The sequence below is a fragment of the Micromonospora sp. NPDC051196 genome (assembly GCF_040682415.1).
GTDB lineage: Bacteria > Actinomycetota > Actinomycetes > Mycobacteriales > Micromonosporaceae > Micromonospora.
Genome location: NZ_JBFBAY010000006.1, coordinates 288357 through 332206 on the forward strand (window position 1 = coordinate 288357; position 43850 = coordinate 332206).

Genomic DNA, 43850 nt, shown 5'->3' on the forward strand with positions numbered 1-43850 from the left:
TGAGCATCGGGTAGATGCCCCCCGCGTCCAGCACGTCGAGCAGGAAATCGGGCAACGGGGTGAACGTCAGCTCGTGGCCGGGCCGGCTGTGGTTGACCACCTTGCCGGCCCTCAGGTCGACCTCAAGGTCGTCGCCGGTGTCCACCGCGGCCATGATCCCCGGCAGTTCGATGACGGGCAGCCCGTGATCGATCGAGTTGCGCAGGAAGTACGGGGCCGAGTTCTCGCACAGCACCGCGGCGACCCCCGCCCCCTTGAGCGCCATGGAGGCATGGTCGTGGTCGTGCCCATAGCCCATGTTCGGGCCGGCCACGACGAAGTCGCCCTTGCGGACCTTCTTCGGGAAGTCCGGGTCGACGTTGACGAGGCAGTGCTCGCCGAGCATCTCCTCGGTGACCGGTCCTTTATCGGCGAGCTGGCGGACCAGCAGGTAGGAGCAGATCTCCCAGTCGACGTCCAGGATTCCTGAGAACTTCCAGGCGTTGCCGCGCATGGTCACTTCCCCTCGAAGTACTCGTACGGGTCCACAATCTCGCCGGCGATGCACGACGCCGCGACGACGGCGGGGTTCGCCAGGAAGATCTGCGAGGTCTTGCCGCCCATCCGGCCCGGGTAGTTCGTCTGGGCGCTGGCGATGCAGACATCGCCGTCGGTCAACGGCGTGTTCGCGCCCCACTCCATGCCCTCGTTCGGCGTGGGAACGACGCACTCGGACTCCAGGAACGTCGTGAACGCCCCCGAAGCGACCGCACCCTTGAGCACCCGTGGGGTGCCCGGGGTGATGTTGAGGATGACGTGATGGGCGATCGTGTTGCCCTTGAGCACGCGCGCGGCGTGGTTCATGTCCCTCAGCCAGCCGTTGGCGTCGCTGCCGATGAACCCTCGGTTGATCTTGATGCCGAGGTAGTCCTTGAGATCGTGGATCTCGTGCCGCTGCGGCGGCGGGACGATGCGCGGGGTCAGCCCGTCGACGTCGAAGTGCAGGACGGCGGCGAAGTCGGCGTCCTGGTCACTCGTCTGCGGCTCTAGACCGGAGGTGTCGATCCGTTCGCCCACCCAGCGCATCGTGGTGTCGTCGGGGTTCATGATCGCCGTCCATGCGCCGGTGAACAGCGCCTGCGAGCAGATGGCGAACCGGCCCTCCATGTCCAGCGCGTCGATGTACGGCCCGGTCCATTCCAGGATGGCCCCCACCGCCCCGGACGGTCCGAGCTGGCCGAGCACGTACTCCGACACGTCACGTGGCGTGCAGTCGGCCCGCGGCTCGCCGGTGACGACGAGCTTGATGGTCTGCGGCACCTTCACCCAGTTCACCCCGCGCAACAGGTACGCCGCGGTGCCGAACGACAGCGCACTGGCGAACGAGCCGAGTGCGCCGGCCGTGCTGATGTGACCGTTGACGCCCTGGAAGTAGCACTCACCGGGCAAGGCCCACACCTGCTCGACGGCCACCATGTTCTCGATACCGGAGCGGCCCAGATCCCACATGTTCTCCTCGGGAACGCCGACCGTCGCGGCCCATTCCCGCAGCGCCTTGCGCTTTTCGGCGGCGCCGTGGGACGCGGTCGCCCCAAGGTGACCGTCGACCAGCATCACCTTGGTGGGGTCGTAGATCTTCGCGTTCCACTCGGTGATGAGCCCGGCGCCCTTGTCCATGGCCGAATGCGGGGCCATGACCGTCGGGCACGACGTCGTCACTTCCAGATAGTCGCCAGGCGCGACGGTCGCCCTTCCCGACGCACGCGCCAGGATCTTTTCAATGATCGTCTGTCCCACGGCACTCCTCGTTCGGCTTGATGGCGCCAACTGGTTCGCCTGCTCAAAATTTGAGACGCTCGGAGATAAGTGACTCAAAAATAGGGTGGCCGGATGATCGCGTCAATACCCTGACCTTCCTGGTTCTGCAGCTAGGCGCCGAGGTCACGGGCGGTGAGCGAGCAGATCGTTCCCCGTTGCCGGCCCGCGCCGTCGGCGCCCCGCGGCGTCAGGTGGTCAGGGTCAGGCCGGCCAGAGTGACGGTCGACAGGACGACGGTGCCGACGGTGCCGGCAGTCAACGCGCGCCGGCCGCCGCGGGCGACAGCGCGCAGGTTGACTGCGGCACCGAGGGCGAACATGGCGGCGGACAGCAGCACCGTGCCCGCCACCGACCCGACGTCGAGGACACCCGTCGGTAGCCAGCCGGTTGTCCGCAGCAGCGCCGCCGCGACGAAGCCGACGACGAACCACGGCAGGACCGGCGGCTTCCGCACGTCACCCGAAGTACGCCTCGCGGAACGGCGCTCGACCGCCACCGCAGCCACCAGCGGGGCGAGCAGCAGCACCCGGAACAGCTTGACCACGACGGCCGCCGACAGCGCCGCGGCGCCGACCGCCCCGCCGATCGCGACCACCTGGCCCACCTCGTGCACGCTCGCCCCCACCCACAGACCGAGCAGCACGTCGTCGAGACCGAACAGCACGCCGAGCACGGGCAGGGCCACCATCGACAACGTGCCGAGGACGGTCACGACGGCAACCGCGGTGACGACGTCGTCCTCCTCGCCGTCGCCGACCTGGTTCATTGCGGCCACGGCCGACGCGCCGCAGATCGCGACGCCGGTCGCGACGAGCAGCGAGCGGTCGGCGCTGAGGCCGAGACGCCGACCGACCCAGCGCGTGGCGACGAAACTGACGGCGACGCCCAGCACGACGACGGCCATCGGCCCGATCCCGAGCTCGACGACATCGGAGAGCACCAACTGCAGGCCGAGCAGCACGACGCCGATGCGCAGCAGCATGGTCGCGGCGAACCGCAGGCCGGGTTGCAACCACGGACGGTAGCCACCGCACGCGGTCAGCAGGATGCCGAGCACGATGGCCACCACCAGCGGGCTGGCGGCACCGAACCAGTGGTTCACCAGATACCCGACGGCGGCGGCGACGCCGGCGACGAGCAGCCCCGGTAGCAGGCGGGCGTGCCGGCGGCCGGCAGCAGGAACAACGGTGGTCCTGTCCTTGATCGTCATGCGGACAGCTTCAGATGATCTGGAGGCGTCCAGTAGCCATCGACCGCAGCACAGGTCATAACCTGGGGCTATGAGCCTGCTTCCTGATCTGGTGTCGCTGCGCCTGCTGGTCCGGGTGGCGGAGTTGGGCAGCGTCGGCCAGGCCGCGCGGACGATGGGGATGTCCCAGCCGTCGGCGAGCAAGCGCCTCGCCGCGCTGGAACGACAGGTACGGCTCCCGCTGCTGACCCGCACCCCACGCGGCTCGATGCTGACCGACGACGGGCAGGTCGTGGTGACGTGGGCGCTGCGTCTGCTGACCGTCGCCGACGAGTTCCACAACAGCCTCACCGCCATGCGTCACGCGCGGGCGGCGCACCTGCGGGTGGCGGCGAGCATGACCGTCGCCGGGGCACTGCTCCCCCGGTGGTTGCACAGCCTTGCGCAGCGCGAACCCGATGTGCAGGTCGGCCTGATCGTCGTCAACTCCACGGAAGTGGCGCGGATGCTGGTAACGGACGACAGCGTCGATATCGGGTTCATCGAGGGACCGAGCGTTCCCGACGGACTCGACCACCGGATCGTCGGGCACGATCACCTGGTTGTCGTCGTGGCCCCGCAGCATGACTGGGCGCGCCTTCGTCGCCCGCTACGCACGGCTGAGCTGGCACGTACCCGGCTCGTGGTCAGAGAAGAGGGATCAGGCACCCGGGAGACGCTGGAGTTGGCCCTGCGCGACCTGGACGCGGCGCCACCGCACCTGTCCCTCGGGTCGAACGCCGCCGTCAAGGGCGCGGCGATGACCGGCACCGCGCCCGCAGTACTCAGCAGGTACGCCGTCGAGGCGGAACTGGCGACGGGACACCTGGTTACCGTACCGGTGGACAACCTGCCGCTACGGCGGGACCTCCGCGCGGTCTGGCCGCGCGGTCGGCGGCTCACCGGGTCGGCCACGGCACTGCTGCAGGCGATCGACAACTCCCCCGCGACGACACCGACCCAACGCAGCATGATCACCAAGGACCGGAACGCACCAGGCCGAAGTGCGGCTTGATGCTGCTCGGGCAGGCCCGCAGCGCCGGCAGCCCGTCTGGATTCACCCTTGAGAGGTCAGGATCAATTCACTATGTTCAATCATCAACCAGGATCACCATCGACTTTGACATCGAGGAGAGTGACCCCATCGCTCACATCGATCTAGGGGTGAATGAGACCGAGTTTCCCGGCATCCGTGGGCCGCTGCGCTTCCGGCCGGAGACCGGCGGACCGTTGCTTGAACTGGTCGAGGTGCTGCTGCGCAGACCACACCCGCTCTCCCCGGGGGAACGGGAACTGATCGCCGCGTACGTCTCCGGCCGCAACGAGTGCACCTACTGCTGCGCAGCGCACTCGGCGTATGCGGCGGCACAACTCGACGAGGGCATGGCCCTGGTCGACCAGGTACGAGCCGACCCGGACCACGCTCCGATCTCCACGAAACTGCGGGCCCTGCTGCGCATCGCCGCCGCCGTCCAGGTCAGCGGTCGCGAGGTCACCACCGAACTGGTCGAGGCCGCACGCACCAAGGGCGCCACCGACCTGGAAATCCACGACACGGTCCTGATCGCGGCGGCCTTCTGCATGTTCAACCGGTACGTCGACGGCCTCGGCACCCTACCGGCCGGCGACCCCGGGTGGTATGCGCAGGCGTCCGAACACATCGCCCGCAGCGGCTACCGACAGGTCGTCTGACGACGGTCCGGTCGACGCCACTGGATCGAACTCCGTCCGTTCCACCAGCAACCCCGGAGCATCCGAGTTGCACCCGCTGACCGAATGGGGACCTGACGTCATGGCACACATCGACCTGGGCGTGGACGAGACCGAGTTTCCCGGTGTACGGGGGCCGTTGAAGTACCGGCCGGTGACCGGCAAGCCGATGTTGGAACTGGCCGAGACCCTGCTGCGTGGGCCGCTCAGCCTGCCGACCGCCGACCGCGAGTTGATCGCCGCGTACGTCTCCGGCCTGAACGAGTGCACCTACTGCTGCTCGGCGCACTCGGCGTTCGCCGCCGCGCTGCTCGACGAGGGCATGCCCCTGGTCGAACAGGTACGCACCGATCTGGACAGCGCCCCGGTCAGTGCGAAGCTTCGCGCGCTGCTGCACATCGCCGGGGCCGTACAGCGCAGTGGCCGCAGCGTCACCCCTGAACTGGTCAAGACGGCCCGCACCGAGGGCGCCACCGACGAGGAAATCCACGACACGATCCTGATCGCGGCAGCCTTCTGCATGGTCAACCGGTACGTCGACGGCCTCGGCACCTTCGCCCCGACTGATCCGAAGTTCTACGACGAGACGGCCCGCCGAGTCATCAGCGTCGGCTACCGCAACACGGTCTGAGCTTCATCGTGGAACCGCACGCCCCGGTGGGCCGCCGACCGGATGCATTCCTCGGAGGGCACCGGAGAGCGCCGATCGGTGACGCGGGCCGGGCGCAGCCAGCGTTCGCGGTCCGCTGAGGTCAGCCGGCAGCCCTGCTCACCGCGTTCCGGGCGCCCCGGCTTCGCGGGACCGGCGGTCGCGTGGCGGCGGGCTGGCGAGCACCCGCAGCGGTGCCATCAACCGCCCGACCACTCCCCGCCGGGTCCGGTCCAGCACCCGCGATCGCAGCAGCGCCAGCCCGTCGCCCTCCAGGTGGTCGAAGGCCCACGGCCGGCCGCCGATGCCGAGCAGCAGGGCGTCGGCGCGGCCGCGGATCACCGGCCCGCTGCCGTGCATCCATCCGGTGTCGGTCGCCTCCAACCGCAGGCCCCGCAGCCGGTCACCCATCGCGTACCCGGGCGACGGCTGGTCGGTCAGGTGCCGGAACGCCACCCGGAGCCGCTCCTCCGGGGTGTCCCGGGGGATGTCGAGCGGCACCCGCATGTCCAGGTCGTGCAGCAGCACGTCGGTCAGAACCGGGTCGTAACCGGAGCGCGGGATGGTGGTACGGGAGGCTGCGTGCCGCCGCAGCGTCGCCACGATCTTCTCGATCGGCAGGCGGGCGGCGCGGCGGGTCAGCAGGACGTTGAATCGGTCGAAATCAGCGCCGGTCGTGACGATCGCGGTGTAGATCTTCAGCTGGCCGAAGCGGAGGTAGGTGGTGAGATGGGCGGCGACGTCGTGCACCGTCCAGCCCGCGCACAGACTCGGCCGACGAAGTTGGTCGGCCGTCAGTCCGTCAAGGAGGTCGGCTGCCCGGCGCCGCTCATCGACGATCATGTCGAACACCCGCATATCGATCAGAGTATCGATTCCGACAATTGTCGACATCCGTCGACGTGCCTTCCCGGCCCATGGCGGGATGCCCCGCCCGGCGCGCCGGAACGCCGGAACGCCGGAACGCCGGAACGCCGGAACGTGGGCGCGGGACAGCCCGCGACGGATGTGATCAGTCGAAGTCGGCCGGGGTGAACTCCCGATGCTCGACCAGTACCAACCAGTTTCCCGAGTTGTCGCGGGCGACGGCCTCCACCCCGTACGGACGCTCCGCCGGCTCCTGGAGGAACTCCACGCCCTTGGCCCGCAGGTCGTCGTAGGTCTTGCGGCAGTCGTCGACGGCCAGCCCGACGCCGAACAGGCTGCCCTCGTCCCGCGCTCGGCGGAACATCTCGGCCACCTCCGGCGAGAGCGGCGGCCCGGGGAGTTGGAGGTGCACCTCCAACTCCGGCTGGCTGGGGTGGCCGACGGTGCACCAGCGGTAGGAGCCGTCGCCGATGGTGATGTCGGTGCGCTCGACGAAGCCGAGCACGTCGAGATAGAACGCCTTGGCGGCGTCGATGTCCTTGACGAAAACGCTGGTCAGCGAGACGTTCGTAATCATGAGAGCCAGGCTAGGCCCCAGCGGCGCGGTGGCGGCTTCTCCTAGCTTGCGGCGTCGCCGCGCCGCTCGGCGAACCCCCACATGAACACGAAGCAGCCCGGGATGCGTGGCGCGCCGGTCTGTGCCCAGCGGCGCTGGAACTCGCTGGGTGACTCACCGACGAGTTCCCGGAACCGACTGCTGAACGAGCCGAGGCTGGCGAAGCCGACCGCGTAGCAGACCTCGGTCACCGTGAGGTTCGTGGCCCGCAACAGGTCCTGGGCCCGCTCGATGCGCCGTTTCGACAGGTACGCGGCCGGCGAGAGCCCGTACGTGACGGTGAACAGTCGATGGAAGTGATACTTGCTGATGCCGGCGACGGCCGCGACGGCCGCGAGATCCAGCGCCTCGGTGTAGTGGCGGTCCATGTGGTCGCGTGCCCGTCGCAGGTGGGCCAACAGGTCACCTGGAGCACGGCTGGGCGGTCGGCTCATCGCCCTCAAGCCTATGTGACAGACAACGTGAGAATGATACATGTGACTGTAACGAACCTGCGTGGTCGAACGCCTATCCCGGGTGTAGACAGGATCCTGATCATGGCGGGGGTGCGCGGGGCGGTTGCCGCCCGCCAGGGATCCACAACAACGTGAGAGGGGGGCTGGTGCGGGGCGAACTGCAACGCATCGTCGACGCCGTCGCCGCCCACGCCGGCCGTCCCGCACTGATCGAGGACCGCCGGCAACGGGTCGTCGTGTACAGCGAACAGACCGGGCTGACCGACGAGGTCCGCCGGGCCTCGATCCTGCGCCGGCAGAACACCCCCGAGGTCGTCGCCTGGGTACGCGACCTCGGCCTCGCCGACGCGCGCGGGCCGGTACGCACACCCGCCCGTCCGGACCTGGGGATGTTGCCCCGCCTGTGCGTGCCGGTACGCCACCACGAGCTGCTGCTCGGCTACGTGTGGTTCATCGATCCCGACGCCACCATGACCGACGTCGACCTGACCGCCACGGGGTTGCTCAAGGAGCTCTCCCTCGCCCTGTACCGGGAGAACCTGCTCGGCGAACTGGCCGCGCAACGGGAGACCGAGGCGGCGCGTACGCTGCTCGCCGACAGCCAGGAGACCCGCGACCAGGCGTCCCGAGCGCTGCTGGAGGCGGGGATGATCGCCGCCGACGGGCCCCGCACGGCGCTGGTGGCGCGACTGGTCGCACCTGCGCAGCGGCAGCCGGACGAGTTGGCCCGTATCGCCATGGAACAGGCGCTGGTGGCCGCCCGCCGGCGCGCCGGCATCCGGGAGGCCCTGCACCTGATCCGGCACGACCACGGGGTGCTGCTGCTGCCGGCTGAACCGGTCGCCGGTCGTCCGGCCCCGGAGGCCGCCGCCCGCCAACTCGACGAGGACCTGCAACACGTCACCCGCAGTCTCAGCTCGGTGGAACGCACCGTGGTCGGCGTCGGACAGCCGCGACCGCGTCTGGCCCAGGCCGCCGAGTCGTACGTCGAGGCCCTGCACGCGGCGCGGGTCGGTGCGCAACTGTCGGCGCTGGGCCGGGTGGTCTTCTGGTCCGGCCTGGGCAGCTACCGGGCCCTGGCCCGACTCGGCGACCAGCAGCTCACCGTGGCCGACGTGCACCCCGGGCTGGCCCGGCTGCTGGCCACCCCGGGCAGCCAAGTCCTGTTGACCACACTGGAGCGGTACCTGGACCAGGCCGGCAACGCCCATGCCACCGCCGCCCGGCTGCGGCTGCACCGCACCACGCTCTACTACCGTCTGCAACGCATCGAGGAACTGGCCGGCACCGATCTCAAGGACGGCGATGAGCGGCTCTGCCTGCACCTGGGACTCAAGCTGGCCCGGTTGACCGGACAGCACCGACCCGAGGAGTGAGGCTGCGACACACGTAGCAAGCCGACTCAGGGATCTTCGACAGGTGCCCGATGACCTGGGACTGACCGGTCCATAGGTTCTGCGGGGCGAGGGCGACGGGACGACTGTGGACAGGAGGTGACGCGGTGCTGGGGCGATGGCTCGGGCGGTTCGTCGTACCCGCACTCTTCGCGGCCCTGTTCCTCGCACCACTGTGGTTCATGCTGGTCGGATCGCTGCGGCCCGCCGGCTCCCCACCGCCGCGCACCCTGGAGCTGTGGCCGGCCGAGGCCACCACGGCGGCGTACACGCGCCTGCCGGAACTGGTGCCGCTGGTGCGTTACCTGGCGAACTCAGCGCTGGTGGTGGCGCTGGCCGTGCCGCTGACCGTGCTGGTGGCCTCGCTGACCGGTTTCGGCCTACGGCTGCTGTCCGGCACCGCACGGCGCCGGGCGCTGATCGCGCTGCTGGTCGTGCTGCTGGTGCCGGTCACCGCCGTGTGGGCCACCCGGTTCGAGGTGTTCCGGCTGTTCGGCGCGGTCGACACGTACCTGCCGCTGCTGGCGCCGGCGGCGCTGGCCGTCAGCCCGTTCCTGGTCCTGCTGTACGCGTGGAGCTTCGGCGGCATACCGGACAGCCAACTACAGGCCGCCCGGCTGGAGGGTGCCGGCTGGCTGACCATCTGGCGGCGGCTGGCGTTGCCGCAGGTCAAGCCGGCGACGCTCGCGGTGGCGGTGCTCGCCTTCACCTTCCACTGGTCCAACTTCATCGACCCGTTGCTCTACCTGACCAGCGGGGACCGCTACACCTGGCCGCTGGGTCTGCGGTTCCTGCTGCTGCTCAACCCGACGGACTGGCCGCTGCTGATGGCCGGCAGCGTGATCGCCACCGCGCCGTGCGTACTGATGTTCCTGTTCGCCCAGCGGATCCTGCTGGCCGACGATCCACTGGCGGCGCTTCGCTCGAAAGGAAACCGATGACCTCCCTCTGGCGGCGCGCCTGCGCCACCCTGCTGACGGTGCTGCTGGTCAGCACCGGATGCTCGTCCGGTGACAAGGCGGCGGACGACAGCGGCATCACCGTGGTGCTGTTCGGTGACGCCGAGGAGATCGCCGGTTACCGGGACCTGGTCGCCGGCTTCACCACCGCCCACCCCGACATTCCGGTCACCCTCTCCCCCGTGGCCACCCAGGACGAACTGATGGCGCGGTTGACCACCTCGTTCGCCGGGGGCCAGCCGCCGGACGTGTTCCTGCTGAACTACCGCCGCTACGGGCAGTTCGCCGCGCAGGGTGCGATCGAGCCGGTGCAGTCCTACCTGGACTCCAGCGAGGCGATCCGGGAGAGCGACTTCAGCCCGCAGTCCCTGGACGCCTTCCGGTTCGACGGGAAGGAGCTGACCTGCCTGCCGCAGAACCTGTCCTCCCTGGTGGTCTACTACAACGCCGACCTGTTCGCCGCCGCCGGGGTGCCCGCCCCGAAGGCGGACTGGACCTGGGACGACTTCCTGGCCGCGGCGAAGGCCCTGACCCGCGACGGCCGGTACGGACTCGGGGTGGACCCCTCGCTGCCCCGGCTGGCCCCGTTCGTCTGGTCCAACGGCGGTGAGCTGGTCGACGATTCGGACAAGCCGAGCCGGCTGACCCTCACCGACAACCCGTCCTCCCGGGCGGCCGTCGACTGGTTCCTCGACCTGCAACTGCGCCACGGTGTGGTGCCGCCGGACGCCGAGGAGCAGAGCGAGTCCAGTGAGGCCCGGTTCCTGCGCGGCACGCTTGGCATGTACCTCAACAGCAGGGTGGCCGTGCCCACCCTGCGCACCATCACCGACTTCACCTGGGACGTCGCGCCGCTGCCGGTGGCCCCGGGGGGCAAGCCCGCGTCCATCCTGCACAGCGACGCGTACTGCATGAGCGCCGGTCTGGCCGATCACCGGCCGGCCTGGCGGTTCATCGAGTACGCGATGGGCGACGCCGGGCAGCGCACCCTGGCCGAGTCGGGCCGCACGGTGCCGTCCCGCCTTGAGGTGGCCAACTCTCCCGTCTTCCTGGACCCGGCCAAGCCGCCCCGCTCCTCGCAGGTGTATCTCGACGCGGCGCCGCATCTGCGGGCCACCCCGCGCACCGGCAGCTGGTCGCGGGTGGAGAAGGAGGGCAACAGCCTGCTGGCCGAGGTCTTCTACGGCCGGATCGATCGCGAGGACGGGCTGCGCCAACTGGAGGACCGGGTCCGTCCACTGTTCTCGGCGGGCAAGTGAAGGGCATCATCCGGCTGGAGGCACTGACCCGCTCGTACGGCGGGAAGCCCGCCGTCGACGGGGTCGACCTGGAGGTGGCGGCCGGTGAGTTGATCACCCTGGTCGGCCCCTCCGGGTCCGGCAAGTCGACCATCCTGCGGCTGATCGCCGGGCTGGACCGGCCCGACAGCGGCCGGATCCTGGTTGACGACGTCGACGTCGCCACGGTCCCGCCGCCCCGGCGCGCGGTGGCGATGGTCTTCCAGGACTACGCGCTCTTTCCTCACCTCACCGTGCTGGGCAACCTCACCTTCGGGCTGCGGGTACGCAAGGTGCGCCGAGCCGAGGCGGACCAGCGTGCCGAGGTCGCCGCGCAGCGACTCGGCATCGGTGACCTGCTGGACCGCTACCCCGACCAGATGTCCGGCGGCCAGCGCCAGCGGGTGGCGCTGGCCCGGGCGCTGCTGCGCGACCCGAGCGTCTACCTGCTCGACGAGCCACTGGCCAGCCTGGACGGGCCGCTGCGCTTCGCCACCCGCACCGACCTGCTGGCCCTGCACCGGGAACTGCGCACCACCACCATCCACGTCACCCACGACCAGCACGAGGCGATGACCCTCGGCGACCGGGTGGTCGTGCTGGCCGACGGGCAGATCCGCCAGGTCGGCCCACCCCAGCAGGTGTACGACGAACCCGCCGACACGTTCGTCGCCGGGTTCCTCGGCAGTCCGCCGATGAACCTGGTGCCCGGCGGCGGCGTGCTCGGCGGCGACGCCACCCTGACCATGGGCGTACGGCCGGAGGACCTGGCCCTCGACGACGCCGGGCGGATCACCGCCACCGTCGAGGCGGTGGAGGCGCTGGGCAGCGAGGCGAACCTGTCGACCCGCTGCCCGGACGGCACCCGGCTGATCGTGCGCACCGGCCCTCGCCCCGGCGTCAACGTCGGTGACGAGGTGCGGCTGCGCGCCGATCGGCTGCACCGGTTCGACGCGTCCACCGGCCGGCGACGATGAGCCGTCCCCGGCGGCCCCTGACCGGCTGGGCGTTCCTCGCCCCGTACGCCATCGCGGTGGCGCTGCTGGTGGCGGTGCCGGTGCTGCTCAACGTCGGGTACGCCTTCACCGACCACACCGGCCTGACCCGGGACCCGCAGTTCGTCGGGCTGGACAACATCCGCCGGATGCTGGATGACCGGTTCCTGCTCGACAGCCTTGAGGCGTCGCTGTTCCACGTGGCGCTCGCCGTGCCGGTGCGGTTCGTCGCCGCGGTGGGGCTCGGCCTGCTGCTCGCCGCCCCCCGCCCGGGTGGCCGCTGGTTCCGCACCGCCGTCTACCTGCCCACCGTCATCCCCGACATGGCCCTGGCGGTGTTGTTCCTGTGGGTGCTCAACCCGCTGTACGGGCCGCTGAACCAACTTCTCGGGCTGTTCGGTCACGAGGGCTACAACTGGCTCGCCGACCCGACCACGGCCCGCATCGGTGTGGTGCTGATGCTGGCCTTCCCGATCGGTGAGGGGTTCGTGGTGGTGCTCGCCGCCCGCCGGTTGCTGAACGGTCGGCTGTACGAGGCGGCGGCGTTGGAGGGGTGCGGCCCGTTCGGTCAGTTGCGCCGGCTCACCCTGCCGTTGCTCGCCCCGGTGCTGGTGCTGCTGGCGGTGCGGGACATCATCCTCACCCTCCAGGTCAACTTCGTGCCGGCGTACGTGCTCACCGACGGCCGACCCGCCAACGCCACCCTGTACCTGCCGGTGTACATCTTCGACCAGGTCTTCGAGTTCTCCGGCTTCGCGTACGGATCACTGGTCACCATCCTGTTGATGCTGATCACTGCCGTGATCATCATCGTGCTGCTGCTGGCCGTACGACGCTGGCGGGTGCTGCGATGAGCTGGCATCCTGCTGCGATGAGATTGCGGGTACTGGCCGCCACCGTCGTCGTCCTCCCCCTGCTGGCCGCCTGTGGTGACGGCTCGACGTCGCCCACCGGCGGCGGACGCGACCTGTTGGCGAACCTGCCCAGCTGCGACCGGGTGCCGATGGACGATCCGGAGGTCGAGGCCGACGTACCGGGTCTGGCCCTGCCCGAGGGTTCCCGGGTCACCGCCGTGGTGCAGCAGGGCGTGCTGACCACCGTGGAGGCGACCCTCCGGATGTCTCCGTTGGACGTTCGCGCCCACTACGAGCAGCGCACGGATCTCGACGTGCTGCGCGTCGAGGACGAGGTCTTCGAGACCGAGGTGCTGGCCCGGACCGAGGCGCGGCGGATGTATCTGCGTGCCTCGGCGCTGTGTGCCGACGGCTCCAGCCTGACCGTCGTGGTGGGACCTGATTCCGAGGACGCCGGTCTGCCCGAGTTCCGCAGCGGCGGATGACCGCCTCGACATCTGTCCTAACCGGACCAGGTGTTTCCCCGACAGTTGCTCGGTGACGTGCACCGATGTGCGCTCTAGCGTGCGCACACAGGACCGTTCGCGTCCGGATCAGGAGAGACCCCCATGAAACTTACGTTCGCGAGACGCTATCGCGGACTGGCGGCGACAGCTGTGGTCGGGCTGCTCGCCACAGTCGCGTTGGCCGCGTCGTCCAGCCCCACCCCCGCTGAACCGTCGCTGGCCACCAACCTGCCCACCGGCCCGATGGAGGTGCCGGACGAGTGGATGACCGCCCAGCGGTTGAGTGACGGCAGCACCAGCCTGTCGGCCACCAAGTACGCCAACGCCCGGGGCCAGGCCAACCAGCTCGCCGTCCGCACCAAGAACAGCTACCGCAAGCTCGGCGACCAGAAGTGGGACTTCTTCGGGCCGCTGAACATCGGTGGCCGGGTTCCCGACCTCGTGGTCGACCCGCAGGTGCCGGACCAGCTGTTCATCGCCGCCGCCTCCGGTGGCGTGTGGAAGTCCAGCGACGCCGGCGACGTCTTCACCCCGGTCTGGCCGGACAGCTGGGCCCAGCCCATCGGTGCGCTGGCCATGACCAGCGACGGCGTTCTGTTCGCCGGCACCGGTGAGGCCCAGCCGGGCGGTGGTTCCATCACCTTCGGTGGTGACGGCATCTACCGCTCCACCGACCGCGGGGGCTCCTGGGAGCGGGTCGGTCTGACCGACAGCCACGCCATCGGCCGGCTCGCGATCGACCCGACCAACGAGGACCGGATCTTCGCGGCGGCCACCGGCAACCTGTTCATCCCCGGCGGCGAGCGCGGCGTCTACCTCAGCGAGGACGGCGGTGACAACTGGCGGCAGGTGCTCGCCCCGCCGAACGCCCGAACCGGCGCCACCGAGGTCATCATCGACCCGAGCAACCCCAACCGGGTGTACGCCGCGATGTGGGACCACCTGCGGGAGCCGCACCAGCGCACCTACGGTGGCCCCGGTTCCAGCCTCTGGCGCTCGAACGACGGCGGTGAGACCTGGCAGCGGATGACCAACGGTCTGCCCACCGACGCCGACCAGGGCCGCTGGGGCCTGGCCGTGGCGCCCAACAACCCGCAGCGCCTCTACGCGTACGTGGGCACCGCCATCGGCCCGTTCCGGGCGTTCTACCGCTCCGACAACGGCGGCGACAGCTGGGACCTGATGCCGGTTACCACGAGCCAGGCCTCGCAGTCGACCTTCAGCTGGTGGTTCGGCAAGATCTGGGTCGACCCGGCCGACGCCAACCACCTGTTCCTGATGGGTGTGAACCTGATGCGCTCCACCAACGGCGCGCAGAGCTTCTCCTCGGTGCGCGGTCCGCACGCCGACCAGCACGTCATGCGCTGGGACCCGAAGGTGCCGGGCCGGGTCTACCTCGGCAACGACGGCGGTGTCTACCGCTCGGAGCAGAACGGCGCGGCCGGCTGGATCAAGGCCACCGACGAGCGGTACACGCAGTTCTACACCGTCGATGTGGCGGAGACCGACCCGAGCCTGAAGGTCGCCGGCGCCCAGGACAACGGCTGCAACCGGGGCTACAACGGCCGCCTCGGCCCGTGGGAGGCCATCGGCTGTGGTGACGGTCTGCAGACCATCATCCACCCGGAGAACCCGAACATCGTCTTCGGGTGCAGCCAGTACGGTTCCTGCTACCGGTCGGAGAACGGCGGTTTCGCGCCGCGGCAGAACATCGGTACCGGCCAGACCACCTCGCAGCGGCGCAACTGGCTGACCCCGCTGCTGTTCGACCCGAACGACCCGAACGTCATGTACTACGCCGGCAACATCCTGAACCGGTCGACGGACAACGGTCGTACCTGGACCCCGATCAGCCCCGACCTGACCAACGGTGGCCCGAACGACCCGTCCGGCTACCCGTGGGGCACGATCACCAGCGTCGCCGTCGCGCCCAGCGACAGCAACACCCTCTACGTGGGCACCGACGACGGCAAGGTCTGGTGGACCCGTGACCTCGGCGCCAACTGGACCGAGGTCGACTCGGCGCAGTTGCCGGGCACCTGGGTCACCCGGATCGCGGTCAACCCGAAGGACGCCAACATCGCGTACGCGACCTTCTCGGCCTTCCGTTCCGGCAGCGACCGGGCGCACGTGCTGATGACCCGCGACGGTGGGCAGACCTGGATCAACATCGGGCAGGGACTGCCCGACGCGCCGGTCAACTCGATCGTCCCGACCTCCGACGGTCTGCTGATGGTCGGCACCGACGTCGGTGTCTTCCTCTCCGGCTGGAACGGCGGGGAGTGGGCCGCGCTCGGCAAGAACCTGCCGCAGGCTCCGGTGATGTACCTGCGCTACCACGAGCCGAGCCGGCAGCTGACCGCCGCCACGTTCGGCCGCGGCATCTACGACGTGTCCGTGCCGCGTTGCCCGGCCGCGTCGACGAAGCTGCCGCTGAAGAACCCGGGCGTCGGCCTGGTGGGCGTGCTGTCCTCCTGCCGCGCCGGCTAGTACCGGTCGGCCGCCATCGTCCTGGCCGGCTCGCCGTGGTGACCACCACGCGGCTGGTCGGGGCGGTGGCGGCCGGACCGCTCGATCGTCCGGAGGCCACCTTCCCAGCCTGGGGAGGTGGCCTCCGTCGTAAGCAGCGCACCTCCCCGGCACGACCGGTCCGGCGCCGTCCGGCGCGGTCGGTCTAGCGCGACAGGTCCGGCGCGGTCCGTCTAGCGCAGGCGGCGGGCCGGGAACCGGTTCGGCGGGTGGGCGATCGCCTCCTGGGCGGCGATCAGCTGGAGTTCGCGGGTGCCGGCGGCCAGGGTGGCCTCCAGCACGGCGAAGATCGAGGCGGTGGTCCGCTCCAGCGCGACGGCCGGCGAGCCGCTGGTCCGAAGATGCGCGAGGTAGAGCGCGGCGGTGACGTCACCGCCGCCGTTCGGGTTGATCGGCAGCAGCGGGGTGGTCACCGCCCAGGCACCCTCGTCGGAGACCGCCACCACGTCCAGCGACCCCGCCGGTACGGCACCGTGCAGCACGCTGGTGACCAGAACGTGCCGTGGCCCGGTCGCACGGACCGCGTCGACGGCCGCCAGCAGTTCCTCCATCGAGGGGGTCGGGCGGCCGGCGAGGAACTCCAACTCGAACTGGTTCGGGGTAACGATGTCGGCCCGGGGTACCACCACGTCGCGCAGGTACTCCGGGATACCCGGCCGGACGAACATGCCCCGGCCCACGTCACCCATCACCGGGTCGCAGCAGTAGACGGCGTCCGGGTTGGCGGTCTTGACCAGGGTCACCGCGTCGAGGATCACCGCGCCCATCGCCGGGTCGCCCTGGTAGCCGGAGAGGATCGCGTCGGCGTCACCGAGGACGCCACGGTCGGCGATGCCGGCGATCACCTGGGCGACGTCGGCCGGGGCCAGCAACGGCCCGCGCCACGCGCCGTACCCGGTGTGGTTGGAGAAGTGCACGGTCAGCACCGGCCAGACCTCGTGCCCGAGCCGTTGCAGCGGGAACACGGCGGCGGAGTTGCCGACGTAGCCGTAGGCGACCGACGACTGGATGGACAGGATTTTCACCGTCTCATCATGGCGGGCGCTGCTCCCGAACCATGCCGGGGCCCCGCCTACACTGCCCGAATGTCGGCCGGCACGACGCGGCGGGCAGGGGTGGTCGCGCGCGCCCGGTGGCCGGGGTGCGGGCCGCCCGTCCGGGCGGCCCGCACCATCGGCTTGTTACTCGAACAGGGACAGGGTCAGCGTCGAGGTGTACGCACCCGCCTCGACATCCGCCGGAGTCCGCAGGAACAGATCCGCATCAACGGTGTACTCGCCAGGAGTCACCGCACCCGAATCAAACGTGGAAACCAGCAACTCCTGATCCACCAGACCCACGTTGTTACCCGGCTGCGTCGGCTCGTCCAACACCGTAACGACCTCTTCACCCTCACTGACCAGACCGGTGTCCCCACCATCGATCAGCTTCGGCTTCCAACCCAGGTGACCGGCACCGATCGGCGCCTGCTCGGCGTCACCGACGAAATCGGTCGCACTACCCAACACCGCCCACGCCGCACCCTCGGGCACCTCGTCGGGCGTACGGGTGTCGGTGACCGTCACCGTCGGCAGGGTGCCGGTGAACTGACGAACCAGCAACGTCGACCCGTCCTCCGACAACACCACCGAATCGGCAGCGACCGTCATGGCCAGGACACCCGGCTCCCGGATCTCCTCGATCTCGACGGTCACCTCCACCCCGGCCTCGTCACCCGGCTCGGCGAAGGCAGGCGAACCCACCGCCACCACACCGGCCAGCAGCGCACCGGACGCACCGGCGGCCAGCAGCCGCTTACGACTCCATGTGTTCATTCGTATCTCCGTCGTCGCTTGTCAGTTACTGGGCGGGCCGCGGGTCGGCGCAGTTGACGGCCGCGTACTCCTTGGTGACCGTGGTGGTCACCGTCTCGCCGCCGAGGGCACCGGTGGCGTGCGCCGAGGCGGAGCCCTCCGAGACCGTGCCGGACCGGGTGTTGAACTGCTGGAAGGTGCTCGCGCCCGGCGCGACGTTGACGGCGGCCTTGGTGCCGTAGCTGCTCTCCAGGGAGATGCTGACGGCCGCGTCGTTCTGGTTGTGCGCCTGCACCGCGACGTACGCCTTGCCGGCCACGCACCGCACCTGGGTGGTCACCGTCACCCGCAGCGCCTCCGGGTCCCAGGCCTTCGTCGTGTTGTGGTTGGTGCCGGTGCCGTCGGGCACGTAGCCGTTCTCGACGTTGCCCTTCGAGTCGACCGAGAACCAGTTCAGGGTGGTGCCGTTCGGCAGGGTCAGGGTCTCCCCGCCCTCACGGACGCCGCCCGAGCCGTAGAGGGTCGACTCGAACGTGGGCCGGCTGCCGTCGACGGTGTAGAAGACCGCCGCCGGCTCGCTGGTGTCGAAGGTGACGTCGACCATGCCCGGCGTGGCGCTCGGTGCGATGTTGACCGTGCTGGTCGGGGCCGCCGTGTCGGTGTCGTAGTCACGGGCCACCCGCAGCATCTCGACCAGGCCGTTGGAGAACTCCATGGCCTCTTCCTTGGCCGAGGCCCACTGCGGCTGGAAGGTGGTGCCGACCTCGAAGTTCCAGGCGTAGATGCCGTACTTGTACCAGAGCATGTCACCGGAGTTGCCGGCCGCCGAGTAGAGCACGTCGGCGATCGGACCGGTCCGCGCCGGGGTGACGGCCAGGTTGCGGTGCCGCTTGATGGCGGTGAGGATCCGCGACGAGGCGCCCCAGAACAGCGACTCCTCGGCCAGCGTCGGCCGCGGCGCCGAGATCCGGCCCGGGGTCGCGTACGAGCCCGGCGACCACATGAAGTAGTTGCCGGAGGAGTGCAGGTTCATCGAGAACTTGATGTTCGGCCGGGAGGCCAACCAGTCGACGTTCTTGTTCTCCGGCTCGGACAGCTCGCTGGGCCCGGCGTACGAGCCGCTGGTGCAGGAGTGCGAGGCACCCGAGTAGCCGTCGAAGAGGCTGTACTCGGTGTAGTTGCGGTTGTTGTCCACACCCCAGGAGGTACGACCGAGGAAGTCCCCGTTCGTCTCCGGCGTGCAGTGGTTGGTCATGCTCTTACGCTGCGAGGCGAAGTCGTAGAACGAGAAGTGACCACCGTCCGGGTTGACCGACGGAGCGATCCAGATGTCCAGGTTGTCGACCAGCTCGCGGGTGTTCGCGTCCTGCTCGTAGTTGCGCAGCAGCCGCTCGGCGGTCTCGATGGTGACCAGCGGCGGGACCCACTCACGGGCGTGTTCCTGGGCGTAGGCCAGGACGCCGAGCTTGGAGCCGTCGCGGTGCTTGCCGATCCGGATGGCGTAGACGGAGTGCGGCTCGCGGGAGACCGACTCCGGCGCGGAGAGGCCGTCCGACAGCCTGGTCGGCGCGGCCGGCGCGACCACACCGGCGCCCTCGTTACCCCGATAGGTGTACGCCTTCAGCAGGGTGCCCGCCTCCGCGTTGAGCGCGGCGGCTACCTGCGCGGCGGTGCTGGTGACCGCGCCGGAGGCGTCGGTGGCCAGGCTGACCCGCACGTCGTTGCCGGTGACGGCCACCGTCAGCGCCGAGTCGGCGGTGCCGGGGTTGACCAGTTCGACCGAGATGTCGTTGCCGCCCTCGTGGCCCCAGGCCAGCGAGTCGATGCCGACCCGGTTGGCGTTGCCGCTACCGAGCACGGCCTGCGCCTTGCGCCGGTAGCCGTTGGTCTTGTGCGGCAGCTCGACGATCTCGGAGATGGTCGGGTACTGCGCGGCCAGGGTGTGGATCCGGTCGTACAGCTCCGTGGGAGTCAGGTAGCTGTTGACGAAGTCCTTCTGGTAGCCCGGGCCCTCGGGGGAGTCACCGGAGATCGGCAGCCACTCCTTGACCTTGGCCACCGCGACGTCACCGGTCGGGCTGGTGATCTGCACGTACTCCGGCCGGCTGGTCACGTTCGACGCGCCCCGGTGGTACATGTAGACCCCGGCGTCGACGAAACGGCTGATGTTCTGCGTACCGCCGGAGCCCATCTCGGTGCCCGGCCCACTGTCCCGCTGGACGGTGAGGGCGGTGTTGGCGTCCTGGCCGCCCGCCCACTTCGCCTCCACCGACAGCACCTCGTTGGTGCCGTTGGTGAAGTAGTCCGCCCGGATGATCTTGACGTCGGAGGCGGCGGACCGGGCCGCCATCCCCGCGCCACCATCCATGAACTCCTGGTTGTCGGCCAGGTGGGCGGCGATGGTCGCCTCCCGCTCGGCGATCCGCGCTGCGGAGTCGGCCGGGGTGTGCAGCACCTCGCCGAAGGTGAATCCGGCGGCGGTCAGGGTGGCGACCTCGTTACCGGTCACCACCGCGTGGACGACGATGCCGTCGTCGCTCTGGTGGACGTGGTGGTCGAGGTCGACGCCGGTGGCCACCAGCGCATCCAACTCGTCGTTGTCGGCCAGCAGCACCTCGACCACGTTGACCTGCTCGTCGGCCAGCCGACCGAGGTCCTCAGGAATCTCGGTGACCGGCGCGGAGGCGGCCTGCGGCACGACAGCGGCCGCCGGGCTGACCAGCAGCAGCACCGCGGTGCCGGCTGCCAGCGCGGCGGACAGGGGTACCCGGCGTCGCCACCGGGCACTGGTACGGAATTCGGACATGAGGCTCGTAGCCCCTTCTCGGTGTGCGGTGGGGGTTAGGCATGCGCCTCGGCCGCGCTTGACTTGTGCGGGCAGCGCGACGAGGCATCCGATGTAGACGCTACCCGCATCACCGACTACGCAGCGTCACACACCGGACCGTTAGGAGTGATCAGGTTGCGGACAACTTTCACTCCCTGAAGGTCATCTGTCAATCGTCCCGAAGTATGGGCGGGTGATCACCCCCACCTCGGCCAACCGTCCAGGGTCAAGTGTTTGACCTGCGTGCAGACTGGAGAGGCAAGAGCAAGGAAGCTTGAGTGCAAGGGGGGACCACCCGTGTCCGACAATGCCGGCAATCGGCCCAGCCACACCTATGAACGCCCGGAGCAGGTGACCGATCCACTGCTATGGCGGCTCGCCCTGGACGTCGCCGAAGCACACGCTCCTTCGGAGGACGGCGGCTGCGCTCACCTGCTCTGCGCCGGACAGGACTGGCCCTGCGGGCCCTGGGAGCAGGCCCAGCGGGCGTTCGAACTGGCACAGGGCGGCTCGGCGCAGCAGAACCGGACAGCCGAGCGGCAGACCACCTACCCCACACCGTTCACCCTGCCGGGCTGGCAGGGCGAGCAGTCACGCGGCGACTCCGCCGCCGCCTGAACCTCCTCGACCCCGGACGCGCCGCTCACGGGGGCGGCGCCCCACCGCAGACAGCGCCGCTGACGGAGGGCGGCGCCTGACCGCGACAGCGCCGCGCACGGGACGGCGCCGCGGACATCGGCTGGTTGTCGCGGCGCCGGGAACAGGGCATGCCCTGTCGCGGTGGCGCGGGGATCCGGTGCTTGTCAATGTAGCGTTGACGGGTGCCCGACCCGCTTGACCACCTCGCCGGGATACCGGCGGCCCGCGACCGCCTGGACGAGGCGGAACTGGATCTCATCGACCAGGCCCGGCAGGCCGGAGCAACCTGGCACCAGGTAGCCGGGGCGCTCGGTCTGAGCAGCCGCCAGGCGGCCGAGCAGCGGCGTCAGCGGCTGGCCGCCGGCCGCCGGGCCCGCCGCGCGGCGGCCGACCGGCGCTGGCCGGGCGAGGTCGCCGGGTTGCGCGCCACGCTCACCGGGCTGCACCGCTGGATCGAGGCGGACCGCCGGTGGGACGGCAGGTTTCCCGGCGCCAACCTGACCCGGCGCACCGTCCTGCTCACCTTGGACGCCGAACCCGGCGCTCTCCACGATCTGGCCCGGCATGTCGCCGCCGACCTCACCGCCGCCGGCCACGGCCTGCCCGGACCGGTCCGCATCATCACCACCGAACTGCACGCCGCTCTGTCAATGCTTCATTGACAGAGCCGAACCAGTCTTGCCTCTATTCGACTCAGGATCGAGGCTGTGAGTCAGGCCGACTCAATCCTGGAGGCGTGGTGCGGCGCAACGCGGCCCTGTTCGTGACCATCTCCGTGTTGTCCGGCTTCGGCGGCAGCGCGATGGCTCTGGTCGCTGGCATCTGGATACTCGACCTGACCGGATCCAGCGGGCTCGCCGCGCTCGCCGGGCTCTGCGTGTACGCCCCCACGCTCGCCGGACCGTGGCTGGGCGCCCTGGTCGACCAGCTGCCCCGCCGAGGGCTGCTGGTCGCGGCGAACCTGACCCTGGCCGCCGTGCTGCCCACCCTGTTGGCGGTGCACGGTCCCGCACAGCTGTGGCTGCTGTTCACCGTCTGCGCGGTGTACGGCGTCGCGTACGTCGTCGTCGACGCCGGCGAAAGCGCCATCCTGCCGGCCGCACTCTCCCCCGCCGAACTCGGGCACGTCAACGGGTGGCGGTCCAGCGCCCAGGAAGGGGTCAAACTCGTCGCCCCGCTGGCCGGGGCCGGCCTGTACGCCTGGCGGGGCGGACACCTCGTCGCGCTGCTCGCCGCCGTCCTGCCACTGCTGGTGGCCATCGGGTACGCGGCGTTACGCCTGGCCCCGACCGAGTCGGTCAGCGCGAGGCGACGTGGTGCCGCCCGCGCCGGTCTCGCCGTCCTGTTCGGCTCGGCGTCGATCCGACGTCCGGTGAGCCTCGCCGCGACCGCGATCGGTATGCAGGCCTTCACCACCGCCGCCGGGTACGAGATCGTCACCGCCGAACTGGGCCTACCGGCGACCTTCCTCGGCGTGCTGCTCAGCGCGCAGGGCGCCGGCTCGGTCGCCGGCGGGCTGGTCGTCGGCCGGCTGATCACCCGGTTCAGCCCGACCACCGTGGCCGTCGTCGGCGCGGCCCTGTTCGCGACGAGCTGCCTGGGCCGCTGCGTACCGTGGTGGCCGGCGGTGCTCACCGCCTCGGTGGTGGCCGGTGTGGGTCTACCCTGGACGCTCGTCGCGGCCGTCACCGCCGTACAGACGCACAGCCCCGACGACCTGCTGGGCCGCGCCTCCGCGACCGCCAACACGATCATGTTCGGGCCGATCGCGTTGGCCACGCCGCTCGGTGCCGCCGCCGTACTGCTGGGTGCCCGGCCGCCGCTCGTCCTCGCCGCCGCCGTCTGCCTGACCGCCGCCGTGGCCACCGGTCGGCTCTCCCGGCCCGACCGACCCCGATCCGGTCGGGACAGCACGCGGTCACCGCAGCCGGCACCGACCGGAACCTGAGCCGTACGACCGACTTCAGCTGGTCTTGCGGGCGACCACCGCGTACTCGGAGACGGGCGTGGTGTCGTTACCGTCCGGCCGCCACTGGGAGCAGGTGACCAGGCCGGGTTCGAGGATCTCCAGACCGTCGACGAAAGCGGCGATCTCCGCCGGGGTACGCACAGCCATCGCCGCACCGCCGCCGGCCCGCCACGAGTCCATCGCCCGGTCCACCGCCTCAGGGTTGACCTCGCGGGTGGGGTGGGAGATGACCAGGTACCCGCCGACGGGCAACGCCTTGACCAGACGTCGCACGATCCGGGTGGCCTCGGCGTCGTCGACCACGAAGTTCAGGATGCCGAGCAGCATGATCGCCACCGGCTGGGTGAAGTCCAGGGTACGCCGGGCCTCGGTGAGGATGTGGTCGGGCTGGCGCACGTCGGCGTCGATGTAGTCGGTCGCGCCCTGCGGGTCGCTGGTGAGCAGGGCACGCGCGTGCACCAGCACCATCGGGTCGTTGTCGACGTAGACGATCCGCGCGTCCGGAGCGATCGACTGAGCAACCTCGTGGGTGTTGTTCGCGGTGGGCAGGCCGGTGCCGATGTCGAGGAACTGGCGTACGCCCGCCTCCGCGACGAGGTGTCGCACCGCCCGGCCGAGGAACTCGCGGTTGAACCGGGCCGACTGCACCAGCTCCGGCATGAAGGCCAGCACCTGCTCGGCGGCCTCCCGATCGGCCGCGAAGTTGTCCTTGCCGCCGAGCAGGTAGTTCCACAGTCGAGCGGAGTGGGGTATGTCACTCTGAATGGCTGCGCTGAGCGGGGATACGTCGGTCACCTGGGCTCTCCGATGTGCGGTGGCACGGCTTCGTCCATCTGGGACGGTAGCACCAGGAGATCGACTGCGGAGCACCCGATGATCCACTGACAATCGACAGAACGGTGGGTGTCCAGGCGGACACCCGCCGTCAGACTTCCTGGACCGGTGTCCGTTCCCACCACGAATGGGCGGCAGGCCGGAGATGAAACGGAGTGGTCACATGGGCATCTTCAGACGGCGCAAGCAGTTGCCGCAGCAGCCACCGGCAGAACTGCCATATCCGCCACCACCACCCACCCTGGCACCGGGCGACCTGGCGGCCGCGCGGCAGGTGGTCCACGCCTTCCTCGCCAGCCTCGGCGACGACGACCGGATGTGCACGGCCGGTACGGCGGTGGTCCAAGCCGGTGGCGGCGTCACCGATCTCGATCAACTGATGCGCAACGTCCGCCTGATCCACCAGACCGGCGACCTCGGCATCGATCGGCCCTGGCGTTGGCTGGCCGCCGTCACCGCCGAGGCTCGACAACTCGGTGACCTCGTCCTCGTCGCCGACATCGCATCCTTCGCCCACTTGTGGGACACCCGCCTGCGCAGCCGGATCTCCTCCGGCGCGCTGACGATGGCGCTGCAAGCCCCACCCCAGGATGCCCTGCGGGAGATCTACGCGATCGCGTTGGCGGCCCTCGCCGAGGTCGACCCCGGCCACGTCGTCGCGGACGGCACGGGCGGCATCGCGGTGGCCGCGCTCCGGACCGGCATCGCCCACCGCATCCTCGACGCCGACCCGCCGTACCCCGCGGAGGTCTCGGCCGAGGCCCGACGGATCGCGCCCACCTGAATTGCCCAGCTTGCGTGGCCTCGACCGTGCGGTGCCGGCGGGCAGCACAGCGCGGAGGAGCCCGGACCGCAGTCCGGGCTCCTCCGGCCGATGCAAGCCTGTCAGGCGGGGATGGCGGTGACGTACCAGAGTTGGCCGGTGACGTTCTGGCACTTGTCCATGAACGACGCGCCCTTCAGGACGGACTCCGGCGCGAACCGGTTGCCTTCCAGGCATTCGCCTTCCTTCTCCCGGAACTTCGTCTGCAGCCGGAAGAGGTTGTCACCGGCCTTGACCAGCTTCCACTGCTGGCCGGTGACCTCCTGGCAGGTGTCGAGGAAGGCGGCGCCGCCGAGGACCTTCCCGGCGCGCTGGTTGCCTTCCAGACACTTCTCCTCGCCGAGGAACTTCGTCCGCAGCGTGTAGTAGCCGTCGGGGCGCTTGGTGAAACTCCACGCCTGCCCGGTCACGTCCTGACAGGTGTCCTGGAACGCGGCGCCGGCGAGGGTCGAGTTGCCGTCGATCCGGTTGCCCTCCAGACACTCGTCCTCGCCGCGGAACACCGTCTTGAGCTTGTAGTACCCCGAGGCAGCGGCTGGGATCTGCGCCGCCGGCTGCGCCTTGACGTCGACCGTCTTCACGGCAGCGGGGTCTGAACCGTCCACCGGCTCCTCGTTGATGGACGTGTCGATCGCAGCCGCCGCGGACGAGGCCGCGGTGGGGGATGCCGCGGCGGGGGATGCTGCGGCGGGGGATGCTGCGGCGGGGGATGCCGAACTCGTCGATGCGGTCGGCGTGGACGCCGGCGAGCTGGACGTTTCGTCCTGCCCACATCCCGTTGCGGCAATCGCGAAGACCGCCAATACCGCCACAAAACGCCTCATGTCGTCCAACTTTCGTTACTGCATGGTCTGGATTTCGGTTCCACCAGCCCTGCTGACTTCGTCTGACTAGTCACCCGAGTGGCTGGCGTCGTAACCGTACGTGTGTGCCAATGGCGCCGACAACGGGCAAGCGGATGGCAAAATCGCGCCCGTCGGAGCATCCCGGTCCGTTCGTAAATCCAATGTGGACGCTGATCGGTGACGGCCTGTTCGCCGGTCGGCTAGAAATCGACGGGTGAAGCAGATATAAGTTCCATAGTGGACAGTCGACTTACGCGTAGTTCACAGTGGGTGTGGTGCCACAGGCAGGATCGAGTCGAGGCCGGCGGTCCATCACCGCTCGCAGGGCCATCCGGTTCGGGGGTCGGGTGGGTGTACCGCCACACCGTGGCCACCCGACCCCGAATCGGACGCTCAGTCTGCGAGCAACCCAGCGGCTACAGGGTGCGGGCGAGGCGGTCGGCGAGGATCCGGGCGAACCGCGACGGGTCTGCCAGGTCACCGCCCTCGGCGAGCAACGCCGTGCCGTACAGCAGCTCGGCGGTCTCCGCCAGGGAGTCGTTGGCACCATCCTGCTCGTACGCCTTGCGCAGCCCGGTCACCAGCGGGTGACCCGGGTTGATCTCCAGGATCCGCTTGACCTTCGGCAACTCCTGACCCATCGCCCGGTACATCTTCTCCAGCGTCGGAGTCAGGTCGTGGGCGTCACCGACCACGCAGGCCGGCGAGGTGGTCAACCGCGACGACAGGCGTACCTCCCGGACCGAGTCGGCCAGCACGCCGCCCATCCAGGTGAGCAGGTCGGCGTACTCGGTGCGCTGGCGCTCCCGCTCCGCCTCGGCCTCGGTGCGCTCCTGTTCGGTGTCCAGGTCCACCTCGCCCTTGGCGATCGAGCGCAGCGTCCTGCCGTCGTAGCTGCCGACCCGCTCCACCCAGACCTCGTCGACCGGGTCGGTGAGCAGCAGCACCTCGTAACCCTTGGCCCGGAACGCCTCCATGTGCGGAGAGTTCTCGATGGTGGCGCGGTTCTCGCCGGTGGCGTAGTAGATGTCGATCTGGCCGTCCTTCATCCGGCCGACGTAGCCGGCCAGGTCGGTGAGCTCCGCCGGGTCGTGGGTGGAGGCCACCGACAGGACCTCCAGCAGGGTGTCCCGGTTGTCGGTGTCGTCGATCAGGCCTTCCTTGACCGCCGCGCCGAACTCGGTCCAGAAGGTGCGGTACCGCTCGGGGTGCTCGGTCTTGAGGTCCTTGACGGTGGCGAGCACCTTCTTGACCAGCCGGCGACGCACCGCCCGGATCTGCCGGTCCTGTTGCAGGATCTCCCGGGAGATGTTCAGCGACAGGTCGTGGGCGTCCACCACACCCTTGACGAAGCGCAGGTAGTTGGGCATCAGCGCGTCGCAGTCGTCCATGATGAACACGCGCTTGACGTACAACTGCACGCCCCGACGGCCCTGTGGGGAGAACAGGTCGATCGGCGCGTGCGACGGGATGAACAGCAGCGCCTCGTACTCGAAGGTGCCCTCACCACGCATGTGGATGGTTTCCAGCGGGTCGGCCCAGTCGTGGCCGATGTGCTTGTAGAACTCGTGGTACTCGGCCGGCTCGACCTCGCCACGCGGACGCGCCCACAACGCCTTCATCGAGTTGAGCGTCACCGTCTCGGTGGTGGCTTCGGCGCCGTCGCTGCCGGGACGCTCGACGGTCATCCGGATCGGGTGGGCGATGAAGTCGGAGTACCGCTTGACGATCTCGCGGATCGTCCACTCGGCGGTGTAGTCGTGCAGGTTGTCCTCGGTGTCGGCCGGCTTGAGGTGCAGCGTCACCGCCGTGCCCTGCGGCGCGCTGTCGAGCGCGGCGATGGTGTAGGTGCCCTCGCCGTTGGACTCCCACCGGGTGCCACCGCTCTCGCCGGCCCGGCGCGTGGTCAACTCGACGGAGTCGGCGACCATGAACGCCGCGTAGAAGCCGACCCCGAACTGCCCGATCAGCTCCTGGGAGGCTCCCGCGTCCTGGGCCTCGCGCAGTTGGCGCAACAGCTCGGCGGTGCCGGACTTGGCGATCGTACCGATGACGGAGACGACCTCGTCGCGGGTCATTCCGATGCCGTTGTCCCGCACGGTGAGGGTACGGGCGTCCCGGTCGACCTCGATGGTGATGTGCAGGTCATCGGTGTCGACGGCGAGGTCCTTGTCGCGCAGCGCCGCCAGCCGCAGTTTGTCCAACGCGTCGGAGGCGTTCGAGATCAGTTCGCGGAGGAAAACGTCCTTGTTCGAGTAGATCGAGTGGACCATCAGCTGTAGCAGCTGACGGGCCTCGGCCTGGAACTCCAACGTCTCGGCCTGGTCGTTCACACCTTGTCCCTTTCTCTGCTCGTCAGCCCACGACGACTCGCGGAAAGGATACGAGTCGTCGCTGTCCGCGTGCGTCGCCGGCCCACCCCGCTGCGGCGCAACTTCGATCGCAGCAGGCCACGCTCGCCATCGAGGCTCATCGGAGGCTGATCAGGACCGCGTAGTCGGCCGCGGTGAGCGGATCCGGCGACAGCGAGTGGTCCCCCCGGGGGACGCTCAACGGCGCACCGTCACGCAGGAAGACCACCGCGTCGACGTCGGCGCGGGCGGTGAGCGTACAGACGATCTGCCCGTAGGCGAGCATCTCGTCGGTGCGACCGGTGTCGGCGACGGTCGGCGTGACCGTGACCCGCGCCTGCCCGTCGACGAGTTCGACCTCGGCGTTGCTCAGCGCGCCGGTCAGGGCGTTGGTCAGGCCGTCGTCGCGCTCGGCGTGGGTCGGCCCGGCAAGCAGGTCCCGCAACTGCAGTTCGGCCGTGGGCACCTCGTCGATCCGACGGATCACCGGCACCAGCCGGTCGTCGCGGGAGAAGTAGAGCACCTCGGTCACGGCGCCGGTCTCGGCCGTGGTCGGCGCGGCGGTCGCGCTGGGCGGGAACGGGCCGGGCGGTGGGGTCACCGCGCGGGGTCTGTCCTCGCCGGGCACCCCGCACGCGGCGACCAGGGCGAGCAGGATGGCCGCCACGGCGACGTGGACGGCACGGGTGCCGATCATGACACGCTCCCGGGCAGGGTGATGCGGAACCGGGCGCCGCCCTCCGGTCGGTCGCTGACCGAGGCTCCACCACCGTGTGCGGCGGCGTGCTGGGCGACCAGTGCGAGCCCGAGGCCGGTCCCGTCACCGCCGCCGCGATAGTTGGCCGCACGCCCACGCACGAACCGGTCGAAGATCGCTTCTCGGTCCTCCACCGGCACTCCCGGCCCCTCGTCGTCCACCTCGATGACGCCGGTGTCGCCCGCACGGGACAGGCGTACCGCGACCGGACCGGCGCCGTAGCGTTCCGCGTTGTCGAGCAGGTTGGCCAACACCTGCGCCACCCGGCGCTGGTCGACCCGCCACGTCGCGGGCGTCTCCCCGGCCAGCTGCACCATCTCCTCCGGCAGCTCCCGATCCCGGCAGGCCTGCCGGGCGAGTTCGGCCACGTCGACCGGTTCCCGGTGCACCGACTGGTCACTGCGGGCCAGATCCAGCAGGTCGTTGACCAGTTGCTGGAAACGCTCGATCTCGTCGGCCACCAGCCGAGCGGCGGTGGCGGTCCGCTCGTCCTGGTTGTCCCGGCGCCGGGACAACACGCTCGCCGCGGCGGCGAGCGTCTGCAGCGGTGAGCGCAGTTCGTGGCTGACATCGGCGGCGAAGCGTCGGTCCCGGTCGATGCGCTGGGCCAGTTCGTCGACCATCCGGTTGAAGGAGGTCGACAGCCGGGTCAGGTCCGGATCGGTGTCGGGTGCCAGCCGGGTGGTGAAGTCGCCGGCCGCGATGCGCTCGGCGGCGTCCGCGACGGCGGTGAGCGGACGCAGCCCGTGCCGGGTGGCGTACCAGCCGAGCGCCGCACCCGAACCGGCCACCATGATCGCGACCGCGGTCAACGCCAACGCCAGCACCTGGAAGGTCTGCTCCAGCTCGCGCAGTGAGGCGATCTCGTAGAACGACGCCGAGTCGGACAGCGGCACACCGACCAGCAGGACCGGCTGGTCGTCGACGCGGATCCGCTGCACCGCCGGCTCCCCCGCGCTGACCAGTTCGCGCAGCCGTACCGGAATCGCGGCGGTCAGGCCGTTGTCGGCGGCGCGGCCGTACCAGTCGCCGTTGAGGTGCAGCACCGCCCGCCGGCTGGTGCCGGTGTCCAGCGTCCGCAGGGCCTCCCCGGCGTCCGGATTGTCGGTGTCGAGCCCGGCGCGGACCACCGCCGCGTCGTAGTAGGCCGCCCGCAGCACCGTGCGTTCCCGCTCGTCGAGCAGCGTGCGGCGGGTCAGCTCGTAGGACACCAGGGCCATCGAGGCCGACAGCAGCAGGGCACCGATGGCGAAGGCCGCGGTGACCCGGGCGCGCAGTCCGAGGCGTCTCATCGCTGGAGCTTGTAGCCGAGCCCACGCAAGGTGACGAGGTGTTTCGGGTTGGCCGGATCGGCTTCGATCTTCTGGCGCAACCGGCCGACGTGCACGTCGACCAGCCGCTCGTCGCCACTGTCGTATCCCCAGACGCGGCTGAGCAACTGCTGCCGGGAGAGCACCCGCCCGGCGTGTTCGGCCAGCTCGCAGAGCAGTCGGAACTCGGTACGGGTGACCGCCACCGACTCACCCGCTCGGCGTACCTCCCCGGCCTCGGGGCTGACCTCCAACTCCCCGAAGACGAGCACCGGCACCGCTTCCTCTGCCGGTGCCACCGTGCGGGCCCGCCGCCGCAGTGCCCTGAGCCGGGCCGTCAGCTCCTTGATCGCCACCGGCTTGACCACGTAGTCGTCGGCACCGGCCTCAAGCGCGGCGACGATGTCGTGGGTGTCGTCGCGAGCACTGACCACCACGATCGGCACGTCGTCGTCGCGCCGCAGCTGACGGATGCACTCGAAGCCGTCGATCCCGGGCAGCATCAGGTCGACCAGGACGTAGTCGGCCGGGGCCCGGCGCTGTGCCCGCAGCCCTTCCTCGGCGGTGGCCGCACCCTGCGCCTCGTAGCCCTCGTCCTCCAGGGCGAGCAGCAGCGCCAACCGGATGCGGTCGTCGTCCTCGATCACCAGTACCGCTGTCATACCCGGAATCATCCCCAAGCGCTCGCCGACCGGCCAACCACCACTGCCTTCAGGGTGTTTTGTCACGCAACTGTCATACGTCCGCGCAGTGCCTGCCAACCCCGCTGGGCAGGGTGAGAGCCACCTGGGGACTGCAGGAGAGGGGGCAGCGACGTGACCGCGCCACGACGCCCCGAGTGCACCGTGCCGCTGGTGGAGGTGGCCATCACCGAGTTCGACCTGGCCTGCCTGCCGGAGACCGGAGCGGTGTTCGACCGGCTACTCACCCTGCACCCGAAACAGGTCATGATCGATCTTTCCGGCTGTCGGCACATCGACGCGGCGGGCATCGGGCTGCTGCTCGACGTGCACCGCCGGATGGTCCGCACCGGCGGAGTGCTGTCGGTACGCAATCCCAACCCGCGCATCGCCCGTATTCTGCAGACCGCCCGACTGGACCAGATCCTGCCGGTGCACACCGACGGCGGGGCAGTTTCCGCCGTGACCACCGACCCTGGGGCTGCATCCACCGATGCGGCCGTGGGTGCCACCGGTCATCCGACGGCGTACGGCCGGGCGGCCGTCCCCGTGCGGACCTGACCCGGCAGCCGCCGCAACTGCCAGGACGAGGAGCAGCATGACCATCGCCGGGATCGCCGCGGCCCTCGCCGTCGGCCTCGCCGTCGGCGTAATCGGCCGGCTCGTCGTTCCCGGCCGTTCGAATGTCCCACTGTGGCTCACCATGACCATCGGCGCCGCCGCCGCGCTGCTCGGCGCCATCAGCGCCTGGCTCGTCGGAGCCCGTGGGCTCAACCTGCTCGGCCTGGTCGTCCAAGCCGGTCTGGCCACGGTCGGCGTGGTGATCGTGATCGCCACCGCCAGCAAGGAACACTCAGACTCCCGCTGAGGTCTGCATGGCGACGGCCCAGCGGCCGGACGTCCGATTCCCTGTCCCGCCCCCACGCCGCCAGTACCGGAGAGGAAGCAGGATGACCGTCGTACCGGACGACAACCTGATGACCCTGATCTGCGATGTGTGCGGCGAGACCACCACCGGCACCGCCTGTGTGCTGCCCGACGCCGAGGTCGTCTGGACGCTGGTCTCCGACCACGGCTGGAGCGGATCCCCGTTCGCCACCGGTCCGCACCGCTGCCCACGGTGCAGCGCCCTGCCACCGGGCACCACTCCGGGCGGTGGGCCCGGTACCGGCGGGCCCGGTGCGGGTGGGGCCGGTGCGGGTGGGGCCGGCGCCGGCGGGCAGAGCCACGAGGTGACGGTGCTGACCAGCGACGGTGATCTCGGCGCGGAGGCCGGTGAGGCGCTGCGTGCCGCGCTGCGCGGGGCCGTCAGCCTGGCCGGAACGGTCGTGGTGGATCTGGTACGGGTCCAGGTCATCGACTCGGTCGGGCTGGGTCTGCTGGTCCGCGCCCACCGGGAGGTACGCGACCGCGGCGAGCGGCTCTGCCTGGCCGCGCCGTCGCGTTTCATCCGTACGGTGCTGCACACCATGAAACTCGACGGGGTCTTCCCGATCTTCGCCAGCCTCGACGAGGCCCTCACCCAGCTACGCGCCCAGGATCCCGCCGCAGGCGACGCCGTGCAGGTCGACGTGACCCCGGCCGAGGCCGGTCGGCCGAGAACGGCCGCACCCAGGAACAAATCGGCGGGCCGCCGCCCGGTCACCCGCATCACCGTCTGAGCCGCCACCGGTCGGGCGCGGCCGCCGGCCGCACCGACTCAGGTGCTGTGCTGCCCATCCTCCCGGGGCGCAGAGTCGCCGGTGGAAAGGTTTCCGGGCCGGTGTTGAACCGATCCACTTCCGTTGCCGTACCTGTTGGCGAAGGGAGTGGCCCATGAAGCGCCTGACCCCGTTGCTCACCCTCCTGTCGGGGGCGGTGACGGCTGCCGTGCTGTTCACGATGAGTGCGCAGGCATCCCCGCCGCGCACCCAACCGGCCGGCGACAACGCTCCACCGGCTGTCGCCGCGCCGCCGCAGGACGAGACGGACGTCGACGTCGAGGCCTCGGTGGACGAGGAGCAATCCGACCCGGAGAGCACCCGCCCGGCCGAGGTCTCCCCGCCCGACGCGACGGAGGAGTCGCCGGACGGCACCGAGGTCTCCTCGGTCGAGCAGAACTGGATCGGCCAGCTGGAGAACGGCGCCACGATCGCCATCACCGTGAAGGGCGGCAAGGCCGAGGCGTACGTCTGCGACGGCCGGAGCATGGAGCTGTGGCTGTCCGGGACGGTACGCGACGGAAAGATCGAACTGACCGGCAAGGACGCGAAGCTGACCGGCATCATCCGGGGTGACAGCGCCAGCGGCGAGATGATCGTCGGCGTCCGACGCTGGAAGTTCACCGCCCGACCCGACGACAAGAAGGGCGACGAAGCGGTCACCAAGTCCGGCTCGGGCACCGCTCCGGCGATCTACCGCGCGACCGACGAGATCCGCAAGGCCGGCATCGACGGCGGCTGGATCATGCTGCCCGACGGTACGCAGATCGGCATCGTCACCTGGAACGGCAAGCCGATCCCCGCACCGCCGCTGGACCCGGCCTTCTACAGCACCGTGGTCAACGGGGTCACCATCGTCGCCGAGCCGGTCATCCCCGGGGCGCGGTGATGTCCCAGCACCGTCAGGGCAACGTCCGTACGATCCCCCGCCGCCCGCCGGAGCCCACCGTCGAGGTGATCCGCGAGTTCGGCGGCGCCCCGGGCGAATCGCGACGACGGCCCTCGATGATGGTGCCGCTGGTGGTCGGGGCGGGCGTGGCGGTGGCGCTGGGCGTCTACGGTCGCACCCACACCCCGACCGGTATCGCGGTCAACGTGGCCGGCTTCTCCTCGCCCCTGACGGTGAAGGTGTGGCTGGGCACCGCGGCGGCGTTCTTCGCCGTCGTCCAACTGCTGTCCGCGTTGTCCATGTGGGGCCGGCTCGGCGGGTTCTCCCCGTCCTGGGCCGGCGCCGCACACCGCTGGTCGGGGCGGATCGCCTTCCTGCTGACCGTACCGGTCGCGGTGCACTGCCTGTACGCGCTCGGCTTCGCCGACTACGACCTGCGTACGCTGCTGCACTCCCTGCTGGGTTGCTTCTTCTTCGGTGCGTTCGCCACCAAGATGCTCACCCTGCCCAAACGCGGTCTCGCCGGCTGGGTGCTGCCGGTGGTCGGCGGGGTGGTCTTCGTCGCCCTGATCGGCATCTTCCTGACCTCGTCGGTGTGGTACTTCACCACCTTCGGCATCCAGTTCTGATCTTCGAAAGGGCACAGGCAGCACAGATGAACCACGAGCAGGCCGGCTGTTGCCGGTCGCGACGGGCGTTCCTGGCCGGCACCGGCGCGGCGGGAGTCGCCGCACTGACCGGCTGCGCGACGTACGGCGAACCGGCAGCGGCCCCGCCGCCTGCCGGACCCGGTGGCGGCGCACCCCCAGCCGCATCCGGCGGCAGCGCTGCCCCCTCCGGGTCCGGTGCCCCGGACGACGAGGCGGCCCCACCGGCGCTGGCCACGCTCGCCGACATCCCGGTCGGCGGTGGCGCGATCTTCGCCTCGGCCGGCGTGGTGGTCACCCAACCCACCGAGGGAACCATCAAGGCGTTCTCGGCCAAGTGCACCCACCAGGGTTGCACCGTCACCTCGGTCGACAACGGCGTCATCACCTGTGCCTGCCACAACAGCGTCTTCGACATCTCCGACGGGTCGGTGCGCAGTGGGCCGGCGGGCGCCCCGCTGCCGGCCGCGAACGTCACCGTCGACGGTGACGCCATCCGGCTGGCCTGAACGCGGCCCATCCCAGGCCCGGGCCGCGCGGGGCCGTCCGGAGGCGTAGCGCTTCCGGACGGCCCCTGCCCCACCCGGACGGGCGAGGCAGGGGCCGCTCAGCTCGCTACGTCAGGATGCGACGCAGGTGAGCGCGGTCGGCACGCCCGATCCGCTGCCGGTCAGCCCGAAGGTGGTGCTGGCCGAGGGTGCGAGTTGCCCGTTGTACGGCTCGTTGCGCACGGTCACCGAGGTGCCGGACGTGGTCAACCTGCCGTTCCACAGTGACGAGATGGTGGTGCCGGCGGGGGCCGTCCAGCTGACCGTCCAGCCGCCAATCGCCGCGGTGCCGGAATTGCGTACGGTCACTTCCGCCTGGTAGCCGCCCTGCCAGGAGTTGAGCACCCGGTACGTCGCGGCGCAGCCCTGGTCACCTCCACCGCCGTTGTCGGCCGGTGTGGTCAGGGTCAGCGGGGGCGAGGCCGCCGAGACGTTACCGGCCGCGTCCCGGGCCCGCACCGTGAAGGTATAGCTGGTCGAGGCGGTCAGGTTCGTGGCGCGGTAGCTGGTGCCGGAGACCGTGACCACGCCGGCCCCACCGGATCCGCTGGTGGTCCGCAGCACCTCGTACGAGGTGACGCCCACGTTGTCGGTGGCGGCGGCCCAGTTCAGCGTGGCGGCGGTGGCGGTCACCTCGGTGGCCGTGGGCTGGCCCGGCGCGGTCGGCGCGGTGGTGTCCACCGGGTCGGGGCCGTCGCCGTAGCGCTCGGCGAGGCTGATGCCGGTGGTGGAACCGACGCCGCCGAGGCGCACCTGGTGGTCGAGGCCGACGAACTTGCCGTTGTGCTGCCACAGCGCCGGCTTGAGCATCTGGTTGTACTTCGTCTCGTCCCAGCTGGTCCAGTCGTCGAGCAGCAGCCCGCCGGTGTCGCCGGAGTTGGGGTTGAGGCACCAGAACGTGTGGTGGATGCCGTTCTCGGTCATCAGGTCGCGCAGCGCGGCCATCCAGCGGTCCTGCCGGGCGTCCTGACCCAGCCGCCCGCCCCACTCCCCGATCAACAGCGGGGCGATGTTCTGCTCGTGGATGTAGAACCAGTTCGGCCGCCACACGTCGTTGGTCAGCGACTCCTTGTCGAAGTCACCGGCGAACCAGGGCTGCTCGAACACCAGCGGCCCGTAGTCGTGCGGCGAGTAGACCAGCTGGTCCTGCTGGGCGCCCAGGTCGACCGGGTGCTCGGCGACACCGCGCAGGTTGCCACCCCACCAGTTGTAGAAGTAGTTGGGGCTGCGGTCCGGGTTGGTGTTGGGCGAGTTCCAGGTGGCGCCGGGACGCGGGTAGACCTCGATGCCCTCGCAGAGGATCAACAGGTTCGGGTTGATGGCCAGGATCCGCTTGCCCGCCGTCTCACAGGCGTACTTGAAGTTGTCCTGGTCGGTGCTGGAGTCCCACTTGGCCCGCTGCGGGTCGTTGGGGGTGCCGTGCGGCTCGTTCTTGATGTCCATCGCGACGATGGTGTCGTTGTTGCGGTAGCGGGTCGTGACCCATTCCCAGCCCTGGTAGAACAGCTCCGAGGTGATGGTGCCCTTCCACCACACCGGATAGGTGTGCCCGGAGTTGTCGGCCTCGGCGCTGTGCACGTCGAGCATGACCTTCAGGCCGTACTTCTCGCACAGCTGGAGCCAGTAGTCGAAGACCTGGAGGTTGTTCATGCCCTCCAGCTCCGGGTTGACGTACGTGTTGACGTTCGGCCGGATCGCCTGGCCGGCCTTCCACTCCAGCAGCAGCTGGGTCGAGATGGGCACCCGGACGATGTTGATGCCACGCTGGGCCATCTGGCGGGTGATGTTCTCGATGTTGGCCGACCACAGGCCGTGGAAGACCCGTTCGGTGGCGTTGAAGCCGAACCAGTTGGCCCCGGTGAGCCAGACCTGGTTGCCGTCCTCATCGACGATCTTGTTGCCATCGGTGCGCAGCCAGTCATTGGCCGGGACGGCGGCGTTCGTTACGGCGGTGGCCGTGGGGGCCGCCGTTGCGGCGGGCGCGGCGGCGGCCAGGCCGAGCAGCACCACGGCCGCGGTGGCGACGGCCTGAATTTTCCTCCGTGCGGACATGCGACTTCCTCTGTGGTGGGTGACGAGGAACGTCGACACAACGGCCCTGCCCGACAGACCGTGGGAGCGCTTCCATCGACACCTTATGCGGTCGTTGCCAGCAGCGGAAGTAGAGGCACGCCGCTTCGGCGAGATGGCGGTGACAACGCCAGCCAGATACCGCCATTCCGGCGAAACGGAGTCGATCAGCCGGGCGCCGCTACACGGCGAGGGCCGCTCGGACGCTGTGCTCCGCGTCGCCGCCACCCTCGCCGGCGGAGGTGACCCGGCCGGACTCCAGCACGTGGTAGCGGTCGGCCACTCGCAACGCGAACCCCAGATGCTGCTCGACCAGCAGCACACTGAAGCCGCTCTGCGCGATCAGCGCCACGATCCGGTCCTGGATCTCGGCCACCACCGAGGGTTGGATGCCCTCGGTCGGTTCGTCGAGCATCAGCAGCCGGGGCCGGGTGATCAACGCCCGGGCGATGGCCAGCTGTTGGCGTTGCCCGCCGGAGAGCAGCCCGGCCCGGCGGCGCAGCAGCGCACGCAGCGCCGGGAACAGGTCCAGCACCTCGGTGGTGGCCGCCGCACCGTCGCGGCGTCCGTCGGCGACCAGGCGCAGGTTCTCCGCCGCCGTCAGGTGCGGGAAACACTGCTGGCCCTGCGGCACGTACGCGATGCCCCGGGCGACCCGCTGGTGCGGGGCGAGCCGGGTGATGTCCTCACCGTCGAACTCGACCCGGCCGGCGGTGGGCCGCAACAGTCCGGCGGCGACCCGCAGCAGGGTGGACTTGCCGGCGCCGTTGTGGCCGAGCACCGTGGCGACGCCGTCGCCGGGCACCTGGACGTCGACGCCGTGCAGCACCCGGCTGCGTCCGTAGCCGGCGTGCACGCCACGCAGACTGAACATCATGCCTCCAGAGGGGTCGGGCCGGCGTCGACCGGGTGGCCGAGATAGACCTCCTGCACCCGGGGGTCGGCCTGCACCTGGGCGACGGTGCCCTCGCTGAGCACCCGGCCGGCGTGCAGCACGGTGACCGTACGCGCGAACCGGCGCAGGAAGTCCATGTCGTGTTCGATCACCACCACCGTCCGGTCCCGGCTGACCTGTTCGAGCAGCTCACCGGTGGCGTCACGTTCCTCGTGGCTCATCCCGGCCACCGGCTCGTCGAGCAGCAGCAGCCGGGCGTCCTGCACGAGCAGCATGCCGATCTCCAACCACTGCTTCTGGCCGTGGGCGAGAGTGCCGGCGAGCTGGTCGGCCCGGCCCGCCAGACCGATCACCTCCAGGGCCTCGGCCACCTCGTCGGGGATGCCGTGTCGGCGGCGCAGCAGGGTGGCCCAGCCACGCCGGGCACCCGCCGCGATGTCGAGGTTCTGCAACACGGTCAGTTCCTCGAACACCGTCGAGGTCTGGAAGGTACGACCGACACCGAGGCGGCTGATCCGGTGCACCGGACGGCCGAGCAGTTCCCGGTCACCGAAGCGGACCGAGCCGGTGGCCTTGACCAGCCCGGTGACCGCGTCGACCAGGGTGGTCTTGCCGGCACCGTTGGGGCCGATCAGGAACCGGATGTCGCCCGGCGCCACGTCGAGACTCACCCCGTCGACCGCGGTGAAACCGTCGAAGCTGACCCGCAGGTCGCGTACGTAGAGCCCGTGCAGTTGCTCGGTCATGACGACGTCTCCACTTCCGGGCGGCGTGATCGGCGGCGCAGCCGGCCGGGCCATCGCCCGCCGTCGCCGCGCCGGGCCAGGCCGATCAGCGAGGCCAGGCCGCCCGGCAGGAACGCCACCACCACCACGAACAGCAACCCCTGAAGGTACGTCCAGGTGCCCGGAAACCGTTCCGACAGGGCGGTACGCGCCCAGGCCACCGCCACCGCGCCGAGCACCGGTCCGAGCAGCGTGGCCCGCCCACCGACGGCCACCCCGATGACGAACTCTATGGACGGGACGATCCCGATCATGGCCGGGGAGATGATGCCGACCGCGGGCACGAACAACGCACCAGCCAAACCAGCCATGCCGGCGGCCACCACGTACGCGACGAGTTTGACGGTCGCAGGGTCGTACCCGAGGAAGCGGACCCGTTCCTCGCCGTCGCGTACGGCCACCAGCAGTTCGCCGTAACGGCACTGCATCAGGTGCCGGGCCAGTGCCAGCAACGCCAGCAGGGTGCCGGCGATGATGAAGTAGACCATCCGCTGGTTGACCGGGTCGTCCAGGTCGTAGCCGAAGAAGCCCTGGATGTCGGTGAGGCCGTTGGTGCCGCCGGTGGTGCCCTGCTGACCGATCAGCAGGATCACCATGGCGGCGGCGAGGGCCTGGCTGAGGATGGCGAAGTAGGCGCCGCGAACCCGGCGGCGGAACACCAGCGAACCGAGCACGAACGCCACCGCCATCGGCAGCAGCACCGTGGCGGGCAGCGCGAACCACGGGCTGGCGAACGGCCGCCACCACAACGGCAACTCGTCGAGTTGGCCGTACAGCAGCATGAAGTCGGGCATGTTGCCCGGTCCCGCGTCGGCGAGCTTGAGGTGCATGGCCATCGCGTAGCCGCCGAGGCCGAAGAAGACGCCCTGGCCGAGGGCGAGCATGCCGCCGCGTCCCCAGGCCAGGCCGATACCGACCGCGACCATCGCCACGCAGAGGTACTTGGCCAGCAGGGAGAGCCGGAAGTCCGACAGCACCAGCGGCGCCACGGCGAACAACAGCGCCGCGCCGAGCGCGAAGCCGGCGGCGGCACGGAAGCGGTGCCGCGACGGCCCCGCCGCCGGCTTGGCCGGTGGCGGCGTGGGGTCGACGACGGTACGGGAATCGCGGGCGACGGTGGTCATGCCAGGCTCCGGGTTCGCAGGGTGAACATGCCCTGGGGCCGCCACTGGAGGAACGCGACGATGGCGACGAAGACCATCACCTTGGCGACGCTGAGGGTGGTCAGGTACTCGCCGGTGGCCTGGAGCACGCCCAGAGCGAAGGCGACGATCACGGTGCCCTTGAGCTGGCCGATCCCGCCGACCACGACCACCAGGAAGGCATCGATGATCAGGTTGGTGCCCATGGTGGGGCCGATCGGACCGAGCAGGGTCAGCGCCACCCCGGCGACGCCGGCCAGGCCGGAGCCGATGAAGAAGGTCATCCGGTCGACCCGGGCGGTGGCGATGCCGGAGACGGCGGCCAGGTCACGGTTCTGCACGACGGCCCGGATCCGGCGGCCGAGCGGGGTGACCCGCAAGGCAACCGTCAACGCGACGACGGCGCCGCCGGCCAGCGCCAGGATGAACAGTCGGTTGTTGGCCACGGTGATCCCGCCGGGCAGCGCGATGTTGCCGGTGAGCAGTTCCGGGGCGCGGGTCTGCACGTTGGGGCTGCCGAAGACGTCCCGGGCCAACTGTTGCAGGATCAGCGACACCCCCCAGGTGACCAGCAGGGTGTCCAGCGGGCGGGCGTAGAGGCGACGGATCAGCAGCATCTCCAGCAGCACACCCATCGCGCCGGCCACCACGAAGGCCACCGGCAGGGCGATCAGCAGCGACCAGCCGGCCGCCGTGATGACCTGTTGCAGGACGTAGGTGGTGTAGGCGCCGGCCATGATGAACTCGCCGTGCGCCATGTTGATCACGCCCATCTGGCCGAACGTGAGGGCCAGGCCGAGGGCGATGAGCAGCAGCACCGCTCCGATGCTGACGCCGGTGAAAAGTTGGCCGATGAGAACTGTCACGGTGGGTACTCCGTACTGCTGGTGGGGCAGTTCGGGCGGGACCGCGAGGTCCCGCCCGAACCGAGGTGCCGGTCAGCTCAGGCCGCCGGCCCACGGGTAGCTCTTGAGGTACGGGTCCGGGGTGATCGGCTTGCCGGAGTTCCACACTTCGGTGATCAGGCCGTCCGGGCCGACCTTGCCGACCCGGGCGGTCTTGGCGATGTGCTGGGTCGCCCCGTCCACGGTGACCAGGCCCTCGGGTGCCTCGAAGGTGATGCCGTCGGAGGCTTGCCGGACCTTCTCCACCTCGAAGGTTCCGGCCTTCTCCACCATCGCCTTCCAGAGGTAGACCGAGACGTACGCGGCCTCCATCGGGTCGCTGGTCGGCTTGTCCGCCCCGAACTTGGCCTTGTACGCGGCGACGAACTTCTCGTTCGCCGCGCCCGGCGTGGTCTGGTAGTAGTTCCAGGCGGTCAACTGGCCCTCCAGGTACTGGGTGCCGATGCTCTTGACCTCCTCCTCGGCGATCGACACCGACACCACCGGCATGCTGGTCGCGGTCAACCCGGCGGACTTGTACTCCTTGAAGAAGGCGACGTTGCTGTCACCGTTGAGGGTGTTGAAGACCGCGTCCGCTCCGGAGGACTTGACCTTGTTGGTGATCGTGCCGAACTCGGTGGAGCCGAGCGGGGCGTAGTCCTCCCCCAGCACCGTCATTCCATTGGCCTCGGCGTACGCCTTGATGATTTTGTTCGCGGTACGCGGGAACACGTAGTCGGAGCCCACCAGGTAGAGCGATTTGGCGCCCTGTGCCTTCAGGTAGTCCAGGCCGGGAACGATCTGCTGATTGGTGGTCGCACCGGTGTAGAAGATGTACGGCGACTGCTCCAGTCCCTCGTACTGCACCGGGTAGAACAGCAGCGCCTTGTTCTTCTCGAACACCGGCTTGACAGCCTTTCGGCTGGCCGAGGTCCAGCAGCCGAACACGGCCGCGACGCGGTCCTCGCGGATCAGTTTCTCGGCCTTCTCGGCGAAGGTCGGCCAGTCCGAGGCGCCATCCTCACCGACAGGTTGGATCTTCTTGCCGAGCACCCCGCCCGCCGTGTTGATCTCCTCGATCGCCAGCATGATCGAGTCGCGGACGGTCACCTCGCTGATGGCCATCGTGCCGGACAGGGAGTTGAGCAGGCCCACCTTGACGGTGTCGCCGGAAACATCGGCGGTGACGCCGGCGGAGGTCTTCTCGTCGGTGGTCTTGCTGCCGCACGCGGCCAGCGCGGCCGCGGCGACCAGGGTCATGGCACCCGCCAGGATGCGTCGTCCCCGGAACAGTGTCATCAAATCTCCCTGCGTCGCAACGTGAAGCGTGGAGTCAGTTGCCCGGGAGCGGTCGCCGGTCCCAGGTCGAGGATGTTGATTGCTGATCTGCGGTTTACGGTGCGGTCCGGTGGAACATCGCGACGCCCGACGGGGCGGGTGGACGCCGGCCGGGCACCGATTCGGATATCGGGCAGGGAAAGCTTCGATCCGGTTCGTTGCGCGGATGTTTCCCAATCCTCAATAGACTGTTTCCGCTGCCGCGTATCGCTCGTCCCGGCGGGCACGCAAAAAGCCGGCGCCACACCGAAAGGAATCGGTTCAATGGCACCGGCATACGATTGTCCACCGCATTGGACGGCAATTATCGGCGGCCGTCGAGCGGTTGGCGGTATCCGGCACGACACCGGATACTTCACGCAGGAAGTATCTTATGTGGCCGCTTCCCGGGCCTGTCAAGGCACGGTCGGGTCACGCCAGGATCGATGTGCACCCACCCGCGCTGACGCTCGCCGGGTCAGAGTTCGGCGAGGACGGTGAAGTCCAGACCATCGGCCTCGGCGAGGTAGATGCGCTGACGTACGTGCCGCCGACGCAGCTGCAACTCACCGCGCGGCCCGTCGTACGACACCACATCGGCCGAGGCCTCCACCGCCCGCACGTCCAGCGTGCCGGCCTTGGCGATGAGCGCGGCCAGCAGCATGACCCCCTCGTAACAGGACTCACCGAGACTGCCCAGCGGTGGCGCCTCCATCCCGAACCGGCGGGCGAACTGACCATGGAAGTCCAAGTTCTCCGGAGTGACCAGGCCGGCGAAGAAACCGGCCGTGCTGAACAGCCCCCGGGTGTTGGTCGCACCGCTGGCCAACAGCATGTTCTCGTCCATCAGCGTGCTCAGTCGCAGACACCGCTGGTCCAGACCGGACCGGGCGTACGCCCGGTTGAACCGCACCGCGTCCGCCCCGACCAGCAGCATCAGCACCGCATCGGCGTCGCTACGCTCGATGCGGCGCAGCACTTCGGCGTAGTCGTGGGTTTCCAGCGGCAGGAAATGGTGCCCGACCACCCGACCACCGCCGCGCCGCGCGTACCGGTAGGCGGCGTGCGTGGTCCGACGGGGCCAGACGTAGTCGTTGCCCACCACGAACCAGCGCCGCACTCCCAGGTCCGCGGCGAGCACCCGCATCGCCGGCCAGAGCTGCGCATCCGGGGTCTCGCTGGTCAGAAAGACCCCTTCGGTACGCTCGCCACCCTCATACAGCGCGGTGTAGACGTACGGCACCCGGTGCGCGATACGCGGTGCCACCGCCTGACGCACCGAGGAGATGTGCCAACCGGTGACACCCTGCACCGCACCGACCGACACCAGCGCCTCGACCTCGGCGGCCACCTCGACCGGCGGCGCCCCGCCGTCGACCGGCACCAGCCGCAACTCCCGGCCGAGCACCCCACCGCGTCCGTTGACCTCCTCGACCGCGAGCTGGGCGCACAGCTCGCAGCTCGGGCCGAACATGCCGGCGGGCCCGCGCATCGGATACACCAACGCGATGCTGACCACGCCCCGGTCGACGGTGAGCCAGGACGCCCCGGCGGCGATGCTCTCCCCCGCCTGCGGGCGCCCGTACCCGGGTGCCGGCGCGGACATGAACACATGGTGGCGGCCACCGATGCCGGTGACCAGCCCTCCCCATTCAGCGGGACGTCTCGGTACGATGACGCGGCAACCGCGAGGCGGGAGTGCCATGTCAGAACTGCCCGGCTCCCCAGCCGACCTGCTGCTCCTGCTCACCCGCGCCGAGCGGCTGCTCTCGCGCCGGGTCGGCGGGCTGCTCGCCGACGAGGCGCTCAGCATCGAGGCGTGGCGAGTGCTCTGCCTGCTCGCCGACGGCCTGGGCCACCCGATGAGCGAGGTGGCCGCCGAGGCGTCCCTGCCGCCGGGCACCCTGACCAAGCTGGTCGATCAGCTCGTCGACCGCAACCTGGTCTTCCGTCGGGTCGACCCGCTCGACCGTCGCCGCATCCGGGCCTACCTGACCGCCCGAGGCCGTCGCGAGCACGAACGTCTCTCCACTCTGGTCCGCACCGACCTGGCCGCCCTGGACACCGCACACGACCCCACCCTGACCACCCTCCTCAACACCTTGATCTCCCACCTAACCCCCCACCCCCACCCCCAAACCCCACCCCCAGTCCGCGCCGATCTTGCACTTTTGGTCGGCGAGATGCACCATTCGCGGCTTTCGCCCCGGCAGGAAGTGCAAGATCTGTGAAGGTTCTTGTCAAGCGTTGGCTTCGAGGGTGCGCCAGATTTGGCGGGCTATGTAGCGTTTGAGGCTGCGGGTGATTTC

44 protein-coding genes (1 of these 44 only partly in view) are annotated in these 43850 nt (G+C 69.9%); 22 read left to right on the top strand and 22 right to left on the bottom strand.

All coding sequences use genetic code 11. The annotated features are described in order from the left end of the window. The 3 genes from AB0M35_RS15260 to AB0M35_RS15270 form a co-directional block, all read right to left on the bottom strand. Positions 1-493 carry the 5' portion of a 3-isopropylmalate dehydratase gene (locus AB0M35_RS15260; protein WP_363745629.1) on the bottom strand. The gene continues 32 nt to the left of window position 1, outside the view, so the window shows 493 of its 525 coding nt (coding positions 1-493); its start codon is at positions 491-493; its stop codon lies off the left edge, out of view. Between the two features lie 2 nt (positions 494-495). Beyond that, positions 496-1674 (bottom strand): aconitase family protein, encoded by a 1179-nt coding sequence (locus tag AB0M35_RS15265; RefSeq protein WP_363745631.1) that lies wholly within the window; start codon positions 1672-1674, stop codon positions 496-498. Positions 1675-1984: 310 nt separating this feature from the next. After that, positions 1985-3007 carry a putative sulfate exporter family transporter gene (locus AB0M35_RS15270; protein ID WP_363745633.1) on the bottom strand — a complete coding sequence of 341 codons (1023 nt, stop codon included), beginning with the start codon at positions 3005-3007 and terminating at the stop codon, positions 1985-1987. A gap of 70 nt (positions 3008-3077) precedes the next feature. On the opposite strand from AB0M35_RS15270, the gene AB0M35_RS15275 reads away from it, so the two are divergent. The 3 genes from AB0M35_RS15275 (at position 3078) to AB0M35_RS15285 (ending at position 5366) form a co-directional block, all read left to right on the top strand. Further along, positions 3078-4040 (top strand): LysR family transcriptional regulator, encoded by a 963-nt coding sequence (locus tag AB0M35_RS15275; protein WP_363745635.1) that lies wholly within the window; start codon positions 3078-3080, stop codon positions 4038-4040. A 128-nt stretch (positions 4041-4168) separates the two neighbouring features. Further along, entirely contained in the window at positions 4169-4717 is a 549-nt protein-coding gene (locus tag AB0M35_RS15280; protein ID WP_363745717.1) for a carboxymuconolactone decarboxylase family protein, read from the top strand. Positions 4718-4817: 100 nt separating this feature from the next. Continuing rightward, complete coding sequence (locus AB0M35_RS15285; protein WP_363745637.1) at positions 4818-5366, top strand: carboxymuconolactone decarboxylase family protein; 549 nt, start codon at positions 4818-4820, stop codon at positions 5364-5366. Between the two features lie 138 nt (positions 5367-5504). Here AB0M35_RS15285 and AB0M35_RS15290 read toward each other — a convergent pair whose 3' ends face one another. The 3 genes from AB0M35_RS15290 to AB0M35_RS15300 all read right to left on the bottom strand — a co-directional run bounded on the left by AB0M35_RS15290 (position 5505) and on the right by AB0M35_RS15300 (position 7301). Next, the gene (locus AB0M35_RS15290) at positions 5505-6242 is read right to left on the bottom strand and encodes a maleylpyruvate isomerase family mycothiol-dependent enzyme (RefSeq protein WP_363745639.1); all 738 of its coding nucleotides are present in this window, start codon (positions 6240-6242) and stop codon (positions 5505-5507) included. A 154-nt stretch (positions 6243-6396) separates the two neighbouring features. Next, positions 6397-6828, bottom strand: a complete 432-nt coding sequence (locus AB0M35_RS15295) for a VOC family protein (RefSeq protein ID WP_363745641.1) — start codon at positions 6826-6828, stop codon at positions 6397-6399. 41 nt (positions 6829-6869) lie between these two features. Further along, complete coding sequence (locus AB0M35_RS15300) at positions 6870-7301, bottom strand: helix-turn-helix transcriptional regulator (protein ID WP_363745643.1); 432 nt, start codon at positions 7299-7301, stop codon at positions 6870-6872. A gap of 152 nt (positions 7302-7453) precedes the next feature. Between AB0M35_RS15300 and AB0M35_RS15305 the strand changes: the two genes are divergently transcribed. From AB0M35_RS15305 to AB0M35_RS15335, 7 genes are all read left to right on the top strand, one after another. Next, positions 7454-8698: a helix-turn-helix domain-containing protein gene (locus tag AB0M35_RS15305; RefSeq protein ID WP_363745645.1), complete on the top strand. Its 1245-nt coding sequence runs from the start codon at positions 7454-7456 to the stop codon at positions 8696-8698. Between the two features lie 125 nt (positions 8699-8823). Further along, the gene (locus AB0M35_RS15310) at positions 8824-9657 is read left to right on the top strand and encodes a carbohydrate ABC transporter permease (protein WP_363745647.1); all 834 of its coding nucleotides are present in this window, start codon (positions 8824-8826) and stop codon (positions 9655-9657) included. Next, the gene (locus AB0M35_RS15315) at positions 9654-10934 is read left to right on the top strand and encodes a sugar ABC transporter substrate-binding protein (RefSeq protein ID WP_363745649.1); all 1281 of its coding nucleotides are present in this window, start codon (positions 9654-9656) and stop codon (positions 10932-10934) included. The genes AB0M35_RS15310 and AB0M35_RS15315 overlap by 4 nt, the downstream gene beginning before the upstream one ends. Further along, complete coding sequence (locus AB0M35_RS15320; protein ID WP_363745651.1) at positions 10931-11929, top strand: ABC transporter ATP-binding protein; 999 nt, start codon at positions 10931-10933, stop codon at positions 11927-11929. The genes AB0M35_RS15315 and AB0M35_RS15320 overlap by 4 nt, the downstream gene beginning before the upstream one ends. Continuing rightward, positions 11926-12801: a sugar ABC transporter permease gene (locus tag AB0M35_RS15325; RefSeq protein WP_363745653.1), complete on the top strand. Its 876-nt coding sequence runs from the start codon at positions 11926-11928 to the stop codon at positions 12799-12801. Before AB0M35_RS15320 ends, AB0M35_RS15325 begins: the two co-directional genes overlap by 4 nt. 17 nt (positions 12802-12818) lie before the next feature. Continuing rightward, positions 12819-13286 (top strand): hypothetical protein, encoded by a 468-nt coding sequence (locus AB0M35_RS15330; protein ID WP_363745655.1) that lies wholly within the window; start codon positions 12819-12821, stop codon positions 13284-13286. Between the two features lie 123 nt (positions 13287-13409). Beyond that, the gene (locus AB0M35_RS15335) at positions 13410-15797 is read left to right on the top strand and encodes a glycosyl hydrolase (protein ID WP_363745657.1); all 2388 of its coding nucleotides are present in this window, start codon (positions 13410-13412) and stop codon (positions 15795-15797) included. Between the two features lie 212 nt (positions 15798-16009). On the opposite strand, the gene pdxY is transcribed toward AB0M35_RS15335, so the two are convergent. From pdxY to AB0M35_RS15350, 3 genes are all read right to left on the bottom strand, one after another. After that, positions 16010-16861 (bottom strand): pyridoxal kinase PdxY, encoded by an 852-nt coding sequence (gene pdxY / locus AB0M35_RS15340; RefSeq protein WP_363745659.1) that lies wholly within the window; start codon positions 16859-16861, stop codon positions 16010-16012. A gap of 156 nt (positions 16862-17017) precedes the next feature. Beyond that, positions 17018-17650 carry a hypothetical protein gene (locus AB0M35_RS15345; protein WP_363745661.1) on the bottom strand — a complete coding sequence of 211 codons (633 nt, stop codon included), beginning with the start codon at positions 17648-17650 and terminating at the stop codon, positions 17018-17020. A gap of 25 nt (positions 17651-17675) precedes the next feature. Beyond that, positions 17676-20435 carry a M14 family metallopeptidase gene (locus tag AB0M35_RS15350; protein WP_363745663.1) on the bottom strand — a complete coding sequence of 920 codons (2760 nt, stop codon included), beginning with the start codon at positions 20433-20435 and terminating at the stop codon, positions 17676-17678. Positions 20436-20753: 318 nt separating this feature from the next. On the opposite strand from AB0M35_RS15350, the gene AB0M35_RS15355 reads away from it, so the two are divergent. From AB0M35_RS15355 to AB0M35_RS15365, 3 genes are all read left to right on the top strand, one after another. Beyond that, entirely contained in the window at positions 20754-21074 is a 321-nt protein-coding gene (locus AB0M35_RS15355; RefSeq protein ID WP_363745664.1) for a hypothetical protein, read from the top strand. Between the two features lie 203 nt (positions 21075-21277). Continuing rightward, positions 21278-21757, top strand: coding sequence for a hypothetical protein (locus tag AB0M35_RS15360; protein WP_363745666.1), 480 nt, complete (start codon positions 21278-21280; stop codon positions 21755-21757). A 77-nt stretch (positions 21758-21834) separates the two neighbouring features. After that, positions 21835-23043: an MFS transporter gene (locus AB0M35_RS15365; RefSeq protein ID WP_363745719.1), complete on the top strand. Its 1209-nt coding sequence runs from the start codon at positions 21835-21837 to the stop codon at positions 23041-23043. A gap of 15 nt (positions 23044-23058) precedes the next feature. Here AB0M35_RS15365 and AB0M35_RS15370 read toward each other — a convergent pair whose 3' ends face one another. Then, positions 23059-23859, bottom strand: coding sequence for an SAM-dependent methyltransferase (locus AB0M35_RS15370; protein ID WP_363745668.1), 801 nt, complete (start codon positions 23857-23859; stop codon positions 23059-23061). 202 nt (positions 23860-24061) lie between these two features. Between AB0M35_RS15370 and AB0M35_RS15375 the strand changes: the two genes are divergently transcribed. After that, positions 24062-24682 carry a hypothetical protein gene (locus AB0M35_RS15375; protein WP_363745669.1) on the top strand — a complete coding sequence of 207 codons (621 nt, stop codon included), beginning with the start codon at positions 24062-24064 and terminating at the stop codon, positions 24680-24682. A 101-nt stretch (positions 24683-24783) separates the two neighbouring features. On the opposite strand, the gene AB0M35_RS15380 is transcribed toward AB0M35_RS15375, so the two are convergent. After that, positions 24784-25326: an RICIN domain-containing protein gene (locus tag AB0M35_RS15380; RefSeq protein WP_363745671.1), complete on the bottom strand. Its 543-nt coding sequence runs from the start codon at positions 25324-25326 to the stop codon at positions 24784-24786. Between the two features lie 13 nt (positions 25327-25339). Between AB0M35_RS15380 and AB0M35_RS15385 the strand changes: the two genes are divergently transcribed. Next, positions 25340-25615 carry a hypothetical protein gene (locus AB0M35_RS15385; protein WP_363745673.1) on the top strand — a complete coding sequence of 92 codons (276 nt, stop codon included), beginning with the start codon at positions 25340-25342 and terminating at the stop codon, positions 25613-25615. Between the two features lie 367 nt (positions 25616-25982). Here AB0M35_RS15385 and htpG read toward each other — a convergent pair whose 3' ends face one another. The 4 genes from htpG to AB0M35_RS15405 all read right to left on the bottom strand — a co-directional run bounded on the left by htpG (position 25983) and on the right by AB0M35_RS15405 (position 30646). Then, positions 25983-27899 carry a molecular chaperone HtpG gene (gene htpG / locus AB0M35_RS15390; RefSeq protein ID WP_363745675.1) on the bottom strand — a complete coding sequence of 639 codons (1917 nt, stop codon included), beginning with the start codon at positions 27897-27899 and terminating at the stop codon, positions 25983-25985. A gap of 136 nt (positions 27900-28035) precedes the next feature. Next, positions 28036-28614 (bottom strand): GerMN domain-containing protein, encoded by a 579-nt coding sequence (locus AB0M35_RS15395; protein WP_363745677.1) that lies wholly within the window; start codon positions 28612-28614, stop codon positions 28036-28038. Further along, the gene (locus AB0M35_RS15400; RefSeq protein WP_363745679.1) at positions 28611-29966 is read right to left on the bottom strand and encodes a HAMP domain-containing sensor histidine kinase; all 1356 of its coding nucleotides are present in this window, start codon (positions 29964-29966) and stop codon (positions 28611-28613) included. The genes AB0M35_RS15395 and AB0M35_RS15400 overlap by 4 nt, the downstream gene beginning before the upstream one ends. Continuing rightward, complete coding sequence (locus tag AB0M35_RS15405; protein WP_363745681.1) at positions 29963-30646, bottom strand: response regulator transcription factor; 684 nt, start codon at positions 30644-30646, stop codon at positions 29963-29965. The genes AB0M35_RS15400 and AB0M35_RS15405 overlap by 4 nt, the downstream gene beginning before the upstream one ends. Before the next feature lie 153 nt (positions 30647-30799). On the opposite strand from AB0M35_RS15405, the gene AB0M35_RS15410 reads away from it, so the two are divergent. The 6 genes from AB0M35_RS15410 to AB0M35_RS15435 all read left to right on the top strand — a co-directional run bounded on the left by AB0M35_RS15410 (position 30800) and on the right by AB0M35_RS15435 (position 34409). Continuing rightward, positions 30800-31225, top strand: a complete 426-nt coding sequence (locus AB0M35_RS15410; RefSeq protein ID WP_363745683.1) for an STAS domain-containing protein — start codon at positions 30800-30802, stop codon at positions 31223-31225. 37 nt (positions 31226-31262) lie between these two features. Then, complete coding sequence (locus AB0M35_RS15415) at positions 31263-31532, top strand: GlsB/YeaQ/YmgE family stress response membrane protein (RefSeq protein ID WP_363745685.1); 270 nt, start codon at positions 31263-31265, stop codon at positions 31530-31532. 82 nt (positions 31533-31614) lie between these two features. Then, complete coding sequence (locus tag AB0M35_RS15420; RefSeq protein ID WP_363745687.1) at positions 31615-32325, top strand: STAS domain-containing protein; 711 nt, start codon at positions 31615-31617, stop codon at positions 32323-32325. Positions 32326-32479: 154 nt separating this feature from the next. Further along, positions 32480-33253, top strand: coding sequence for a hypothetical protein (locus AB0M35_RS15425; protein ID WP_363745689.1), 774 nt, complete (start codon positions 32480-32482; stop codon positions 33251-33253). Between the two features lie 116 nt (positions 33254-33369). Then, complete coding sequence (locus AB0M35_RS15430) at positions 33370-33882, top strand: DUF6529 family protein (RefSeq protein WP_363745721.1); 513 nt, start codon at positions 33370-33372, stop codon at positions 33880-33882. 26 nt (positions 33883-33908) lie between these two features. Further along, positions 33909-34409 (top strand): Rieske (2Fe-2S) protein, encoded by a 501-nt coding sequence (locus AB0M35_RS15435; protein ID WP_363745691.1) that lies wholly within the window; start codon positions 33909-33911, stop codon positions 34407-34409. A gap of 111 nt (positions 34410-34520) precedes the next feature. Here AB0M35_RS15435 and AB0M35_RS15440 read toward each other — a convergent pair whose 3' ends face one another. The 7 genes from AB0M35_RS15440 to AB0M35_RS15470 all read right to left on the bottom strand — a co-directional run bounded on the left by AB0M35_RS15440 (position 34521) and on the right by AB0M35_RS15470 (position 43147). Beyond that, complete coding sequence (locus AB0M35_RS15440; RefSeq protein ID WP_363745693.1) at positions 34521-36500, bottom strand: cellulase family glycosylhydrolase; 1980 nt, start codon at positions 36498-36500, stop codon at positions 34521-34523. 199 nt (positions 36501-36699) lie between these two features. Then, positions 36700-37392, bottom strand: a complete 693-nt coding sequence (urtE, locus tag AB0M35_RS15445; RefSeq protein ID WP_363745695.1) for an urea ABC transporter ATP-binding subunit UrtE — start codon at positions 37390-37392, stop codon at positions 36700-36702. Next, positions 37392-38159, bottom strand: a complete 768-nt coding sequence (gene urtD, locus AB0M35_RS15450; protein WP_363745697.1) for an urea ABC transporter ATP-binding protein UrtD — start codon at positions 38157-38159, stop codon at positions 37392-37394. Before urtD ends, urtE begins: the two co-directional genes overlap by 1 nt. After that, positions 38156-39322, bottom strand: a complete 1167-nt coding sequence (gene urtC, locus AB0M35_RS15455; RefSeq protein WP_363745699.1) for an urea ABC transporter permease subunit UrtC — start codon at positions 39320-39322, stop codon at positions 38156-38158. The genes urtD and urtC overlap by 4 nt, the downstream gene beginning before the upstream one ends. After that, positions 39319-40206, bottom strand: a complete 888-nt coding sequence (gene urtB, locus AB0M35_RS15460; protein WP_363745701.1) for an urea ABC transporter permease subunit UrtB — start codon at positions 40204-40206, stop codon at positions 39319-39321. Before urtB ends, urtC begins: the two co-directional genes overlap by 4 nt. A 72-nt stretch (positions 40207-40278) precedes the next feature. Continuing rightward, positions 40279-41523: an urea ABC transporter substrate-binding protein gene (gene urtA / locus AB0M35_RS15465; RefSeq protein ID WP_363745703.1), complete on the bottom strand. Its 1245-nt coding sequence runs from the start codon at positions 41521-41523 to the stop codon at positions 40279-40281. Between the two features lie 496 nt (positions 41524-42019). Then, the gene (locus AB0M35_RS15470) at positions 42020-43147 is read right to left on the bottom strand and encodes a substrate-binding domain-containing protein (RefSeq protein ID WP_363745705.1); all 1128 of its coding nucleotides are present in this window, start codon (positions 43145-43147) and stop codon (positions 42020-42022) included. Positions 43148-43244: 97 nt separating this feature from the next. Between AB0M35_RS15470 and AB0M35_RS15475 the strand changes: the two genes are divergently transcribed. Continuing rightward, a complete protein-coding gene (locus tag AB0M35_RS15475; RefSeq protein WP_363745707.1) occupies positions 43245-43772 on the top strand; it encodes a MarR family transcriptional regulator in 528 nt (175 codons plus the stop codon). Positions 43773-43850: the final 78 nt, after the last annotated feature.

Excerpts from the sequence above, each read along its gene's own strand:
- AB0M35_RS15265 (WP_363745631.1), bottom strand. The coding sequence starts at position 1,674 with ATGGCCCCGCATTCGGCCATGGACAAGGGCGCCGGGCTCATCACCGAG.
- AB0M35_RS15270 (WP_363745633.1), bottom strand. The coding sequence starts at position 3,007 with ATGACGATCAAGGACAGGACCACCGTTGTTCCTGCTGCCGGCCGCCGG.
- AB0M35_RS15275 (WP_363745635.1), top strand. The coding sequence starts at position 3,078 with ATGAGCCTGCTTCCTGATCTGGTGTCGCTGCGCCTGCTGGTCCGGGTG.
- AB0M35_RS15285 (WP_363745637.1), top strand. The coding sequence starts at position 4,818 with ATGGCACACATCGACCTGGGCGTGGACGAGACCGAGTTTCCCGGTGTA.
- AB0M35_RS15290 (WP_363745639.1), bottom strand. The coding sequence starts at position 6,242 with ATGCGGGTGTTCGACATGATCGTCGATGAGCGGCGCCGGGCAGCCGAC.
- AB0M35_RS15295 (WP_363745641.1), bottom strand. The coding sequence starts at position 6,828 with ATGATTACGAACGTCTCGCTGACCAGCGTTTTCGTCAAGGACATCGAC.
- AB0M35_RS15300 (WP_363745643.1), bottom strand. The coding sequence starts at position 7,301 with ATGAGCCGACCGCCCAGCCGTGCTCCAGGTGACCTGTTGGCCCACCTG.
- AB0M35_RS15315 (WP_363745649.1), top strand. The coding sequence starts at position 9,654 with ATGACCTCCCTCTGGCGGCGCGCCTGCGCCACCCTGCTGACGGTGCTG.
- AB0M35_RS15325 (WP_363745653.1), top strand. The coding sequence starts at position 11,926 with ATGAGCCGTCCCCGGCGGCCCCTGACCGGCTGGGCGTTCCTCGCCCCG.
- AB0M35_RS15330 (WP_363745655.1), top strand. The coding sequence starts at position 12,819 with ATGAGATTGCGGGTACTGGCCGCCACCGTCGTCGTCCTCCCCCTGCTG.
- AB0M35_RS15335 (WP_363745657.1), top strand. The coding sequence starts at position 13,410 with ATGAAACTTACGTTCGCGAGACGCTATCGCGGACTGGCGGCGACAGCT.
- AB0M35_RS15345 (WP_363745661.1), bottom strand. The coding sequence starts at position 17,650 with ATGAACACATGGAGTCGTAAGCGGCTGCTGGCCGCCGGTGCGTCCGGT.
- AB0M35_RS15350 (WP_363745663.1), bottom strand. The coding sequence starts at position 20,435 with ATGTCCGAATTCCGTACCAGTGCCCGGTGGCGACGCCGGGTACCCCTG.
- AB0M35_RS15375 (WP_363745669.1), top strand. The coding sequence starts at position 24,062 with ATGGGCATCTTCAGACGGCGCAAGCAGTTGCCGCAGCAGCCACCGGCA.
- AB0M35_RS15385 (WP_363745673.1), top strand. The coding sequence starts at position 25,340 with ATGGACGTGTCGATCGCAGCCGCCGCGGACGAGGCCGCGGTGGGGGAT.
- AB0M35_RS15395 (WP_363745677.1), bottom strand. The coding sequence starts at position 28,614 with ATGATCGGCACCCGTGCCGTCCACGTCGCCGTGGCGGCCATCCTGCTC.
- AB0M35_RS15400 (WP_363745679.1), bottom strand. The coding sequence starts at position 29,966 with ATGAGACGCCTCGGACTGCGCGCCCGGGTCACCGCGGCCTTCGCCATC.
- AB0M35_RS15405 (WP_363745681.1), bottom strand. The coding sequence starts at position 30,646 with ATGACAGCGGTACTGGTGATCGAGGACGACGACCGCATCCGGTTGGCG.
- AB0M35_RS15415 (WP_363745685.1), top strand. The coding sequence starts at position 31,263 with ATGACCATCGCCGGGATCGCCGCGGCCCTCGCCGTCGGCCTCGCCGTC.
- AB0M35_RS15420 (WP_363745687.1), top strand. The coding sequence starts at position 31,615 with ATGACCGTCGTACCGGACGACAACCTGATGACCCTGATCTGCGATGTG.
- AB0M35_RS15425 (WP_363745689.1), top strand. The coding sequence starts at position 32,480 with ATGAAGCGCCTGACCCCGTTGCTCACCCTCCTGTCGGGGGCGGTGACG.
- AB0M35_RS15430 (WP_363745721.1), top strand. The coding sequence starts at position 33,370 with ATGATGGTGCCGCTGGTGGTCGGGGCGGGCGTGGCGGTGGCGCTGGGC.
- AB0M35_RS15435 (WP_363745691.1), top strand. The coding sequence starts at position 33,909 with ATGAACCACGAGCAGGCCGGCTGTTGCCGGTCGCGACGGGCGTTCCTG.
- AB0M35_RS15440 (WP_363745693.1), bottom strand. The coding sequence starts at position 36,500 with ATGTCCGCACGGAGGAAAATTCAGGCCGTCGCCACCGCGGCCGTGGTG.
- urtE (WP_363745695.1), bottom strand. The coding sequence starts at position 37,392 with ATGTTCAGTCTGCGTGGCGTGCACGCCGGCTACGGACGCAGCCGGGTG.
- urtD (WP_363745697.1), bottom strand. The coding sequence starts at position 38,159 with ATGACCGAGCAACTGCACGGGCTCTACGTACGCGACCTGCGGGTCAGC.
- urtC (WP_363745699.1), bottom strand. The coding sequence starts at position 39,322 with ATGACCACCGTCGCCCGCGATTCCCGTACCGTCGTCGACCCCACGCCG.
- urtA (WP_363745703.1), bottom strand. The coding sequence starts at position 41,523 with ATGACACTGTTCCGGGGACGACGCATCCTGGCGGGTGCCATGACCCTG.
- AB0M35_RS15470 (WP_363745705.1), bottom strand. The coding sequence starts at position 43,147 with ATGTCCGCGCCGGCACCCGGGTACGGGCGCCCGCAGGCGGGGGAGAGC.
- AB0M35_RS15475 (WP_363745707.1), top strand. The coding sequence starts at position 43,245 with ATGTCAGAACTGCCCGGCTCCCCAGCCGACCTGCTGCTCCTGCTCACC.